51 protein-coding genes and 7 pseudogenes are annotated in these 54282 nt (G+C 70.6%); 29 read left to right on the plus strand and 29 right to left on the minus strand.

The window, feature by feature from the left end:
- Nucleotides 1–55: 55 nt before the first annotated feature.
- Nucleotides 56–1615 (minus strand): ABC transporter substrate-binding protein, encoded by a 1560-nt coding sequence (locus tag ACFV9D_RS31800; protein ID WP_385153929.1) that lies wholly within the window; start codon nt 1613–1615, stop codon nt 56–58.
- 290 nt (nt 1616–1905) lie between these two features.
- Here ACFV9D_RS31800 and ACFV9D_RS31805 point away from each other — a divergent pair, with 290 nt between their 5' ends.
- Nucleotides 1906–3315 (plus strand): MATE family efflux transporter, encoded by a 1410-nt coding sequence (locus ACFV9D_RS31805; protein ID WP_385153932.1) that lies wholly within the window; start codon nt 1906–1908, stop codon nt 3313–3315.
- A 134-nt stretch (nt 3316–3449) separates the two neighbouring features.
- Here the strand turns inward: ACFV9D_RS31805 and ACFV9D_RS31810 are convergent, their stop codons facing one another.
- The 3 genes from ACFV9D_RS31810 to ACFV9D_RS31820 all read right to left on the minus strand — a co-directional run bounded on the left by ACFV9D_RS31810 (nt 3450) and on the right by ACFV9D_RS31820 (nt 5417).
- On the minus strand, nt 3450–3884 hold the full coding sequence (locus tag ACFV9D_RS31810) for a DUF6114 domain-containing protein (RefSeq protein ID WP_385153934.1): 435 nt from the start codon (nt 3882–3884) through the stop codon (nt 3450–3452).
- A gap of 2 nt (nt 3885–3886) precedes the next feature.
- Entirely contained in the window at nt 3887–4543 is a 657-nt protein-coding gene (locus ACFV9D_RS31815; protein WP_385153937.1) for a DUF6230 family protein, read from the minus strand.
- A 184-nt stretch (nt 4544–4727) separates the two neighbouring features.
- Complete coding sequence (locus ACFV9D_RS31820) at nt 4728–5417, minus strand: TetR/AcrR family transcriptional regulator (RefSeq protein ID WP_385153940.1); 690 nt, start codon at nt 5415–5417, stop codon at nt 4728–4730.
- Between the two features lie 361 nt (nt 5418–5778).
- On the opposite strand from ACFV9D_RS31820, the gene ACFV9D_RS31825 reads away from it, so the two are divergent.
- Nucleotides 5779–6432 carry a Tat pathway signal sequence domain protein gene (locus ACFV9D_RS31825; RefSeq protein ID WP_385153943.1) on the plus strand — a complete coding sequence of 218 codons (654 nt, stop codon included), beginning with the start codon at nt 5779–5781 and terminating at the stop codon, nt 6430–6432.
- 128 nt (nt 6433–6560) lie between these two features.
- Here ACFV9D_RS31825 and ACFV9D_RS31830 read toward each other — a convergent pair whose 3' ends face one another.
- Nucleotides 6561–7442 carry an alpha/beta fold hydrolase gene (locus ACFV9D_RS31830; protein WP_385153946.1) on the minus strand — a complete coding sequence of 294 codons (882 nt, stop codon included), beginning with the start codon at nt 7440–7442 and terminating at the stop codon, nt 6561–6563.
- Nucleotides 7443–7605: 163 nt separating this feature from the next.
- A complete protein-coding gene (locus ACFV9D_RS31835; protein ID WP_385153949.1) occupies nt 7606–8064 on the minus strand; it encodes a hypothetical protein in 459 nt (152 codons plus the stop codon).
- Nucleotides 8065–8161: 97 nt separating this feature from the next.
- Between ACFV9D_RS31835 and ACFV9D_RS31840 the strand changes: the two genes are divergently transcribed.
- The 3 genes and pseudogenes from ACFV9D_RS31840 to ACFV9D_RS31850 all read left to right on the plus strand — a co-directional run.
- A complete protein-coding gene (locus ACFV9D_RS31840; protein ID WP_385153952.1) occupies nt 8162–9094 on the plus strand; it encodes a hypothetical protein in 933 nt (310 codons plus the stop codon).
- 121 nt (nt 9095–9215) lie between these two features.
- Nucleotides 9216–10178: a class A beta-lactamase gene (bla, locus tag ACFV9D_RS31845; RefSeq protein ID WP_385153955.1), complete on the plus strand. Its 963-nt coding sequence runs from the start codon at nt 9216–9218 to the stop codon at nt 10176–10178.
- Between the two features lie 20 nt (nt 10179–10198).
- Nucleotides 10199–10435 (plus strand): annotated as a pseudogene (locus ACFV9D_RS31850) (alpha-L-fucosidase); the annotation flags it as partial.
- A 43-nt stretch (nt 10436–10478) separates the two neighbouring features.
- On the opposite strand, the gene ACFV9D_RS31855 reads toward ACFV9D_RS31850, so the two are convergent.
- Nucleotides 10479–11000, minus strand: coding sequence for a hypothetical protein (locus ACFV9D_RS31855; RefSeq protein ID WP_385153958.1), 522 nt, complete (start codon nt 10998–11000; stop codon nt 10479–10481).
- Between the two features lie 445 nt (nt 11001–11445).
- Here ACFV9D_RS31855 and ACFV9D_RS31860 point away from each other — a divergent pair.
- Both ACFV9D_RS31860 and ACFV9D_RS31865 read left to right on the plus strand, forming a co-directional pair.
- Nucleotides 11446–12248 (plus strand): annotated as a pseudogene (locus tag ACFV9D_RS31860) (PP2C family protein-serine/threonine phosphatase); the annotation flags it as partial.
- 94 nt (nt 12249–12342) lie between these two features.
- Nucleotides 12343–13120 (plus strand): annotated as a pseudogene (locus ACFV9D_RS31865) (transposase family protein).
- Nucleotides 13121–13161: 41 nt separating this feature from the next.
- On the opposite strand, the gene ACFV9D_RS31870 reads toward ACFV9D_RS31865, so the two are convergent.
- Entirely contained in the window at nt 13162–14307 is a 1146-nt protein-coding gene (locus ACFV9D_RS31870; RefSeq protein WP_385153961.1) for an SMI1/KNR4 family protein, read from the minus strand.
- Nucleotides 14308–14511: 204 nt separating this feature from the next.
- On the opposite strand from ACFV9D_RS31870, the pseudogene ACFV9D_RS31875 reads away from it, so the two are divergent.
- Nucleotides 14512–14973: pseudogene (locus ACFV9D_RS31875) on the plus strand (PP2C family protein-serine/threonine phosphatase); the annotation flags it as partial.
- 565 nt (nt 14974–15538) lie between these two features.
- Here ACFV9D_RS31875 and ACFV9D_RS31880 read toward each other — a convergent pair.
- Nucleotides 15539–16453: a helix-turn-helix transcriptional regulator gene (locus tag ACFV9D_RS31880; RefSeq protein WP_385154093.1), complete on the minus strand. Its 915-nt coding sequence runs from the start codon at nt 16451–16453 to the stop codon at nt 15539–15541.
- Nucleotides 16454–16913: 460 nt separating this feature from the next.
- On the opposite strand from ACFV9D_RS31880, the gene ACFV9D_RS31885 reads away from it, so the two are divergent.
- From ACFV9D_RS31885 to ACFV9D_RS31895, 3 genes are read left to right on the plus strand one after another with little or no spacing between them, the layout of a single operon-like run.
- Nucleotides 16914–17804 (plus strand): FAD:protein FMN transferase, encoded by an 891-nt coding sequence (locus ACFV9D_RS31885; RefSeq protein ID WP_385153964.1) that lies wholly within the window; start codon nt 16914–16916, stop codon nt 17802–17804.
- Between the two features lie 47 nt (nt 17805–17851).
- Complete coding sequence (locus ACFV9D_RS31890; RefSeq protein ID WP_385153967.1) at nt 17852–18298, plus strand: hypothetical protein; 447 nt, start codon at nt 17852–17854, stop codon at nt 18296–18298.
- Nucleotides 18295–18762, plus strand: a complete 468-nt coding sequence (locus tag ACFV9D_RS31895; protein WP_385153970.1) for an N-acetylmuramoyl-L-alanine amidase — start codon at nt 18295–18297, stop codon at nt 18760–18762. Before ACFV9D_RS31890 ends, ACFV9D_RS31895 begins: the two co-directional genes overlap by 4 nt.
- Nucleotides 18763–18847: 85 nt before the next feature.
- On the opposite strand, the gene ACFV9D_RS31900 is transcribed toward ACFV9D_RS31895, so the two are convergent.
- The 6 genes from ACFV9D_RS31900 to ACFV9D_RS31925 all read right to left on the minus strand — a co-directional run bounded on the left by ACFV9D_RS31900 (nt 18848) and on the right by ACFV9D_RS31925 (nt 23810).
- Entirely contained in the window at nt 18848–19534 is a 687-nt protein-coding gene (locus ACFV9D_RS31900) for a flavodoxin (protein ID WP_385153973.1), read from the minus strand.
- Nucleotides 19535–19586: 52 nt separating this feature from the next.
- A complete protein-coding gene (locus tag ACFV9D_RS31905) occupies nt 19587–20861 on the minus strand; it encodes an FAD-binding oxidoreductase (protein ID WP_385154096.1) in 1275 nt (424 codons plus the stop codon).
- Complete coding sequence (locus ACFV9D_RS31910) at nt 20861–20989, minus strand: hypothetical protein (protein ID WP_385153976.1); 129 nt, start codon at nt 20987–20989, stop codon at nt 20861–20863. Before ACFV9D_RS31910 ends, ACFV9D_RS31905 begins: the two co-directional genes overlap by 1 nt.
- Before the next feature lie 155 nt (nt 20990–21144).
- A complete protein-coding gene (locus tag ACFV9D_RS31915) occupies nt 21145–21483 on the minus strand; it encodes an NAD(P)H-binding protein (RefSeq protein WP_385153979.1) in 339 nt (112 codons plus the stop codon).
- Nucleotides 21484–21514: 31 nt separating this feature from the next.
- Nucleotides 21515–22366: an aldo/keto reductase gene (locus ACFV9D_RS31920; protein ID WP_385153982.1), complete on the minus strand. Its 852-nt coding sequence runs from the start codon at nt 22364–22366 to the stop codon at nt 21515–21517.
- A gap of 40 nt (nt 22367–22406) precedes the next feature.
- Nucleotides 22407–23810 (minus strand): MFS transporter, encoded by a 1404-nt coding sequence (locus tag ACFV9D_RS31925; RefSeq protein WP_385153985.1) that lies wholly within the window; start codon nt 23808–23810, stop codon nt 22407–22409.
- 203 nt (nt 23811–24013) lie between these two features.
- Between ACFV9D_RS31925 and ACFV9D_RS31930 the strand changes: the two are divergent.
- The 5 genes and pseudogenes from ACFV9D_RS31930 to ACFV9D_RS31950 form a co-directional block, all read left to right on the plus strand.
- A pseudogene (locus tag ACFV9D_RS31930) lies at nt 24014–24586 on the plus strand (transcriptional regulator); the annotation flags it as partial.
- 129 nt (nt 24587–24715) lie between these two features.
- Nucleotides 24716–25057: a hypothetical protein gene (locus tag ACFV9D_RS31935; protein ID WP_385153988.1), complete on the plus strand. Its 342-nt coding sequence runs from the start codon at nt 24716–24718 to the stop codon at nt 25055–25057.
- A 712-nt stretch (nt 25058–25769) separates the two neighbouring features.
- Nucleotides 25770–26126 carry a PRC-barrel domain-containing protein gene (locus ACFV9D_RS31940; protein ID WP_385153991.1) on the plus strand — a complete coding sequence of 119 codons (357 nt, stop codon included), beginning with the start codon at nt 25770–25772 and terminating at the stop codon, nt 26124–26126.
- A gap of 26 nt (nt 26127–26152) precedes the next feature.
- Nucleotides 26153–26326, plus strand: coding sequence for a hypothetical protein (locus ACFV9D_RS31945; protein WP_385153994.1), 174 nt, complete (start codon nt 26153–26155; stop codon nt 26324–26326).
- Nucleotides 26327–26670: 344 nt separating this feature from the next.
- Nucleotides 26671–27120, plus strand: a pseudogene (locus ACFV9D_RS31950) (formylglycine-generating enzyme family protein); the annotation flags it as partial.
- Nucleotides 27121–27190: 70 nt separating this feature from the next.
- On the opposite strand, the gene ACFV9D_RS31955 reads toward ACFV9D_RS31950, so the two are convergent.
- On the minus strand, nt 27191–27847 hold the full coding sequence (locus ACFV9D_RS31955) for a lysophospholipid acyltransferase family protein (protein ID WP_385153997.1): 657 nt from the start codon (nt 27845–27847) through the stop codon (nt 27191–27193).
- Nucleotides 27848–28009: 162 nt separating this feature from the next.
- Nucleotides 28010–28738, minus strand: a complete 729-nt coding sequence (locus ACFV9D_RS31960; protein WP_385154000.1) for a TetR/AcrR family transcriptional regulator — start codon at nt 28736–28738, stop codon at nt 28010–28012.
- Between the two features lie 142 nt (nt 28739–28880).
- Between ACFV9D_RS31960 and ACFV9D_RS31965 the strand changes: the two genes are divergently transcribed.
- Nucleotides 28881–30434, plus strand: coding sequence for an APC family permease (locus tag ACFV9D_RS31965; RefSeq protein ID WP_385154003.1), 1554 nt, complete (start codon nt 28881–28883; stop codon nt 30432–30434).
- 108 nt (nt 30435–30542) lie between these two features.
- Nucleotides 30543–32180 carry an amidohydrolase gene (locus ACFV9D_RS31970; protein ID WP_385154006.1) on the plus strand — a complete coding sequence of 546 codons (1638 nt, stop codon included), beginning with the start codon at nt 30543–30545 and terminating at the stop codon, nt 32178–32180.
- Nucleotides 32181–32257: 77 nt separating this feature from the next.
- Here ACFV9D_RS31970 and ACFV9D_RS31975 read toward each other — a convergent pair whose 3' ends face one another.
- The 3 genes from ACFV9D_RS31975 to ACFV9D_RS31985 form a co-directional block, all read right to left on the minus strand.
- A complete protein-coding gene (locus ACFV9D_RS31975) occupies nt 32258–33880 on the minus strand; it encodes an amidohydrolase (protein WP_385154009.1) in 1623 nt (540 codons plus the stop codon).
- A gap of 158 nt (nt 33881–34038) precedes the next feature.
- Nucleotides 34039–34746 (minus strand): TetR/AcrR family transcriptional regulator, encoded by a 708-nt coding sequence (locus ACFV9D_RS31980; RefSeq protein ID WP_385154012.1) that lies wholly within the window; start codon nt 34744–34746, stop codon nt 34039–34041.
- A gap of 168 nt (nt 34747–34914) precedes the next feature.
- Nucleotides 34915–35361, minus strand: coding sequence for a hypothetical protein (locus ACFV9D_RS31985; RefSeq protein WP_385154015.1), 447 nt, complete (start codon nt 35359–35361; stop codon nt 34915–34917).
- 106 nt (nt 35362–35467) lie between these two features.
- Here ACFV9D_RS31985 and ACFV9D_RS31990 point away from each other — a divergent pair, with 106 nt between their 5' ends.
- From ACFV9D_RS31990 to ACFV9D_RS32005, 4 genes are all read left to right on the plus strand, one after another.
- Nucleotides 35468–36751: an MFS transporter gene (locus tag ACFV9D_RS31990; protein WP_385154018.1), complete on the plus strand. Its 1284-nt coding sequence runs from the start codon at nt 35468–35470 to the stop codon at nt 36749–36751.
- Nucleotides 36752–36857: 106 nt separating this feature from the next.
- Nucleotides 36858–37187: a hypothetical protein gene (locus ACFV9D_RS31995; protein ID WP_385154021.1), complete on the plus strand. Its 330-nt coding sequence runs from the start codon at nt 36858–36860 to the stop codon at nt 37185–37187.
- 18 nt (nt 37188–37205) lie between these two features.
- Nucleotides 37206–37502, plus strand: a complete 297-nt coding sequence (locus ACFV9D_RS32000) for a DUF2188 domain-containing protein (RefSeq protein WP_385154024.1) — start codon at nt 37206–37208, stop codon at nt 37500–37502.
- Nucleotides 37503–37637: 135 nt separating this feature from the next.
- Nucleotides 37638–37991: a PRC-barrel domain containing protein gene (locus tag ACFV9D_RS32005; protein WP_385154027.1), complete on the plus strand. Its 354-nt coding sequence runs from the start codon at nt 37638–37640 to the stop codon at nt 37989–37991.
- Between the two features lie 263 nt (nt 37992–38254).
- Here the strand turns inward: ACFV9D_RS32005 and ACFV9D_RS32010 are convergent, their stop codons facing one another.
- Nucleotides 38255–38527: a hypothetical protein gene (locus tag ACFV9D_RS32010; RefSeq protein ID WP_385154030.1), complete on the minus strand. Its 273-nt coding sequence runs from the start codon at nt 38525–38527 to the stop codon at nt 38255–38257.
- A gap of 519 nt (nt 38528–39046) precedes the next feature.
- Here ACFV9D_RS32010 and ACFV9D_RS32015 point away from each other — a divergent pair.
- Complete coding sequence (locus ACFV9D_RS32015) at nt 39047–39346, plus strand: hypothetical protein (RefSeq protein ID WP_385154033.1); 300 nt, start codon at nt 39047–39049, stop codon at nt 39344–39346.
- Nucleotides 39347–39432: 86 nt separating this feature from the next.
- Here ACFV9D_RS32015 and ACFV9D_RS32020 read toward each other — a convergent pair whose 3' ends face one another.
- Nucleotides 39433–40080 carry a hypothetical protein gene (locus ACFV9D_RS32020; RefSeq protein ID WP_385154036.1) on the minus strand — a complete coding sequence of 216 codons (648 nt, stop codon included), beginning with the start codon at nt 40078–40080 and terminating at the stop codon, nt 39433–39435.
- Nucleotides 40077–40238: a hypothetical protein gene (locus ACFV9D_RS32025; protein WP_385154039.1), complete on the minus strand. Its 162-nt coding sequence runs from the start codon at nt 40236–40238 to the stop codon at nt 40077–40079. The genes ACFV9D_RS32020 and ACFV9D_RS32025 overlap by 4 nt, the downstream gene beginning before the upstream one ends.
- Before the next feature lie 129 nt (nt 40239–40367).
- On the opposite strand from ACFV9D_RS32025, the gene ACFV9D_RS32030 reads away from it, so the two are divergent.
- On the plus strand, nt 40368–44660 hold the full coding sequence (locus tag ACFV9D_RS32030; protein WP_385154042.1) for a tetratricopeptide repeat protein: 4293 nt from the start codon (nt 40368–40370) through the stop codon (nt 44658–44660).
- 65 nt (nt 44661–44725) lie between these two features.
- Here ACFV9D_RS32030 and ACFV9D_RS32035 read toward each other — a convergent pair whose 3' ends face one another.
- Nucleotides 44726–45532, minus strand: a complete 807-nt coding sequence (locus tag ACFV9D_RS32035; RefSeq protein WP_385154045.1) for a pectate lyase — start codon at nt 45530–45532, stop codon at nt 44726–44728.
- Nucleotides 45529–46965, minus strand: coding sequence for a glycosyltransferase 87 family protein (locus ACFV9D_RS32040; protein WP_385154048.1), 1437 nt, complete (start codon nt 46963–46965; stop codon nt 45529–45531). Before ACFV9D_RS32040 ends, ACFV9D_RS32035 begins: the two co-directional genes overlap by 4 nt.
- A gap of 105 nt (nt 46966–47070) precedes the next feature.
- On the opposite strand from ACFV9D_RS32040, the gene ACFV9D_RS32045 reads away from it, so the two are divergent.
- Together ACFV9D_RS32045 and ACFV9D_RS32050 are read left to right on the plus strand one after the other, a co-directional pair.
- Complete coding sequence (locus tag ACFV9D_RS32045; RefSeq protein ID WP_385154051.1) at nt 47071–48222, plus strand: molybdopterin-dependent oxidoreductase; 1152 nt, start codon at nt 47071–47073, stop codon at nt 48220–48222.
- A 2-nt stretch (nt 48223–48224) separates the two neighbouring features.
- A complete protein-coding gene (locus ACFV9D_RS32050; RefSeq protein WP_385154054.1) occupies nt 48225–48614 on the plus strand; it encodes a hypothetical protein in 390 nt (129 codons plus the stop codon).
- On the opposite strand, the gene ACFV9D_RS32055 is transcribed toward ACFV9D_RS32050, so the two are convergent.
- The 3 genes from ACFV9D_RS32055 to ACFV9D_RS32065 all read right to left on the minus strand — a co-directional run bounded on the left by ACFV9D_RS32055 (nt 48596) and on the right by ACFV9D_RS32065 (nt 50852).
- A complete protein-coding gene (locus ACFV9D_RS32055) occupies nt 48596–49351 on the minus strand; it encodes a methyltransferase domain-containing protein (protein WP_385154057.1) in 756 nt (251 codons plus the stop codon). The two genes, ACFV9D_RS32050 and ACFV9D_RS32055, sit on opposite strands and share 19 nt — an antisense overlap.
- Nucleotides 49352–49488: 137 nt before the next feature.
- Nucleotides 49489–50112, minus strand: coding sequence for a DUF2064 domain-containing protein (locus ACFV9D_RS32060; protein WP_385154060.1), 624 nt, complete (start codon nt 50110–50112; stop codon nt 49489–49491).
- Nucleotides 50109–50852 carry a glycosyltransferase family 2 protein gene (locus tag ACFV9D_RS32065; protein WP_385154063.1) on the minus strand — a complete coding sequence of 248 codons (744 nt, stop codon included), beginning with the start codon at nt 50850–50852 and terminating at the stop codon, nt 50109–50111. The genes ACFV9D_RS32060 and ACFV9D_RS32065 overlap by 4 nt, the downstream gene beginning before the upstream one ends.
- Nucleotides 50853–50966: 114 nt before the next feature.
- On the opposite strand from ACFV9D_RS32065, the gene ACFV9D_RS32070 reads away from it, so the two are divergent.
- Complete coding sequence (locus ACFV9D_RS32070) at nt 50967–51683, plus strand: response regulator transcription factor (protein WP_385154066.1); 717 nt, start codon at nt 50967–50969, stop codon at nt 51681–51683.
- A gap of 3 nt (nt 51684–51686) precedes the next feature.
- A complete protein-coding gene (locus ACFV9D_RS32075) occupies nt 51687–52799 on the plus strand; it encodes a sensor histidine kinase (RefSeq protein WP_385154069.1) in 1113 nt (370 codons plus the stop codon).
- Here the strand turns inward: ACFV9D_RS32075 and ACFV9D_RS32080 are convergent.
- On the minus strand, nt 52774–53829 hold the full coding sequence (locus tag ACFV9D_RS32080) for an NAD-dependent epimerase/dehydratase family protein (RefSeq protein WP_385154072.1): 1056 nt from the start codon (nt 53827–53829) through the stop codon (nt 52774–52776). The two genes, ACFV9D_RS32075 and ACFV9D_RS32080, sit on opposite strands and share 26 nt — an antisense overlap.
- 111 nt (nt 53830–53940) lie before the next feature.
- Between ACFV9D_RS32080 and ACFV9D_RS32085 the strand changes: the two are divergent.
- Nucleotides 53941–54132 (plus strand): annotated as a pseudogene (locus tag ACFV9D_RS32085) (CorA family divalent cation transporter); the annotation flags it as partial.
- Between the last annotated feature and the right edge of the window lie 150 nt (nt 54133–54282).

Consider the following 54282-nt stretch of genomic DNA (forward strand, 5'->3'; position numbering starts at 1 on the left):
GTGGCCGCTTCCGTCGCGACGGAAGCGGCCACAGCGCGCTCCTGGGCCGTGCGGCTCAAGCCAGCCACGCGTTCTCGAGCTGGACGCGGCCGTAACCGGGCAGCGTGGGCAGGCCCTTGACCTTGGCGACGGCCAGGTCGATACCGTCGGCCATGCCCCACAGCAGGTAGCCCGAGCGTTCGTGCTCGATCTGCTGGAGCTCCTTGAGGGCGGCGGCGCGTTCCTTCTCGTCCGCGGTGGCGATGGCCTTGCGGTATGCGGCGTCGAAGCCCGGGTCGGCCCAGCCCGCTTCGTTCTGGCCGGCCTCGCTTGCCATGGTCTTGGAGGCGAAGAAGACGACCGAGTCGTTGGTGCCCCAGTAAGTGGTGTAGAAGTCGCCCGTCTTCCAGGTCTTGTCCCAGAAAGCGCCGGACTCCTGCTTGACCACCTCGACCTTGATGCCGGCCTCGCGGGCCTGGTTGGCGAAGAGGGTCGCGGACTCGGCGAGTCCGGAGATGTCCTCGGTGGTCACCAGGGAGTAGGTCTTCGAGAGGTCGAACTTGGCCTCGGTGAGGAGCTTCTTGGCCTTCTCCAGGTCCCGCTTGCGCTGGGGGATGTCCTTGGCGAAGGCGGGGTCACCGGTGCCCAGGATGTCGTTGGCGACGGTCCCGTAGCCGGAGAGGACCTGCTTGACCATCGCGTCGCGGTCGACGACCAGCCGCATGGCCTCGCGCACGCGCGCGTCGGCGAAGGGGCTGCCGGCTGCGGTGCGCATGACGATGGGCATCGCCATGTCATTGGGGCGGCGCAGGACTTGGATGTCCTTGCGGGTCTCGGCGGTACGGGCCGCGACGGCGCCGACGTTGGAGGCGACGTCGATCTGCCCGGCGAGCAGGGCGTTGGCCATGGCCTGCGGGGTCTCGAACATGGTGACCTCGATGGCGTCGAGGTGGACGGTGCCGCCGTACCACTTGTCGTTCTTGACGAGGCGCGCGTTGCCGTTCCGGTACCAGTCGAGCTTGAACGGGCCGGTGCCGGGGGCCTTGTCGAGCGCCTTGTCGGAGGTGTCCTTCTTCATGACGAAGGTGGTGAGCCGCGTCAGGAGGGGGAAGTCGGCATTGGCGTAGTCCGAGACGATGACGACGGTGTCCGCGCCCTCCGCCGTGATGCTCTCCGCGCTCTTGACTCCCGGCAGGCGGGCGGCGCCTGACGGAGTGTTGCGCAGACGGCGCAGGGACCAGACGACGTCCTCGGCGGTGACCGGGGTGCCGTCGTGGAAGGCGGCGCCCTTGGCGATCTTGAACTTCCAGGTCTTCAGGTCGGCCGACGGCTCCCAGGAGGCGGCCAGGCGGGGGACGGTGTTGGACGTGGCGCCGGGCATGGCCAGGGTGTCGAAGACGAGGGCGATGACCAGGTAGTCGCTCTCGTTGGCCTGGGTGCCGTGCGGGTCGCGGGTGATGGCTCCGGCGCGTCCCAGCGCCCCGATGCGCAGCGTCCCACCGCTCTTGGGCTTGGTGTCGCCTGCGGCGGGCTTGTCAGCCGTGGTGTCGCCGCTTCCCGAGGAGCAGGCGGCGAGCAGGGCTGCCGTGCCTATCGCTCCGCCGGCCCAAAGCACTTGGCGCCTGTTGAAGTTCACTTACGTCCTCGATCCACTGAAGCAACGGAGCAATGCTTAGGGTTGCCTACCCTAATGACAACCATTACCGCAAGTCGTCGCCCGCGCTCACGAACTCCACGAGGCCCTGACCCGGCTGCCCACCCTCCCGCCGGGCACGACTAGGGTCGCCCTCGTCGACGACGGCGGGGAAAAGTACATGGACACCGTCTCCGACGACGACTGGATGCAGGACCGCGATCTCCTCGACGCAGAGGCCGAGCGGGAAATCGACGAGCTACTCACCGAACTCCGCGGGAACCGATAGACCCATGCTGACCACTCTCTTCCGCGACAGCCGCGCCCTAGGGGTCCTGGCGGTGCCCTTGATCCTCACTCAGCTCGCACAGGTGGCTTTGACCACCACCGACACGGTGATGATGGGTCTCCTCGGCACCACGGAGCTCGCCGCCGGCGGCCTGGCCATCGTCATCTTCAACCAGCTCCGCACCATGGGCGTCGGCCTGGTCACCTCCGTCGGCAACCAGATAGCCGCCGCGGCCGCCCGCGCCGAAAGGGCCGCCGAGGACGCGGGCAGCGGCTCCGGAGCAGAGGCAGCCCACGACGAGGTGCGTGGCATCGTCCGCGCCGGCCTGGCCGTCGCCACCCTCGCCGGCATCGCCGGGGCCCTCCTGATGATCCTCATCGGACAGGCCCTCACCTGGCTCGGCCAGGACGCGGACGTCGTCGAACTGACCCAGACCATGCTCTTCGCGCTGGCACCCGGGCTGCTGCCGTGCCTGTGGTTCCAGGCCGTCCGCCAGTTCACCGTCGGCATGCGCCGCCCCCAGGCACTGCTCCAGATCACCATCGCGTCCGTCGCGGTCAACGCGGGTCTCAACTGGATCCTCATCCACGGCACCTTCGGCCTGCCCCGCCTCGGCCTCACCGGCGTCGGTATCGCCACCTCCACGGTGTACTTGCTGTCCTTCCTGGCCCTCCACTTCTCCGCGAGGAAGGACAAGGAGCTGGCGCCGTTCCTGACCCTGGACATCACCAAGGCCGACGCGGCCACCGTCAAGCGCCTCGTCGGACTCGGCATCCCCATCGCCGCCACCTACGGCTCCGAGGCCGGCTTCTTCTCCATCACCGCCCTCATGGCGGGCTCGTTCGGACCCGACGCCCTCGCCGCGCACACGGCCGTCAACCAGCTCGTCTACATCGTCTTCCAGGCCGCCGTCGGCCTCTCCCACGCCGCGTCCATCAACGTCAGCCGCGAGCTCGCCCTCGGCAACCACGCCGACGCCCGACGCCTCAAGAACACCGCCCTGGCCTGCGCCGCCGCCGTCATGGCCGTCGTCGGACTGCTCTACCTGACCATCCCCAGACTGATCCTGGCGCCCTTCCTCGACTCCGGCTCCGACCAGGCGCTCACCATCGCCACCCACCTCCTGATCGTCACCGCCTTCCTCCAGTTCTTCGACTGCGCCCAGAACATCGGCGTCGGACTCCTGCGCGGTCTCGACGACACCAAGAGCGGCTTCCGCATCACCCTCATCGGCTACTGGGCGGTCGGACTCCCCGCCTCCTGGCTCCTCGCCTACGTGCTGAACCTCGACACCCTCGGCATCTGGCTCGGGCTCCTCACCGGCCTCGCCACCACCGCGGCCCTCCTCCTGCGCCGCTACTCCCAGTCCCTGACACGGCACGAGCTGGTGCACAGCGCTCCCGCCGTCGCGTAACCGTCTGCCGCCGAGGAAGCCTGAACGCCAAGTCCCGGCGCCTGTACCGAGATGGCGTCGCGTCTGCTCGCCACGGTGCGCCGGCTCTGTGGAGTCGGCGCACGGCGGGTGCGGAGGTGATGCACCAGGTGGTGTCAGGCCTCCTTCGGGGAGCGCGCCATCCTGCGGCGCCGGTGGCGTTTGGGCTGGTCGGGGAGCCATCCGAAGGCGAGTGAGCTGCCGATGAGTCCCAGGAGCATGCCGACGAAGAAGCCGCCGAGGTTCGAGGTGACCCAGGTCGCCAGCGAGGCCAGGACGGCGACGATCGAGTAGAACAACCGCTGGCGTGGGTTGAGGACGATCAGTACACCGGACACGATCATGATCACCGGCAGTACGTAGCCGACGAGGCTGTCGGCGCCTGCCATGAGGATCACGGAGATGCTCGCCTGCTGGGTGAGGAGGATCTCGGCGCCACCCAGGGCGATCGCCAGTCCTGCTCCGAAGGGGCGGCGGTGGCGCCATCGGCGGAACGACCGCCAGGGATGCCGTCCGGCGGGCACCAGGGTGGTGTCCGTTCCGGGCGTCATGGTCAGCAGCCCCTCGAGCTGAAGCTCATGTGCAGGTCGGGCAGGGTGAAGCGGCTGGCCGTGGTGGCGTAGTTGGTCTGGCGAACGTTCTTGATGGTGACCGTGTCGGCCTGCTGGCCGAAGACGCCGAGGGGGCCCTTGACCGGCGGTTTGTCGAAGGTGCTGGCGTCTCCGCCGATCTCGATGTTGTCGAACGCGGCGAGCTTGCCGGAGATTTCGGTGGAGTCGGTGGTCAGACCGGATGCCTTGACCGGCGTGCCCTTGTTGCCTGCGGTGATGTGCAGGAAGGTGCCGCCCAGTTCCACGCTCTGACAGAGGTTGGTGAGTTCCGCCTCACGGATCGCGGTGACGATGACCAGTACCTGGCCGCCGGTGTCCCCCGCGTTGGGGCTGCCCTCGGGCATGTTGTCCAGCCCGCCGAACTGGCCGAACCCGGTGCCCCGCAGGGTGTCGGCCGTCACGGTGAACGGCATTCCGGAGATGGCGAACTGGGCGGCGAGCGCGCCTTGTGCAGTGAGGACGACGAGGCCGGCGGCGAGCGCGAAGGCGGGTGCGCCCATCAGGGCCGCGCGCCGGAGGCGGACCCTGCCGCGACGCTCGCAGTCGTCGGCCGGGGGTAGCGAAGGGGTGGTGCCCGTGGGGTCGTCGGACAGAGCCATGAGGTGCTCCTGACGTGAGTGAGGAAACAGACCTGTGGCGGCGATGTCCTGGCGCGGACGGTTCCCCAACCAGCCCGGGGTCTTCCTCGGACTCATGCCGAGGCGGCGTGCCGCAGGGAACCGTTTCGGACGGTACGCCCGTCGTTACCGATCAGTCAACTACTGTGCGAAGAAAGGGAGTTGATCAGGGATGGAGGACGTCAGGACGTGTGAACGGCGACACGACGACGTGCACCAGGACATCCAGCAGCCGCGGAAGCTCCCCTGTCCGGCCCTCGTCGACCGCGCGGTGCACCGCCGCGTGCACGGCCCCCACGACGGTGTCCACCAGCTCACCCCGCCCCACACCCGGCGGCGCCGGCGGCGCGTCCAGGAAGAACCGGCGGAAACTGGCCAGAAGTTCGGCGCGCGCCCGGCGCCCGGCAGGCCCTGCCGACTCGATCTCGACCACCATGCTCGCGAACGCCGGCGTCTGCGCCAGCAGGTCCAGCATCGCCCGCAGACCCGCCCGTACCGCGGCCGGCCATTCCCCGGCGCCGCCCGCCTCGTCATAGGCCTCCTGCATGGCCCGTACCACCACCCGCGTGCCGCCGTGGTACGCGGCCAGCACGGCATCCTCCTTGCCGCTGAACAGGGCATAGAACACCGGCCGGGTCACCCCCGCGGCCGCGCAGATGTCGCTGATCCGCGCACCGCCGTACCCATTGGCCGCCACCGTTCGGGCGACGCCGTCCAGCAGCCGGTCCCGTTGCCGGGACGCGACCTGTTCGGGCGTCAGACGGCGTGGCCCCGGGCGCAGTGAGCGTTCCGGTTCGCGCCCCGTACGCGCTCCCGGCAGGATCTGCCCCTCCTCGGTCGGGCGAGCGCTCTGCATCGGCCACATCCCCCCAGGGCTGTTGACGTCACATACTCGACAGGTTTACAACCCTGATGGGTTTTCCTCTTTGTGTGTCCGGTGGAGGGGCTCCGAGAGACGGAAACGTCTCCACCGCACACCGCACCGTGTTCACGCTTCTCCGTGTATCACGCTCTCTCCGTGTCCCGCGACACCGCTCCGCCGATCCGTGGCGCCGGATCGGCCCGGCGGGCCAAGCGGTACGCGTTCCCCTCGACCGGCGTACTCCGCCGCGCCGTTCGTACCTTCGCTCCTCTTCCCTTGCGTTCGCCGCCACCCCCCAGCGGCGGACGCCGCGCAGTCCCGTCACCCTCACCGCTGGACGAAAGGAACCCCCACCATGAACAAGCGAGCCCTCTTAGCCGCCACCGGCGCAGCCGTCGCCGCCGTCCTGGCGGCCACGTCCTCGGCCACCGCCGCCGGGAGCGTGCTGACCACCGGCAGCGCGAGCGGCACCGCCGTCGCGGTCGGCGACGTCGTCGCCGCCTCGCTGGCCTCCGGCAGTACCGCCAAGATCGCCACCACCTCGGGCGGCAGCACCGGCATCACCTGCAACGCCTCCGCCTTCTCCGCCACGGTCACCAGCAACCCCGCGGCCCCCGGCACCGCCACCGAGACACTGAACTCCCACACGCTGAGCAGTTGTACGACCAACATCATGGGGGCGACCGGGGTGCAGAGCATCACGGTCAACAACCTCCCGTACACCACGGCCGTCACCTCCGGCGGCACGCTCACGGTGAGCGCGGGCAGCACCGGCCCGATCCAGACCACCCTGAAGATCAACACCATCCTCGGCGTGACGACCTGCGTCTACCGGGCCGGCAGTCTGACCGCCTCCCCCAGCAACACCGACAACTCGCTCACCTTCACCAACCAGCAGTTCACCAAGGCCAGCGGCCCCGGCACATGCCCTGCCAACGGCTACTTCTCCGCGAAGTACGGGCCCGTGACGGACACCACGCAGGCCGGCGCACCGGTCTTCGTGAACTGACCCGGACGACCGACCAGGCCCCGCGCCACGCCCACGCCCATGCCCATGCCCCACACGTTCCCCCGGGACTCGGACCGGTCCGGACCAGTCCGAGTCCTGGGGAATGACCCACTGGGTGACGCCCAGGGTCAGCGGCCGGTGTCCAGTACCTCCCGCAGGGTCTTCGCGAAGTCCGCCGGGGCGCCCTGCTGACCGAACTCGCCGCCCAGGAAACCGCCGTGGTGGCTCGGGAACAGCGTCAGCCCGGTCCCGAGCCCGGCCGCGATCTCCGCCGCGGCGCGGGCGGGGAACTCCCCCTCCGACTCCTCGCCCGCCGCGACGACGATGCGCGTCGACGCGGCTCGCAGCGCGGCGAAGTCGGGCCGATGGCTCGTGCAGCCGCGCATGTTCTGGCCCAGCAGCGGGTCGTCGCGCGAACCGTCGTCCTCGGTCGGCAGCCCGAAGTCCGACGGGGAGGGAGCGGGCTCGTCGGCCCAGTCCGCCGGGAAGGGACCCTTACGGCTCGCCATCGCGATGAACTTCGCCATCGCCGGGCCCATCCCCTCACGCAGGTACGTCGCGTGAATGTCCGCGCAGACCGCGAGCGCGGCCTCCCGGTCGGGGAGCACCTGCGCCGTCGGTGGCTCGTGCGCGGCCAGCGTCCGCACCAGTTGCCCGTGGCGCTCCACCAGAGCGAGCGCGTTGACCGCGCCGCCGCTGCTCGCGAACACATCCACCGCACCCACGCCCAGCGCCTCGATCACCCGCCGCAGGTCATCGGCGTGCTCCGCGGGGGTCGTCTCCGCAGCCCCGTCGGTACGGGCGCTGCGGCCCGCGCCGCGCGGGTCGTAGGTGACGACCGTCCGGTCGGCGAAATGCGACGCCAGCGTCGCGAAACCCGTGGCGTCCATCGGTGAGCCGATCAGGAACAACGTAGGACGGCCGTCCGCTTCGTCGGATGCGGCGCCCCGGATGTCGTAGCTCAGCGTGGCACCGGCGGCCTCGAGCGTGTGGGTGTCGACTTCAGCCATGGTCATCTCCTCCAACGAAACCTTGTCCTGAATCAAGACCGCCGCCGCGACCAGAACTCATCGCCCCCACGCAAAGCACTCGTATGGAGGACGCGCTCGCCGCTGGGCAGCGGCCCGCGATCCTCGTCGCACATGGACGCGTCTCCGCGTCCGGGTGGGCGCGCTACGAGGCCGTGCGCGTCACGTCCGTCACCTTGCACTCCACCGTGCCCGCGACCTGGGTCAGGCTCTGGGCCCGGCCCTGCGCGACCTGGCCCGGCGCCAGGTGGTCGACGACCAGGTCGGCCTCCGCCACGCGGGCACCCGAGGGCACCACGAACTCCACGCCGATGACGTAGTCGCTGGGCTTGCTGCTCCGGTTCGTGATCGTGACGTCCGCGTGCGGCCATTTCGTAGCGGAATCGACCCGGCAGGAGGTGATCCGCACGTCGCCCGCCGGCCCGTCGGGGTCGTCGCGCCCCGGGTCGCCGACGGAGAGGGTCACGGCGACGATCCCGCCGATGACCAGTACGGCGAGCACGGCCAGGGTGATCAGTCCGGTGGTCAGGCAGCTGCGCGACCTCCGCGGCCGAGGAGGTGGAGGCTGGGGCGGCCATGGCGGGCCGCCCGGAGGAGCTGTCATGGCCTCCAGAATGCTCTGGGATCCCCGCGTCGGCACGCCGAGCCCACGCGCCGAATTCGCTGGGCATCCGAGCCCCTCGCGGGGGATCATGCGCGGCATGGCCAACTGGGCGACGTATGTGGTGGTGCCGGAGGACGGCGGTGACGGCAGTCACGAGGTGTACGAGGCACGCTTCGGAGCGGTGGGGCTCGACCTCGACCTGCTCGCGGGGCCCGATGTCGTCGTGCCGCTGCTCCGCGCACGCAGCCAGGTGCCGGGACGGTGGCGCGACGACGGTTGTTGCGAGGCCGCAGTGCTGATCGATCTGCGGCGCAGGACACTCCTCCTCTTCGCCTGGGAAGGCCCGATCACACAGATGCGTCATCGGGCGGCCATGTGGGAGGTGCTGCATCGTGCGTGGCCCGGCTGGGAGCTGCGCTGGACGTACGACGGGCCGGCCGAGCTCGCCACCTGTCTGGGGCTGGACCCGGAGGAGGTGCGTTACCGTCATCCGTCCCTCTGCCTGGAGCTGGCTCTGGACCTCGGCGACGAGGAGCTGGTGGAACGCGATCCTCTTGTCCGCGTCGTCACGATCGGCGCCGACCGCTGCCATCTGCTCTCCGCCGTCAACGACCACCCGATCGCCGAAGGGCCTGCCCTTCTCGACCGGCTCGCCGACGCTCCGGCCCACGGCCGGTGCGCGGTTGCCGCCGACTCGGGCATCCATGTCGATCCCGCGCGGCGACGGGTCGGCTGGTGGCTGCTCAGCGCCGTCGCGGGAGCCGGCGAGATGGCATCCCGCTGGCCGGGCTGGACGGTCGAGTTCTGGCAGGACCGCTGGGAGGAGCATGTACGAGTGGCGGGCGGGCGGTTCGTGCCGCCCACGGTGGACCGGGTACAGGCCCTCGCCGAACTCAGGAACGAAGCCGAAGAGCACTGGTCCCCGCGCCCGCCCTCCGGCTGGGTCGGTTGGGTGCAGGCGGCGGCGCCGGACTCCGCCTGTCGCACTGTGACTGCAACCGTCCGGGGCGCCGAGTCCCGTAACCGCTGAGTCCCTGAGCAGCTCGGCACGGAGTGAGCCCTGGGGCGGATGGAGCCCTGGGGCGGGTCCGAAGCCCGGCATGCGCCCTGCCCTTCGTCACGGCTGGCGCCGGGGTCGGTAGGTTGAAGCCATGCCGTACGTCCGCACCCGCACGCTCCGCCGCACTCGCGCCCCGCGCCGCTTACTCGCCGCGGTCTCCGTCCTGGCCGCCCTTCTCCCGCTCGGGGCCTGCGGCCAGGCCGACGGCCCGGCCACCGCGACCTCGCCGGCCTCACCACCGCGAGCGTCCGCCACCACTGCGGCTGCCCAGCCGGCAGGGGCGCGGCTGAAGCAACTCGAGCGCACGTACGACGCGCGGTTGGGTGTGTACGCCCTCGACACCGGGAGCGGTCGCGAGGTCACGTACAACGACAACGCCCGCTTTCCCTACGCCTCCACCTTCAAGGCCCTCGCCGCCGGCGCCGTGCTGCGCACGCGCACTTCGGGCGGCATGGGCAAGGTGGTCACCTACTCCCCGCGCGATCTGGTGGACCCCTCCCCCGTCACCGAGAAGCACGTGGGTACGGGGATGAGCCTCGATGCCCTCTGCGAAGCGGCCGTGCGCCACGGCGACAACACCGCGGCCAACCTTCTTCTCGATGAACTCGGCGGCCCCCAGGGGCTCGACGCGATGCTCGAGGGATGGGGCGACCAGGTCACACAGATGGAGCGGCGCGAGCCAGAGCTGAACCAGTGGACACCGGGCGCGATCCGCGACACCAGCACACCGCGGGCCCTCGCCCAGGATCTCCGGGCGCTGGTCGTGGGTGACGTCCTCGCCGCCGAGGAACGCGGCCGGCTGACGACCTGGTTGAAGACGACCACCACGGGCGCGGAACTCATCCGGGCCGGGATGCCCGAGGAATGGGTGATCGGCAACAAGTCCGGGGCCGGCAGCACGTACGGCACGCGGAACGACATCGCCGTCGCGTGGCCTCCGGGACGTGCGCCCATCGTCCTGGCCGTCATGTCCAACCGCCTTCAGCAGAACGCCCGTTACGACAACCAACTCATCGCCGACGCGGCCTCGGTCGTCGCCGACGCCCTGTCCTGACAGGGACGTACGACATCATCCAGTCGGTGCGTGAACTGGTCCGGGTCTTCACCGAGACCATCGGCCACGGCGGCAACCTGCCCCTGAACACCGGACTGAAGCAGGACGGCACGATCCTCCCCGAGCACGTTCAGCGTCTCGAGAGCCTGGGCAGCTGGATCAGCCGGCACGCGGACGCGGTGTACCCGACGACGGCCGGCCTGCCGTACGGCCGTCACTACGGCCCGCCCATCCCGTCCAAGGACCGCCGCACCCTGCTTTCGTCCCATGCCTTCAAGGGACCAGTCGGCGACGTGCTCCCTATCCGCACCTGCGGCGGTGATACGCGAACGTCAGTGCCAGCAGGAGGGGCCCCCACAAGGTGAACAGGCCACTGACCGTCATCGCCAGCACGTCCCAGCCCTCGGCGTACGGGAAGCCGTCGGCACCGCCGAGGCGGAAGGCCCCGAACGCCCAGTGGACCATCAGGGTGGTGAAGAAGAGGCCACTGATCGTCGCGGGGAGGATCGCCGCGAAGGGCGGAATGCGTCTGCCGCCCAGCTTGGGGACCCAGGTGGGCACGACCTCTCCCCACCGGCGGACCAGGCCGAAGCTGAGCAGGGCGAATGCCTCGGACAGAACGCTGAGTCCGACGACGTAGGGAATGTTCCACGGTGACGGGGGCAGGACCTCCCCGCCCATGCCGTAGCCGAAGGCGATGGGCAGACGCCACAGGCAGACAGGCAGCGCGACCAAAGGTATCGCGTGGGCTGCGCGCTCAGCCCACCGGGGAACGGGCCGCTCTATCGCTGTCGTGTTGCTGTGCGCCGTGTGGGTTGTCATGCCTTCACTGTGTCCGGGCAGCCCACGCAGCTGGATCAACTCCGCGGACAATCCACCTCCGCCGGAAGGGCGAGGAATGCGGAGCAGAAGTCCGACCCTGTCGCTGCCGCCTCGTATCTGCCGGGCTTCCAGCGGTTGGTGGGTCGCGGGAGGAGGACCCGTTCGAGCAGGGGACTATGCATGCCGGCTGTTCTGGCCGGGTGGGACATGCCGCCTCTGGATTAATCGTCTGGTTGGGCCGGTTGGCGGTGTCAGGCTGTATGGGTTGATCACTGTCGCGCGAGAGCCCTGTGCGTACGGGGCATGCGAACGTTCGCTCGAGTGGATGGCGGCGCCTGGAGGGAGGGGGAAGCTGCTCCCCATCCGGGCTGGAACCGCCTCGTACCGGCTCCACACAACCGCCCACTGAATTTCCATGCCGCGCCACGAAGGGATGCAAGCACCGATGTCCGAAGGCGGGCGAAAGCCGGGCAAGTTCGGGGTGGACCGGTCGGAGGGGTTTGGTGAGCGGTTGCTGGGTTTGCTGCTGGACCGGGCTCACGAGATGCCGCCGCAGTGGATCGCCCCGCTCGTTGCGGAAGAGGTGGCCCGGGTCGGTGGCCGGGACGTCTCGATCCTCTTGCAGGACTACGAGCAGATGCTGCTGGTGCCGCTGCCGGGCCGGGGGCTGATGGTCGGTGACCCCGAACCGGTGGAGGGCTCACCCGCAGGCGAGGCGTTCCTGAGCCGCACAACGGTAGAGGTACCGCAGGACGGCACCGTGCGGATGTATCTGCCGCTGCTGGACGGCAGTGACCAGGTCGGGGCGATGGCCGTCACCCTGGACAGCGTCGACGACGACGACCGGCGGTTCTGCGCAGGCTCGCCGGGCTGGTCGCAGACATGATCGTCACCAAGGACGCCTACACCGACCTGTTCTTCCAGGCCCGACGCAGAGCCCCGATGAGCGTGGCGGCAGAGATCCAGTGGTCATTGCTGCCTCCGCTGTCGATGACTGTTCCGCAGGTCGAGGTGGCCGGAATCCTGGAGCCCGCGTACGACGTGGCCGGCGACAGTTTCGACTACGCCCTCAACGGCGACGTCCTTCATGTGGCCATGATCGACGCGATGGGCCACGGCCTGGACGCGGCGACCATGGCAACGGTGGCCATCGGCGCCTACCGCCACGCGCGACGGGCCAACACCGGTCTGTCCCAGGTGTATGCATTCATAGACAGGGCCATCAATGAGCTTCTTCGAGTTGGCCACCGATCGGGTGATATTCGTGAAGCGCAACGAACGAGGCCCCCGAGCTGTTGATCGAGATGTCTGACGTCTCCATCACGTTGCTCGGGGGGCCTCGTTGGTCATCCATCCTGCCGCACTTGACCTACCGCATGCGCTCGTGGAGTGGGTCACCATGCTGGTTGTCACCCGTGAGGGCGACCGGCGCTGCAAGCTCCGTCCGTCCCAGCGGGCGATGGTGGCACTGGTGTACCTACGAGAGCACACCACTCTGGCGAAGATCGCCGCCGGGTTCGGGATCAGCGAGTCCACCGCCCACGCCTACACCCGCACGGTCGTCGACCTGCTCGCCGAACGAGCACCGGGTCTACTCAAGACGCTGCGCGAGCACGATCCCGACTTCATCCTGCTCGACGGAACCCTCGCCGAGTGCGACCGGGTCGGCAACGGCCGGGCCGACTACTCCCAAAAACACCGGCGCCACGGAGTGAACGTGCAGGTCGTCACCGACCCCTGCGGCCGACTGCTGTGGCCCTCGCCCGCCCTGCCGGGCCGCACACACGACCTGACCGCCGCCCGCACCCACCAGATCATCCGGATCTGCGAGCGCCAGGGCGTTCCCATCCTGGCCGATCTCGCCTACCAAGGCGCAGGACCGTGGCTGACGACCGGCATCAAACGCAAGCCACTCCAGGAACTCACTCCCACCGAAAAGACCCTCAACCGGGCGCTGTCCAGCACGAGCGCCCGTTGAACGCGGTGTCGCGAGCCTGAAGTCCTGGCGGATCTTCCGCAGGTCCCGGTGCAGCCCCAACCGCATGACGTCAATCGTCAAGGCCATCCTCACGCTGGAGGCAGCGCTGAAGATCCTTAGTGAGCGCTTCGTCTGGCTATAACTGCCACATGAAGCGCTCACGCGGAACCGAAACCCCTGGGGTCAGTCCTGATCTTGGCTGTACTGGGCCGCGTACCAACTGGAGTCGATGGCGGGGTTGCGCAGCGCCCCCCAGAATCGGTCGTCAGGTATCGGTGGCAGGGGCTGATTGCCAAGGTCCGCATGCAGATCCGCACGCCAATCGAGAGTGAAGTGACTCCGGGTCTCCGCGCTCTCGCACACGGACCTGTACGGGGACCCCCAGATCCCGAGGGCTATCTTCTCCGCGGCCCACCTGCGCGTGTGGTCTCGGCCGGTGTCGGCCTGTGCGAGCACCGCGCGGAGTCGCAAGGCGAGCGGGCCGGTCTGGTCAGGCTGCGGCAGGGCCACACCGCACTCCCACGCGTCCAGGGCTGTCTTGACCTCCGGGTAATTGTTCAGACCCGTTTCGACCGCCAGTCTGCGCAGCTGCTTCCGCGCGGCGTCGACCACCTGCTCATACGGCAGGACTGCGATCAGCGCACCGAGTTCCTCATGCCCGTCCAGGTGGCTCACATGGAGGAGGTCGGTGGGACTGTGGGACAGGTCCAGCTCTGGCAGCTGCTCATCCGGTGCGGGAAGGGGCTCGTCGGCACTGTACTGCGGCCTGGCAGGCGGACGCGCCTCCCAGAACAGCCGGCCGTTGAAGGTGACGACACCGGCGTCCTGGCCGCGCTCAAGCGTGCCGGCCAGTTCGGCCAGATACTCACCCAGCGAGTCGGCCTGCCCGAAACTGGTGCCGGTCTCGTCGAAGAACCGTCCGATCACACCGAAGGAGTCCCGCCCGGTACGGCAATCCATCAGAAGACCGTCCGACGTCACGTCGTAAGAACCGAACTTCACGTAATCGTGAACCCAGTAGCCCTCGGTCTCCCCGCCGAGGCCCTGGTCGATGCCGCGCATGAACCCGGTGTCCCCGAGGATTCCGCTCACTCCGAGCAGCCGGTCGCCCGTGCTGAAGCGGAAAGCCTCAGGTCCCTCCAGCGCCCCGTTGTGCCGGAGGAGTGAAGCGACCAGGTCCGGAGGAAAGGTGACCCCCAGTTCCTGTTGCGCTGCTGCGATCTCCTCGCCGCCTGCAGGCGGCCGAAGCGTGGCAAACGTGCGGGGCGCGTGCTCGCGCAGCCACGCGTCGATGCGAGTCCATGAGTCCTGGACCAGGTCTGATGTCATAGGGCCGACCTTAGAACCAGCGGCTGACAACAGCTTGATCGTCGCTCACCGGCCTTGCCGCCGGGTTGGCGTTCAGGCCGGCAAGCTTCGAGCGGCCCCTTGTCCCGGCTCACCAAGCTGCTGGCACCGGACGCTGCAGCCGCCCACTCGACACTGAAGCGCTCAGTCGCAATCACCCGATCGGTGGCCAACTCGAAGAAGCTCAATGAGCAGTTCGGCCACGACCACTTCGTCACCGCCCAGATGATGTGTCTGAACATCTCTACGGGCATATTGCAATGGGTCAATGCCGGCCACCCGTCGCCGCTGCTGATCCGTGGCCGCGCCGTGGTGGACCGGTTGGAGAGCCCGACCACGTTGCCGGTCGGCTTCGGCGGTGAGGAGCCGGTGGTCAGCGAGCGGCTGCTGCAGCCCGGGGACCGGCTGCTGTGTTTCACCGATGGCCTGATCGAAGAGCATCAACCCGGTGGGGAAGAGTTCGGTGAGGAGCAACTCATCGAGTTGACCAACCGAGCCGTCCGGGACCACACGGCGGTGCGGCCGGTGGTGCGCGCGCTCTCCCACGCCCTGAAGCAGGAACGAGGCGGCGTCACCAGCGACGACGCGACCATCTTCCTCATCGAGTGGCGCGGCGGCGACGCCGATCATCTCGCCACCCTCGATTGAGCCGACAGCCACCGCCGCCACAGAGCCGACGGAGCCGAAGCCGGCGCGGCCCACCCGCCGTGCGCCAAGCCGCGAACGCGTGTCGTCGATCCGCGCGACGTATCCATCACCATCGCCGCCTACGTCACGCCATTCTGGAAGGCGGGCGTACGGGGCGCGCCGGGCACGGGCAAGCAGGTCGACGAGCGCGTACGCCTTGTGTGCAACCCGATGCGTGCCAAGTCGCTGCGTGCGCCCAAGGTGCCGGAGGACCTGCGGGAGGCATGCGTGCTGGAGACCGCACAGCGGGTGCGGGACGTCATCTCGGCGCTGGGTGCGGGCTGCGCCAAGGGGAGGTCTTGGGCATCTCGCCGGAGGACGTCGACTTCCAGCATGGCGTCATCCGTCTACACCGCCAGGTCCAACTACTCAACGGCTGCTTGTACTTCACGCTGCCCAAGGGTGGGGAGACACTCATCGTCGACATGCCCCGGTAAGTCGTCGCAGCCGCCCCTTCCCCAGCTCGGCGCATTCTCTCCGCCTGTGTCTGCATCTGCGGTTCGCGCCGCCGCTCGACACCGAGGAGTCAGACCTGGCCCTCGCCGGCCCCGCCGGGCAGGGAGCGCCTTTCGTCGCGGTCGGCGTCGAGCAGGACCAGCTTGTCGTGGTCGGGGCTGCCCGGCTCGGCGAAGAGGACGACGAAGCGCTGTTTCGGGCTGTGGTCCAGCGGCATCGTCTCGAAGCCGAGGCGGAGGTCCCCGACCTCGGGGTGGTGGAAGGTTTTGGGGCCCGGGACGTGCGGCTTGACGTCGAAGCGGTCCCACAGATCGGCGAAGTCACGGCTCTTCACCAGGAGTTCGTCGACCAGCTCGATCAGATCCGGGGCGTCCGGCTCGGTGCCGGCCAGTGCTCGCAGCCTGGCGACGCAGGCGCGGGCCTGCTCGTCCCAGTCGTCGAGCACCTCCCGGGAGAGCGGGTGGAGGAAGGCGTAACGGCCGAAGTTCCGTAGCTGCGGCGGCCAGTCGTCCATGCCTGCGAAGAGGCGGAGCACGCCAGGATTGCAGGCGAGCAGGTCCAGGGTGCGGCCGAGGACCCAGGCCGGGTTCGGACGTACGGACTCGAGGAGCGTCAGCAGCTGCGGGCGCACGGCACTGCTGGGTGCGGGCGGCGGCTCGGGAGCATAGGCGGCGTGGGTGACCAGCTCGCGCAGATGCCGGTGCTCGGACGGGTCGAGGCGCAGGGCGCGGGCGAGGGCGTCGATGACGGACGGGCTTGGGCGGGTCTCCTTGCCGCGCTCCAGGCGTACGTAGTAATCGATGCTGATCCCGGCCAGGGTGGCGAGTTCCTCCCGGCGCAGTCCCGGGGTGCGGCGCGGGCCGGGCGCCGTGGGCAGCCCGGCCTCCTGGGGGGTGACCTGCGCGCGACGGGCCCGCAGATAGGCACCGAGGTTGCTGAGAGTGTCCCCAGTGGTGATCTTGGTGTCCTTGGCTGCAGGCTCCATACGCCAAGTCTGCCGGATGCTGGGACGTGGTGTCCGGGTGGCCGCCGTCAGCGCCTTCTGCCCCGCATTCGCTGATCGCGCGTCCACCTCGGCCACGTCGGTCGTACCGGCCGCGGCGCCGCGGCGCGGCCGGTCGAGGGTGTGCACGGCGGAGTGGCGGCGCAGGAAGAGGGTCTGGAAGCCCTCCCGCCCCTCCGGCGTCATCGGCTCATGATGTGCCGCACTCCTGGTGCGAGATCGCCCAGCAGCTCCTGGGCACGCGAGGATTTCTGGGCACGTGGATTTAAGCCTTTCTCGGTAACGGGAATTCGTTGAGGATTCGCATTGACTCGACAAAAGAACGTACCAAGAGATGCACTCGGGAACGTGACTCGGAGGGGGGCCGTGTCACTACCCCCCTTGCTGCTCCCTGGCTGAACGCGGCCTACCTGGAAGCAATGGAGACAGGCACCCTGGAACGATGACGAGTGCAGCATTCACCTTCGACGCCATCGGTACGCAATGGAAGATTGAAACCGATGGGGCAATTCCGGATTTGCTGCGCTCCCGCATACTCGACCGCATCCGGTGCTTCGACGTCACCTACTCGCGATTTCATCCCGAATCGCTCGTGTCTCGCATCGCCGCCGCCCGCGAAGGCGGAGGGTTCGAGTTCCCGGGAGACTCGACCCGCCTCTTCGACCTGTACGACCGCCTGCACACGGCGACCGGCGGGGCGGTTGACCCTCTCGTCGGCCGGGACCTGGAGGTCCTGGGGTACGACGCGTCGTACTCGCTCACCCCCGCCCCCGAACCAGTGCGGGCCGCAGAGCGGGCCCGGGGACGTGCTGCCTGGGCCACGGACGTGGTCCGGGAGGGCACGACACTGGTCACCCGGCGCCCACTGGTGATCGATGTCGGAGCCGCGGGCAAGGGGTATCTGGTCGACATCGTCTCGCTGCTTCTGCACGACGCGGGCTTTACGCGCCACGTCGTCGACGCCGGCGGCGACCTGCGGCATGCAGGCCAGCAGCCGACCCGGGTCGGCCTGCAGGACCCGTTCAACCCTCGCCGTGTGATCGGCGTGGCCGATCTGCGAGAAGGCGCACTGTGCGCCTCCGGGATCGGCCGACGCGCCTGGGGCGACGGACTGCATCACGTGCTCGACGGCAGGACGGGCCTCCCGACCCGGCGGGTGGTGGCCACCTGGGTCCTGGCCGACGAGGCCGCCGTCGCGGACGGGCTCGCGACGGCGCTCTTCTTCACAGACCCGGGCCGGCTCGCGCGCGACTTCCGGTTCGCGTACGCGCGGATGTACGCCGACGGACGCGCCGAGACCTCACAGAACTTCGACGGCGAGCTCTTCCCCTGAGCGCCCCGCGGCACCGAACCAAACCCCAGCGAACGAAAGGGAAAGACATGGCAGCCCTCAGCAAGAAGATCACCACGGTCGTGGTCGGACTCACCGTCTCCGCGGCCGTTGCCGGATGCGCGACGGCGAACGAGCAGGGCGGACCGTCCTCATCCACCTCCACACCGAGTGCCGCACCGTCCGGCACGTCGAGCGATGAAGTCGCCTACAGGGACGGCGAGTACAGCGCCGACGGCGAATACGGAAGCCAGGACTCCAGCATCGGGGTGACCGTCACCCTCGACGGCGACGTGATCGCCGATGTCAGCGTCACCCCGCACGCGACGAACGAGACGTCACTCGGCTTCCAGCGGCGCTTCGCGGAGGCGGTCCCGGCGCTGGTGACCGGCAGGGACATCGATGACGTCGCACTGGACCGCGTCGCGGGCAACAGCGGCACCCCTCAAGGATTCAACGACGCCCTGGAGCGGATCAAGACCGAGGCCGCCAGGTGACGCATGGCCGTGCCCCCAGCCGTCGTGGCGTCCTCGTCGGCACGGGCGCCATGCTCGTCGGGTTCCTCGGCATCGCGGCGGTCGCTGTCGGCATCGAGGCTTCCGATGTGCGCAGGGTCGACAGAACTGGCGTCGTGGACCAGGCCACCGGCCAATGGGTCGCTGCGTCCGACGCCAACTTCCGCTACGCCGGCCGACCTGACGACTATTCCATCGACCGGATCGTCGTCCACGTCACCCAGTCCCGTTTCACCGATGCCACCCGGGCTTCCCAAGACCCCCAGCACCGGGCCGCCGCGCATTACGTGGTCCGTGCCTCCGACGTGCAGGTCGCCCAGACGGTTCGCGAGGCCGATGTCGCCTACCACGCGGGCAATCGGGAGTGGAACGAGCACAGCGTCGGCATAGAGCACGAGGGCTTTGTGGACGACCCGGACCGCTGGTTCACCGATGCCGCGAAGTAACGACGCACCGACGGCCCGGACCCCAGCGTGATCGGGGGTCCGGGCCGTCGGTGCGTGAGCCGTCAAGAGTTGCCCCCATCGCTTCTCAGCCGAGGCTGTCGAGCCAGTCCCGCACCTGCTTCGCGGCACCATCCATGTCATCCCGAGAGATCGAGAGCGCGTTGTCCATCACTGTGGCGTCGGGAAGCGCTTCAGCGATGGTGTCATCGGTTCCCGACAGGCGGCTTCCTCCATGGGTGCTGAACAGAATGATGTTCTTCCCGGTGAAGTCATGTTCCTCCAGGAAGGTGTACATCGGCATCGGCAGGTCGTACCACCAGATCGGATATCCGATGAACACGGTGTCATAGTCATCAAGGTTCGGGATGAGAGCCTTGAGTACCGGACGCGCACCTGCTTCTTGCAGGTCCAGTGCGATCTCTTCGAGCCTGCCGTGATCACGGGGAAGCTCTCTTGCGGTCTCGATGCGGAACAACTCGGCGCCGGTACGCTGCCCGATGATCTGCGCGACGTACTGCGTGTTTCCTATGACTTCGCCGTCCACGACGTGGGTGCTGTTGGCTTCGTCCTCGGTCATGCCGTCCGGGTCATCGGTCTCAGGCACAGAGAAGTAGGCGACCAGCGTGCGCGACTTGCCCAGTGGAGGGGCGGCTTTCGAGGTCGACGCCGACTTGCTGGAACCGTTGTCGGCGCCTCCCACCGCGCAGCCTCCGGCTCCCGCCAGTACGGCGGCGGCCAGGCCGAGAAATTTACGACGGGTCGTGGGCGTCATCTTGCATGCTCCGTATCTTCGGTGTGGGGGCGGGGTGGTTGGCGTTGACCCGCTACATGGTGAGTCGTTCCTGGTGTATTCGCCGGGGGGAGACCCTCATGCGCCACAGCAGGCGCTGGTTGGCCAATACGGCTGGATTCGGGCCCACAATGAAGAATTCACCCTTCGAAATGGCCTCTACCGGCAAGGATTCGGCGAGATCCTCGCGGTGGAACCGGCCGACCCTGCTGGTGACCCGCAGGCGGCTTCCCGGCGCCGACTCGTACTCCTTGAGCACGTCGCGGTAGTAGGCGTCTTCAGGGCTGCGCACGGCCCAGAGTAGGTGGATGTCCCGTGTGGTGTGGTGGGCTGCTGCCAAGCTGAGCAGCGGTGCCACGCCGGCGCCCAGCCCGATGAAGACCAACGGTGCCTCAGGGTCCCGGCTCTGCACGATCGCATCGAAACGGCCGAAGGGACCTTCAAGGCGCACGCGGGTCCCTGACTCGAGGTCGCCGAGGCGCCGGGTGAAGTCTCCGTGCTGACGAATGGTGAACGACAGAGTTTCCTGGTTGTCGTCGGTCACGGAGAAGGGATGCCATTCTCTGCTCACCGACGTGGACCTCTGGAAGCTGAGGAAGAAGGAGTCGCCCGGCTGCAACATCGTCGCCTTGCGGTCAAGGTCCATCGAAATCCTGCGGGTTGAACTGCCGCGCGCATCATTGACGGTGACGGTTCCCATCAGATACGCGTCGGGGGCGATCCACTTCTTCCAGACGTAGATGCTCAGCACCACCACGGTGTAGAGATCGAAGAGCGTCATGAACGCGAAGTACTGGTTCACTCGCACGAGCAGATGGACGTGGAGCCAGATCATCGCGACGATCATCAGATTGAGCCGGTGAATCCATACGGAGAGCTGGCGTCGGAAGACGACTTCGAGAAGCCTCTTGATCTTCTGCAGCAGCCTCGACCTGTCGACCAGCCACCCGCTCATGAAGAACACGGAGTAGCACAGAATGGCCAGCGCTCCGTTGAAGCCCCAATTGCCCAGGTCGCCGGCCAGTTGGCTCGGCGAGTACGAGAGGTCCCGGTGCAGATAGGCCGCGACGATCGCCAGGATGCCGAGCATCCCATGGAGGCCGTAGATGGCCGGTAGCCCCACGAGGCGGTCCAGCCAGGGCGGCCGCACGCTCAGCAGGATGGACAGCAGCCACCACGAATAGGCGGCGAGACCGAGGAAGATGTAGTACTTCAGCGGCCCAGGTGCGGTGCCCTGAACGTTGTAGGTGAGGATCAAAGGGAGCGGAAACACGACCGCGAAGCCCCAGAACAAAAGCTTGCGTAGCATCACCAGGACTCCACCTCGGTCACCGGGCGCCCCGCGTCCCGTACATGGTGCAGATTTACGAAGACGAGTGCCGCCACGCTCAGGGCGGCAACAGCGATCAGGACGATCGCCTTGTACTTCGGACTCACGCACAAGCCCTTCTCGGAATGCATGGTGTGGATTGCCTCGTTGCACGCCGTCGTGCGAGGTCGATACCTGTGCCCGCGCTCAAGGAGGCGCTCGGAGCGGCGCTTCCACGGGGTGGCCCCGGGGACGTCGCTGCGCGTGGCTTAGATGGAGGTCATCAGCGCGATGCGCGGCCGGACACCGTCGAGGGCCCACAGGATGTTGCGTACGCCGCCGTAGCCGATGTGCGCCCGGGCACCCGGGCGGGAGTCGCCACCGGAGCGTGGGTGAGGACGAGCACGCCCACCCCACGGACCGCGCGCCTCAGGGAGGCGGGATCCTCGAGATGTCCCTGCACCGGTTCGACACCGGGGAGCAGTTGCTCGGCTCGCCGCACGTCGCGTACCAGCGCCCGCGGGTGCAGGCCGTGCCGTTGCGCGGCTTGCACCGCGAACTGTCCGATGCTGCCGGTCGCGCCGACCATGAGCACGTCGGTGATGCCCTGCTTGTGGGACATGGCCCTTCGGGATGAACTGCGCCAACAGGTGTCAGCCGTCAAGGCGGCGCTTGGCGAGCCAGTCGACCATGGCGGGGTCGCGGTGGTCGAAGAACAGCGAGGCACCGGATTCCAGAGTGGCGATGGCGGCCATCTGGTCGTCGGTGAGCTCGAAGTCGAAGACGTCGAGGTTCTCCGCCATGCGCTCGGGCCGCACCGACTTGGGGATCGCGACGACGCCGCGCTGGGTCAGCCAGCGGAGCACCACCTGCGCCACGGACTTGCCGTACTCCTTGCCGATCCCGGCCAGCAGCAGGTTGGTGAACAGGTCGTTCTTGCCCTCGGCGAAGCCGCCCCAGGACTGGATCTGCACGCCGTGCTCGCGCATGAGGTCCTGGTCGGCGGTGCGCTGGAAGAAGGGGTGGGTCTCGATCTGGTCGACCGCCGGGGTGACCTCGTTGTTGAGGATGAGGTCGACGAGGCGGTCGGGGTAGAAGTTGGCGACACCGATCGCCTTCGCCCGGCCCTCGCCGTACGCCGTCTCCATGGCGCGCCACTGGCCGTACACATCGCCGTACGGCTGGTGCATCAGGTAGAGGTCGACGTAGTCCAGACCCAGCTTGGCCAGCGACGCCTCGAAGGCGCGCCGGGTGTTGTCCTCGGCGGGTGCGTCCTGGACCCACAGCTTCGTGGTGACGAACAGTTCCTCGCGCGGAATGCCACTGCTCTTGATCGCGCGGCCCACAGCCTCTTCGTTTCCGTACGCGGCGGCGGTGTCGAGCAGGCGGTAGCCGGCCGCGAGGGCCGCACTGACGGCCTGTTCGGTCTCCTCGGCCGGGATCTGGTAGACGCCGAAGCCGAGGATCGGCATCTGAACGCCGTTGTTGAGGGTGACGTACTGCATGAGGTGTCCCTTTCGTACGGGGTGGAGGGTGCGTGTTTGTTCACGGGCGGGAGGCGGGGCGGAGCAGGAAGCTTGCCGCGGTGGTGAGCGAAATGGCGGCGGCACCGATGAGCAGGCTGGTGTCCACGCCGGCCGCGAAGTGGCCCCGGTCGGCGATGAGCGCGCCGAAGACCGCGATCGCCAGGGCGCCGCCGACCTGACGGGATGTGTTCAGTACACCGCTGGCCGTACCGGCCCGCTCGGCAGCCACATGGTCGAGCAGCAGGGAGGTCAGGACGGGGACGGCGAGCGAGCCGCCCGCTCCGACCGGGACCATCGCGGCGACAAGGAGCCAGGTCGGCGCGGAGTCGGGCATGAGCACCAGCACGATCAGACCGGCCACCATGGCCAACTGCCCCGTGATCACCGGCATACGGGCGCCGAACCTGGCGGCGAACCAGGCCGCGGTGGGGCTGACGAACGCGGTCAGCACGGTCATCGGCACGAACGCCAGACCTGTGGCCAGCGCGGACATCCCCTTGGCCTGCTGCAGATACAGGCTGAGCAGGAAGATCATGCCGTAGAAGCCGATACTGAGGGCGAAGCCGATCGCCGCCGTGACCACCATGGTGCGCTCGCGCAGCAGCGCGAGGCCGACCATGGGATGCGACCCCCGGGCCTGCGCCACCACGAACACCGCAGCGGCTGCCACGGCCAAGGCGAACGAGACGATCACCTGGGGTGCGGTGAAGCCGTCGGCACCGACCTCGATCGCCGCGAACGTCAGCGCGCCCATCGCCACGACCGCCGAGAGCTGGCCCGTCCAGTCGAACGGCGCCGGCTCGGAGCGGGGTGAGCGGGCGGTGCTCAGCAGCAGGAACAGGGCGATCAGGCCGACGGGCAGATTGACGAAGAAGATCAGCCGCCAGTCGATCTGGCTGAGGAGACCGCCCGCGACCGGGCCCGCCGCGGAACCGACGGCACCGCCCACCGCCCATACGGAGATCGCCTTCGCCCGCCGGCCCGCATCCGGGAACGCCTCCCGTATCAGCGCCAGCGAGGCGGGCACGATCACCGCCGCACCGGCGCCCTGCACGAGGCGCGCGCCGACCAGCACCCCGAGGTTCGGCGCCAGACCGCACACGGCGGAGGCCACCACGAACACGGTCAGGCCCACCCCGAAGGTACGGCGTGCCCCGAGCCGGTCGGTCAGCGAGCCCGCCGACAGCAGCAGAGCGGCGAACATCAGCGTGTAGCCGTCTATCACCCACTGCAGCCCCGTGATGCCGCCGCCCAGACTGTCCCGGATCGACGGCAGCGCCACGTTGACGATCAAGGCGTCCAGGGTGATGACGAAGAAGCCGAGGAGAGCGGCCCCCAGCGCCACGGCAGCACCGGGACGGCGCGGCGTTCGGGCCTGGGCCTGGTCCGCGCCTGCGACGGTGGTGCTGGGGACTGCGGACATGCGGGGGTGCTCCCTGGCTGGGCAAGTGATGAACCGGATGTCATCCACAGTGCCGCGCAACGCGCCAAACAGGCAGGGCGGGCTGTGCCGGGGAGCGGTCAGCGGGGGTGTGACAGGGCTCCTCTCGCGGCTGCCGCACCCGTGGCGGCGAGGCGACACTGCATTCATGGCATCCGCGCATTCAAGCGGCGACGAATACGATGCGGCCCAGCCCGGCCTACATCGTCAGTCGCAGCTTCGACCTGCTCGCCTGGAATCCCGGCGGCCTGGCCCTGTACGCGGGCATCGCCGAGTGGCCCGTAAAGCAGCGCAACCTGGCGCGCTACCTCTTCCTGCACCCCACCGCCCGCGAGCTCTTCCCCGACTGGGACACCCTGGTCCGCACCTGCGTCGGCCGGCTGCGCGCCGAGGCCGGCGCCAACCCGGACGCACCCGATCTCACCCACCTTGTCGGCGAACTCCTGCTGGAAAGCCCCGACTTCGCCAAGGTGTGGGAGCGTTACGAGGTCGCGGGACGCAAGAAGAGCCAGAAGACCTTCCACCACCCCCAGGTCGGCACCCTCACGCTCAACAGCCAGAGCATGCATCGTGAGGGCACCCCCGGCCAGCGACTCGGCGTCTATGTGGCCGAACCAGGCACCCCCGACCACGACGCGACGGCCCTGCTCGACCTGATCGGATCGGAATCCTCCGCTTTCGGTCCGGAGGCGGGAAGCACCCCTTCGGCGTCCGGCTCAGAGGATCGTTGGAGCAATGCTTCGTCCCCGCCGAACTGACGGAACCCGTCGATGAGGGATGCGGTGCACCGCTGCTCGACGACCCGGACGCCCGGAACAACAACGCGCGGTTCATTTTCCTCAGCCCCGCCGCGCGCAGCTTCTATCCACGGTGGGAGCACGCGGCGGATGCCGCCGCCGCGGGCCCTGCGCACGGCGGCAGGCCGTAACCCGCGCGACACGCACCTGACCGACCTCATCGGCGAGCTGGTGACCCGCAGCGACGCGTTCGGCAGCCGCTGGTCGGCCCACGACGTCCGCCTGCACAACAGCGGCACCAAGCACATCCGCCACCCCGACGTCGGCGACCTCGAATTCATCTACAAGGCCCTGAACTTGCCCGACTACCCCGGATGGACGATGTTCGCCTACACAAGTGCCGCCGGATCCCCGACCGAGGAACGGATCCAGCTCCTCGGCAGCCTCGCCTCCACACCACCCCCGGCGCCGGCCTCAGCGCCCGACAACTGAGACGGCACGCTCCAAAGCATCGGCCGCGGCCACCTCCGACCGCAACGGTTCAAAGGACCGCGGGGCCGGATACCGATCGTCCTTAGGACGGCGAGGAACCCAGACCCATCCTCACCGTTAGTGCCGTCCTCTGGGCGACAGCCCGGAGGGGATGCGGTCCGTGGAAGGCGCCATCCCGGAGCATGTGGCGGGTTGTTGCACGATTCGTGGCAGGAGTTGTTCCGGGCGGCGGGACGCACGACCACCGTCGTGCGTCCCGCCCCAGCGACCCGGGCTGCGGCGTACGCGCCGGACCCGGTGCTGCGGGCTGCGGGCTGCGGGCTGCGGGCTGCGGGCTGCGGGCTGCGGGCTGCGGCGGTGTCCCAGATGTGCGGGCACTGACCCGCTGCTCAAGCCGTTCCCGCTGGATCCGTTCAAGCCGATCCGGGCGGTCTCATGCACAGCGCAACCTGCTCCGGCCGCTACCCGACGGCGGCCTGGAGGGAATGCGACGGGAAGGCCCGCCAGAGCTCGCCGTGTGATCTGTCCAGACCCGCGCACGCCTCACCCCGCCAACGCCCACCGTCACCGCCCGGACACTGTCATCGGCTGGCGCACGGCCACCCCGGGGGTCGCTGATGCTGCAGGGCCCTGCAGGTTGGTGCGGGCGGGCTCTGCGAGGCAGGCTGGACATTGCACCGGAACGGTCACACCGCCGCGCGAAGGGAGCGGGATGATCCAGATCGCGGATGTCCGAGAGTGGCGTACCCACGACGTCGTCGACGCGGGCGGCCACAAGATCGGCGTGCTCGAGGCGGTCTACGTGGACACCAGCACCGACGAGCCGGCCATGGCTACTGTCCAGGTCGGGCTGCCCACCCGCCACCACCTGGTCTTCGTCCCGCTGACTGGCGCGATCGCGGGCCCGGAGTACGTCAAGGTCGACTACGACAAGTCGCTGGTGAAGAAGTGCCCGGCGGTCGGCACGGATGACGTCCTGCCCGCCGAGGACGAAGCGGCGGTCTTCGCGCACTACGGCTTGCCCTACCAGCCCGTTGCGGACGGCGAGCGGCAGCTCGCCCGCCGTTGACCGGCTATCGAGGAGGTGCCTGCGATATGACGCTCTTCCTGATACTCGTCATTGCGGCGATCGTGCTGGGCATCATCGGCGTCGTCGCCGAAGGACTGCTCTACCTGCTCGTCATCGGCATCGTGGTGCTCGTCGCGGCCATGGTGTACCTGGCTATGCGCCTACGGAGCTCCGGTGAGCGTCGCCGCCCGCTGCGTTGAGGGGCGGGGTCCCAGGAAGGGGACCACATGGACGCGGCGGCACTCCTTGAGCCAGCGGCCCGCACGTTCCTCGATCGCCATCGCGATCTGCTTGCCCTGGTCCACGCCGCCGAGCTTCAGCCCGCCGCCGCGGACCCGGTAGGCGGCACCTACTGGTCGGCCTTGCCGCGCTACAGGCCGACCTCGCCCATGCCCAGGTCCGCAGCGCACGCCTGCGGGCCCGAGTCCAGCTACTGGAGAAGCGCCTGTCTGGGGCGCTCGGCGAACAGGCGTGACGCGAATCCGGAATGGGTGCTCCCGCCGACGTCGACGAACTGGGCTGTCCGCTGGGCCAACCGGTACCTGAAGGGTTCACACCCGCCTATCGCATCACCGTAGACGGCGGCGGCGATGGCGACAGCGATGGCGACGGCGTCGTGTGGGACGCGTCGGCCGACGGGTACCGGCTGCCGACCGAGGCGGAGTGGGAGCACGCGTGCCGCGCCGCATCGGCCGGACTGCGATACGGACCCCTCGACGAGATCGCCTGGTACCGCGACAACTCCGGCGAGCGTCTGCACGAAGTGAGCGGCAGGCAGCCCAACGCCTGGGGCCTGCACGACATGTTCGGCAACGTCTGGGACTGGCGCTGGGACGTCTACGACGCCGAAATCTACGGGTCCTACCGGGTGTTGCGCGGCGGTGGCTGGTTCGACGAACACTGGAGCTGTCGTGCATCCGCACGCCGCCGCAGCCACCCGACGTTCCGGGTCGACGACGTGGGCTTCCGCGTGGCGCGTTCGGTCGTGCGCTGACGGGTGGCGCCCGCCCCGGCCCCGGGGCGACGCCGGACGGTCGCTCCGACCGTCAGCGATGCGAACCCGCTCACCGCGCGCCGGTCCGCGTGCGCCGGTCTGCGGCAGTGCGCCAGGCGGACGTCACGGACTGCCGAGCCAGGCCGGTTGCGGAGGCAGTGTCCGCGGGCAACTGCGGCGGCGCCCCGAGGTGGACGTGCAGACGGGGGCGGCGCAGTGGCGCGGTCAGCAGCCCGGCGAGCTGCTTGGCCGCGCTGCCGGAGGTGATGCGGCGGGCACCTGCCTGGCCGAGCGGGACCAGTGGCACCCCGGCGCGGATCGCGAGGCGGGCCGGCCCGCTGCGGAAGGCCTGCGGCGGAGCGTCCGCCGAGTCCGGGCGGGACGGGATGCAGCCCTCCCCGTACACCAGGACGCAACGGCCGGCGCGCAGTGCGGCCTCCGCCCCCGTCAGGGCCTCGGCGGCCCTGGCGGTGCCCCGGCGCACGGGCACGTACCCCTCGCGCGTCAGTGCGCGGCCGAGCAGCGGGATCCGCCACAGACCGGCGGCGCACAGCACGACGGGCTCGACGCCCATACGACGCAGCGCCGCGAGGACCACTACGGGGTCGGCGAGGCTGGTGTGGTTGGCCACGATCACGGCGCCGCCCACGGGAACCCGCGGGATGTCGGTGGTGACGGTCAGCCGCCCCAGGGCGGGAACGACGGCAGCGGCGAGGCGACTGAGCATGCGGGGCCCTTCCTGACGGTCACGGACTGTGCCCCATCGTCGGGCTGCCGGACCCCGCACCGCCTGAGCGCGACTACTCAACCGCCCTTGCGCATCCGGCACCGCGCCTGAGTACGAAGGTCCGCCGCTACGTGCGGTGTGCCAGGGCCCTCTTCGAAGGGGTCACTCGTCGTCGGCCGGTCGGGGCCTGAGCGACAGGGCCCGGGTCGCGATGGCCTCCAGCATGAGGTCCAGGGCGAAGTGGAAGTTGGCCTCGTCGTCGACGGCCGCCAGGTAGGGGGCCGCGGCTGCGAGGTGGGGGTGGGTGGCGGCAGGGGCCGTGGCGTAGACGCCCGTCCAGGCGGATTCGTCCTTGTGCCGGGTGTCGGCGTCGAGCGCGATGTACGTGGCTCCCATGCAGGACCAGGCCAGCATGGTGTCGACCAGGGCCCGGTAGTGGTGGACGGCTTCGTGGGGCGGGAAGCCGGCGTCGGCGAGGGCGGCGAGGATCATCTCGATCACGCGCATCTCCGCGGGGCGGCGGGTGATGCGGGCGGTGGTCAGGACGGCGACGTGGGGATGGGCCAGGTACACCCGGTGGCTGCGGATGAACAGTTCGCGCAGGGTGCGACGCCAGTCGCCGGACGGCTCGAACCCCTCGACGCTCTCCTCCAGCAGCCGGTCGGCGACGGCGAGGAGCAGCTCGTCCTTGTTGCGGAAGTGCCGGTAGAGCGCGGTGGGGTCCGCGCCCAGGTGGGTGCCGATCCTGCGGAAGGTGAGCGCGTCTCCGCCCTCGGCGTCCAGCAGCTCCAGGCAGGCCTCGACGATGATCCGCGGGCTGAGTGACGGGCGTGGGCGGCCGTCGCCGCTCCCCTTCGGGTCCGCGGTCCGCTTGATCGCCCGTGACGCCACGGTGTGCTCCCCTCGTCGACCGGGTTCATTGTGCCGTCTGGTCTCCCCCAGCGCGGCACACATCGTAGTCAACGCTGTTGACTCGATGGTCGGGGAGCTGCCACGCTGCCGCCACCCACCCCTCGAAGCCGAGGAGAGACGCATGTCCGGTCAGCCGCCCCAGCCCGTCGCCGCCGCTCCGTCCACTCAGCCCGCTCCGTCCGCTCCGTCCGCTCCGTCCGCTGCATCGGATCCGTCCACGGCCACCGCTCCGTCGACGCCCACCGCTCCGTACGACGCACTGCCCCGGGTGCTCGGTGTCCGGCAGGGCGTCGTGATCTCCCTGTCCAACATCAGCCCGACCTTCAGCATCGGCATCGGTCTCGGCATCATCGGCGCCTCGGTGGGCGTGGGAATCCCGGCGGCCTTCCTGCTCGGTCTGCTGCCCATCCTGGGCATCGCGCTGGCGTACACGAAGCTGAACCAGCGCGAGGCGAACTGCGGCACGGCGTACGTATGGGTGGGCAGGGCAGTGGGGCCGCTGCCCGGCTACATGATCGGCTGGGTCACGATCGTCACGCAGGTCCTGTTCCTGGCCTACGCGGTCCCGCTGGCCGGTCAGTACACGCTGCTGTCGCTGGACTCGCTGGGCCTGCACCGGGTGGCCGGCGTACGACTGGCCGAGGCCCCGGTCCTCGTCTCGCTGGCGGTCGGGCTGCTCGTACTCGCCGGGCTCGCCGCCATGGCGGTCCTCGGCGTCGAGGCGGCAGCCCGCTTCCAGCTCGTGCTGCTGGTGCTCGAGTTCGCGGTGGTTCTAGCGGTCTGTCTGTGGGCCGTCGTCGCGGGCGACGCGGCCTCCTTCGACCTCGGCTGGTTCTCGCCGACCGTGTTCTCCTCCCCCTCCGTGATGGCGATGGGCATTCTGCTGGCAGTGTTCATGTACTGGGGCTGGGAGTCGGCGTTCTCGGTGACGGAGGAGAACACCGACGCGCGTACCTCCGGGCGGGCCGGCATGTGGTCACTCGCCGCGGTCGCGGGCCTGTTCCTGTTCGCGTCCGTCGCCTTCCAGCGGGCGCTGAGCCCCGAGGAGCTCGCGGCCAACGGCGAGCGTGGCCTGCCGTATCTCGGACAGCTGGCGGCCGGGAGCTTCGGTCGGGCCGTCACCACCGTCGTCCTGCTGTTCTCGATCATCGCCTGTGTGCAGTCGGTCCTGATCGGCACCGCCCGCCAGACGCTGGCGATGAGCCGGGACGGGGTCCTCGGCTCCGGCTGGGCGGCCCTGCACCCTCGTCGCCGCACCCCGCACCTGTCGACGCTGCGGATCGCGGCGCTCGCCGCCGCCCTGGCCCTGCTGTCGGCGGGACTCGGCAGTCTGCAGGACATCATCGTCGGATCCGTCACCTCCGTCGGGATCCTGATCTCGCTCTTCTACGCCTTCGCCGCCCTGGCCTGCGCGATCACCTTCGCCGGGGAGGCCCGGCGGAGTGCGGCCATGCTGCTGATGACGGTGGTGACGCCGGTGCTCTCCGGGCTGGCCCTGCTCGGCCTCGGCGGCTACATGATCTTCAGCCTGTGGGCCTCCTCGGACCACTTCGCCTTCGCCGCCGACAACGGCCGCTTCCTCACCCTCGTACCGGTGGTCATCCTGGTCACCGGGGTCCCGGCCGCGCTGTGGGCCAAGTACGGGCGGCGGGCGCCCTACTTCGTCCGCTCGTGAGTCACCACTGCGCCCCTTCGCCATGAACGACCGCTTCACCATGAACGACCGCTTCACCATGAACGCACCTCTTCACCCTGTACGACTTCGTCAAGGAGCAACTCCCCGATGCGTCACGCGGATCTCGTCTTCATCTCAGGCGCCGTCCTCACCATGGATCCCTCCTCTCCCCGGGCCACGGCCCTGGCGGTCGCCGGAGAGCGGATCGTCGCGGTCGGCGGCGACGAGGAGGTGCGGGCGCTGGTCGGTCCGGGCACGCGGGTGGTGGAGCTGGACGGGCGGGCGCTGCTGCCGGGCTTCCAGGACGCGCACGTGCATCCGGTGTACGCCGGACTGGAGTTGGGCGCCTGTGATCTGTCGGGGACCACGGACCTCGGCGAGTACCGGCGGCGGATCTCGGCCTACGCCGCCGCACATCCCGAGCGGCCGTGGATCACCGGCGCCGGCTGGTCGATGGAGAGCTTCCCCGGAGGTCTGCCGACCCGGCAGATGCTCGACGAGCTCGTGCCTGATCGTCCGGTCCTGCTGACCAACCGGGACCACCACGGCGCCTGGGCCAACACCCGGGCCCTGGAGCTGGCGGGGGTGACGGCCTCGACGCCCGACCCGGCCGACGGGCGCATCGAACGCGAGCCGGACGGCACCCCGTCGGGCATGTTGCAGGAGGGCGCGGTCGTCGTGGTCGGCAGGGTCGTGCCCGAGGCCACCGACCAGGACCTGCTGGCCGGGCTCGAGCGTGCCCAGCGGCTGCTGCACGCGTACGGCATCACCGCCTGGCAGGACGCCATCCTCGGCTCGTACGGCGGACATCCCGACGTCTCCCAGGTCTATCTGACGGCCGCCGAACGCGGTCTGCTGACCGCCCGCGTCAACGGTGCCCTGTGGTGGGACCGGGACGCCGGCGCCGAGCAGATCCCCCATCTCGTGGAGCGTCGCGCGGCGCTGCGCCACGGCAGGTTCCGCGCCGACTCGGTGAAGATCATGCAGGACGGCGTCGCCGAGAACTTCACGGCCGCGATGACGTCTCCGTACCTCGACTCCTGTGGCTGCGCCACGGCCAACACCGGCCTGAGCTTCGTCGACCCCCTCGCGCTGCGCGAGCACGTCACGCGCCTCGACGCCCTCGACTTCCAGGTGCACTTCCACGCCCTCGGGGATCGTGCCGTCCGTGAGGCCCTCGACGCCGTCGAGGCGGCAGGGAAGGCCAACGGGCAGCGCGGCAACCGCCACCACCTCGCCCATCTCCAGGTCGTGCACCCCGACGACATCGGCCGCTTCGCGCGGCTCGGCGCGATCGCCAACCTGCAGCCGCTGTGGGCGGCCCACGAGCCGCAGATGGACGAGCTCACGATCCCCTTCCTCGGCCCGGAGCGGGCGGCCTGGCAGTACCCCTTCCAGGATCTGCACCGCAGCGGCGCGCGGCTGGCGGCCGGCAGTGACTGGCCCGTCAGCTCCGCCGCTCCCCTCGAGGGCATCCACGTCGCGGTCAACCGGGTCGAGCCGGGCGGTGACCCGGAGCGGATCTTCCTTCCGCGTCAGCGGCTCGATCTCACCACCGCGCTCACCGCGTACACGGCCGGTTCCGCGTACGTGAACGGACTCGATGACACCGGGACGTTGCGTCCGGGGCACCTTGCCGACCTGGTCGTCCTCGACCGTGACCCGTACGCCGTGTCCGCCCTGGAACTAGCGGGGTTGCGGGTCGAGGCCACGTACGTGGGAGGCAGGTGCGTCTTCGGGGAGTGAACGGGCGGCGGAGGGGCCGCCGTCCGTTGGCGGCGGCCGTTCCGGTCAGGGGGCGGGGCGGGTGACCGGCTTACGGGTCACAGGCTCGGGTCGCGGTGGGTGGGGCGGCCGTCGAGGACCGTGAGCAGGACCGGCAGATCCGGCAGGTCGGTGGCGGGGGTGGTGAGGGGGTTGTCGGCCAGGACCGTGAGGTCCGCGCGATGGCCGACGGCCGGCCGGCCCTCCTGGTGCTCCTCGCCCGCCGCGAACGCGGGGCCGAGGGTCATGCCCTGCAGCGCTTCCAGCGGGGTGAGCGCCTGCTCGGGGCCGTGCGGGGGCTGGGTGAGATCCCGGCTCGGGCGGCGGTGCCGGGCGCCCGCCATGACACCCAGCGGCGGGAAGGGAGCGATGGGCCAGTCGGATCCGAGGACGACGGACGCTCCGGAGTCCCGCAGGTCGCGGCAGCGCCAGGCGCGTGAGGCGCGCTCCTCGCCGAGGCGGCGGGACCAGTTGTCGGTGTGGTCGGCGCGGGTGAAGTCGCAGCAGTGGGTGGGCTGCATGGACGCGATGACACCGAGTTCGGCGAAGCGGCGCAGTGTGTCGTCCGGGACGCTCTCGATGTGCTCGATGCGGTGCCGTGCCCCGCTTCGGTCACCCGCCTGGGCCTTCTCGACGGAGTCGAGGACGTGCCGGACGGCCGCGTCGCCGATGGCGTGGGTGGCGGTGGGCACCCCCGCGCGGTGCAGTTCGCCGATGATGTGGGTGTAGGCGGCGGGGTCGGGCCAGAAGGCGTGGGTGGACTCGCCGTGGCAGTCGGGGTGTTCCAGCCAGGCGGTGCCGTTGTCGATCGTGCCGTCCATGAAGAGTTTGACGCCGGCGGTCCGCCAGAGGGCGCCGCCGGTGCCCTGCTGCTCGATCAGGGCGCGCAGCCCGTCGGCGTCGGTGCCGGGCTGGCACCAGGGTGCGACGCGCAGGCGCAGGGGCAGTTCCCCGGCCGCGTCGAGTTCGGCGTAGAGGGCGAGGCTCTCGCCGTTGGCGTCCATCGCGTGCCCGCCGGTGAGGCCGGCGGCGGCCATGGCGCGCAGCGCGGCGGCGAGGCGGTCGCGGCGTTCGGCGTGCGTGGGCTGCGGCGCGGCGCGCTCGACGAGCTCGCAGGCGGCGTCCTCCAGGAGCAGCCCGGTGGGCCGGCCGGCGTCGTCGCAGACGACCTCGGCGGCTTGGTCGAAGGTCCGCGGCCCGTCGACGCAGGCGAGTTCGAGGGCGCGGGGGCTGGCGAGCATGGAGTGGGCGTCGAACAGCTGCAGGAGGGCCGGTACGCCGTCCAGTGCGGGAGCGAGGGCGGCCGACTCGACGGGCCGGTCCCCGAACACGTTGGGATCCAGGCCCCAGCCGAACAGCCACGCACCGGGCTCGAGCGACCTGACCTCGCGGGCGACGGCCTCGCGTACGGAGTGGAGGTCGGTGCAGCCCGACAGATCGAGGCCGTGCGTGAGCTCGGCGCCGGAGACGGGGTGGAGGTGGCCGTCGGTCAGGCCGGGGGTGACGACGGCTCCCTTGAGGTCGACGACGGTCGTCGAGGAGTCGGCGAGCGCGCGCATCTCTCGGTCGTCCCCCAGGGCGGAGATCCGCCCTCCGGCCACGGCCACGGCGCTCTCCGGCAGGAGGAGGCCGGTGGCCGGGTCGAGCAGGCGGGCGGAGAGCAGGACGAGAGAGGTACGCACGGGGGCTCCAGGAAGAAGCGGAGGTGGGGCGGGAGAGGCGGGGGGTGGCGGGCGTGGGGCGGGAGAGGCGGGGGGTGGGCGTGGGGCGGCCGTCGGCGATGCCGGCGGTGGCCGATCCGGTGGCCCCGCCAGGCCACGGAGGGCGGGGCCTCGCCGGGCTATGCGTCGGCGCCGGTCGCGTCGGAAGGCGCCGCGCCGGCCCCGCCGGAGGGCGTAGCCGTCGGGTCCGGAAGGGCCGGGGCGGCGTCGAGGGTGCCGCTCGGCAGGCCGAGTTCGCGTTCCGCCGTGGTGACGGCCATACGGGTCACGACCTCGGGGCGGTTGCTGCGGTCGGTGTTGGCGTGGGCGCCGAGGCCGTCGAGCACGACGAGGATCTGGATGGCCGTCGCGCGGGGGTCGTCCGTACGGAACTCCCCCGTGTCGACGCCGTCACGAATGAGTGCCTCGAGCCTGTCGTCGGAGGCGAGCTCCTCCTCGGCGACCCGGTCGCGCAGCAGGGGCCGGTAGCGGCTGAGGTGCCGGGCATTGATCCAGAGGCGGCTGATGTCGTCGTACGCCTCTCCGGCCGACAGGGCGAAGTAGCGGGCAAGGTACTGCGTAGGGGTCCCGTCGGATCGGTCGGCGGGCAGGAGCGCGTCGAGCTCGCCGGTGGCGGCCGTGGCGAAGGCCTCGGCGACCAGATCCTCCGCGGAGGGGAAGTAGTGGCTGATCAGCCCCGGTCGTACGTCGAGTTCCTCGGCGATCCGCCGCAGGGTGACGCACTCCAGCCCCTCGGTCAGGGCAACGCCTGCGGCGGCCTCGACGATCTCCGCCCGCCGAGCTTCCGGGGATTTGCGAACACGTTTGCGCTGGACGCTTGACGACATACCGGCGATGCTATTGAGTGTGCGACCAATAAGCAAGCGAATGGAGGCCCGCGGCGTGGATCTCACGCCGCCCGCCAACGTCCCGGTCGCCCCCGTCACCTGCGCGCCATCGATGCCGAACTCCCGACTCCGCGCGCGCCACCCGCCCGGGCGGGCGCCTGAGCGTCGCTACGGGGCCGGGGCAGGGAGGACGTCGACCAGGGGTATCACGGGACAGCCGAAGATCTCGGACAGTACCCGGCATTGACGCTCCGTCAGGGGCGTCAGGAAGACGACCGCGTCGGCTCGAGTCCGCTCGCAGAGCTCGGCCGCCTCCCGCACCTTTCCGTTGCCGAACACGGTGCGCGAGGAGTACGGCAACGCCATCTTCCGCACCCCGCCGCTCGACACGCCGCGACGCTGAACGACCCGCCCCACTACCCGCCCGCCACCCGCGGTCAGCTCACCGGCCGCGGCGTCCATGAGCGCGGCGAAGTCCTTGCGCCTGGCGGAGAAGAACCCCACGAGGACGAGATCAGCCCCCGCAACGGCCACGTCCGGAGCCGGAGTCGGTCCGGCACCACTCGCCCCGGCGCGACGGGCGAGTCGGCGGCCACGCCTTCGATACGTGCGCATGCGCCGAGCGTACGAGAACACAGATTTCGCAAGTCACTTGTTCTTGCAAGTAAGATGCAAGAAGCTAGACGGGTCCTTACTCCTTGCTCGGACGCGGAGCCCCTCCATGCCCCCTTTGATGCCGGACACCGGACCCCAACGGGTCATCGCCGCCTCGAACTTCGTCAACACGCTCGGCAGCGGCCTCTACCTGACCGCTGGAGTCCTGTACTTCACCCAGGCGGTGCACCTTCCGGCGAGCCAGGTGGGACTGGGGCTCGGCATCGCCGGGTTCTTCTCGCTCGCGCTGGGCATCGCCGTCGGCCGCCTCGCGGACACCCGTGGCGCACGTGGCGTCTACGCGATCACCCTCGTCGTCCGGACGGCGGCGACGGCGGGTTTCGTGTTCGCCGACGACTTCTGGCTCTTCGTCCTCGCGGTCTGCGCGGCGACCGGCGCCCAGGCGGCGGGACTTGCCGCGCGCAGCCCCCTCATCCGCCATTACGGCGGGGACCGGCCGCAGCAGTTCCGCGCCTATCTCCGCTCGGTGACCAATATCGGGATCTCCCTCGGCGCGCTGCTGGCGGGCTGGGTGGTACAGGTGGGCACCCACACCGCCTATCAGCTTCTCGTCGTCGGCAACGCCGTCGCCTTCGCGGCCTCCGCGGTGATCCTGGTCCTTCTGCCGCCGGTCGCGCCCGGGCCCACCGTCGGCCCGCGCTGGGTCGCTCTCCGGGACCGGCCGTACCTTCTGATCACCGCCCTCGGCGGCATCATGGCCATCCAGTTCAAGGTCCTCACCGTGGCCATCCCGCTCTGGCTGGTCGGAGCGGTCACCGCCCCGCGCTGGCTCATCTCGGGCACGATGCTCGTGAACACCGTCATCGTCATCGCGTTCCAGGTGCGCGCCAGCCGGGCCGTCGACTCCCCCGCGGCGGGCGGATTCGCCTACCGGCGATCGGGCGTGGCCTTTCTCGCCTCCTGCTCGATGATCTCGCTGGCGGCCGGACTGCCCGCGTGGGCGGCCGTCGCGCTGCTCATGACGGCGGTGGTCGTCCACACGATCGGCGAACTGTGGCACGCGGCCGGCGGCTTCGAGGTGTCCTTCGCCCTCGCCCCGCGCCATGCCACCGGCCAGTACCTGGGCGTGTTCGGTCTGGGTGCGGGTCTCGCGGAGGCCCTCGGTCCCGGGCTGCTCATCGCGCTCTGCATCACGTGGGGGCGGCCCGGGTGGTACGTCGTCGGCGCGCTGTTCGCGCTGACGGGGCTGGCGGCCCCCTTCGCCGTCCGCTGGGCACAGCGGCATCGACCCCTCGACTCCGACGAGGACACGTCGGGCGACGCCCGGCCCCCGGCGCCTGTGGACCCCCGCCGCGCCCCCTCGTCCGAGGCCCGCGCCGGAGTGCGCTGAACCGTCGGCTCCGGCAGTGGGCCGGTGAGGAGCGCCGTCCTCGCTCCTGGAAAACCAGGACGCGCTCGCCCTGCCGGACACGACGGCCGTCGAGCGGCTGGACGAAGTGGAGCTCGTCGACCGCCACCACGAGGTACCGGTCGAGGTCATCGAGGCGAAGGCCGAACACCGCGAGCCGCCCGCTCCTGAGAGCGAGGAGGCGCCTCCGGCCGGGAAGGTCGTGGACCTGATGGCCGCCCTCGAGGAGTCCGTCCTGAAGGCCAAGGCAGCCCGCAGCGAGGCAGGCGGGCGCGCCACCGTTCACGAAATGCCGCAGCCCAAGAATAAGGCCGCAGCAAAGAGGGCACCCGCGAGGAAGCCGGCCTCCAAGACGGCGTCGGCCCAGAAGACGGCTCCGACGAAGGCGGCGACGTCCGGGCGCCGGAAGTCCGCCTGAGCGGCGAGGAGAAAGATCATGGCAGCGAAGCGGACCGTCTACCACGTCACACCGTCCGGCGAGCGGGCGGCGGCCGCGGGCGTGAAGTGGCAGGTCGAGGGCAGGGAAGGCCGCCGGATACTGCACGAGCCGCACCGAACGCAGAAGGACGCCATCGACTCCGCACGCCACCGGGCCAAGGAGCACACCCCCGCTCAGGTCGTCGTCCACGCCCTCGACGGACACATCCGCACCGCGTACACCTACGGAGACGCCTCCGCGGCCTCCCCCGATGAGCGTGGCCGCAGGGCAGGGGAACGCGGGGGCGTCTTCTAGGGGTCGTGGCGCGCGGAGCACAGCAGTCCGACCGGCGCCGGTGCGCGGCGGAGTGACCATCCAGCGCATGAGTTTTGCGTTCGGCGCAATCAGGCAGATTCGTAGTATTGGTTCATAAAACGGAGAGGCGTCGCTGTGAGTGAGTTCGACATCTGGGGCTACGACCCGAGCGCGGGATACCGGCAGGGGATCGACATCGTCGGCTACAAGGTCGAGGCGACCGACGGCCATATCGGCAAGATCGACAAGCACTCCGAGGACGTCGGATCCTCCTACGTCGTCGTCGACACGGGAGTGTGGATCTTCGGCAAGTACGTCCTGCTGCCCGCCGGGACGATCAAGCTGATCGACACCACCGAGGAGACGGTCTACGTCAACCGGACGAAGGACGAGATCAAGGACGCCCCCGAGTACGACGAGACCAAGCAGACCGGCGAGCCCGGCTACCTGGAGCAGTTCGCCCGGTACTACCGCCAGCCCCACATGTAGGAGCAGACGCGGCCAAGGCGAAGGAAGTCCGCGGCGCGATATCCATGATCGCCTCGCTCGCGTGTTTGCACGCACCGCGGCAGCTCAGCCACCGGCGCCTCGACGGCGCTACGGAGCGCGTCAGTCGCGCCACGTAAGGCTCACTCCGTAGGCGTGCGCATGCAGGCGCACCCCTCGGCCGCAGTCGCATCCTGCCGCCCCCGGCCCGTCCTGGACGGTGCGGAGCAGGTCGTCGGCCATGCGCCTTCCTGCGGCGCGAGCGGTCATGCCGCAGCAGGCTTGGTCGGCGAGAGCGCGGGGCCGACTACGGTCAAGGGGATCCCCAAGCCCTCACACAACCGGCGGGCACGGGCGAGCGCGCTGAGGGAAGCCGGTGACGGGTCGGCGCTGGGCAGCTGCACCCGAACGTGTCGCGGGCGGTACGTGAAGAGGAGCCCTTCGATCTGCAGTGCGGCCGCCGCGCGACTGGGGACATCCAGATCACGCAGGAACGCCAGGTGCAGGACCCCGTCCTCGACCACGTGCCTGATGAGCATCGCGCCTCCTGCGCTGCTGGGCCGCTCCCTGCCGCAGGACGCTCTGCCTGAGAACACAGCAGAGGGCGGCCCGCCCATTATCCACCCAAAGGCCCTGTTCAGAGAGGTCTGCTTCGGGTGTCAGGGGACTTGCCGCGCCGGGAGCGCGGCCACTGGACGTCCGAGTGGCGCCGGCCCCGCACATGTGGGGTAATCCGAGGATGCCGCTGGTCAGTCCCCGTACCTCTGCGGCGAGCGCCTCCGCGCCGGCGGGATCTGCGGTCCACGGGCGGTGGAGCCGGCGCAGGACCAGCGCGACAGGGGGCTCGTTGTCCGGATCACCGCGAGTTTCAGAGCCGCAGCGCACATCGGCCGCGCCCACGCCTCGACTGCCTCCATCGGGTCGGACACCGTGGCGGCCGTCGTCGATGAGGCCGACGCGGACGCTGCACGGTCGCGGAGCCGGTCCGCAGCGTCCATTGCAGCTTGCCGAACTGCCCGATGGATCGTTGCCGACGTGACTGAGTAAAGATGGCACCCATGGCCAGCGAACCCGTGCAGATCCCCATCGATCAGCTTCGTCGTGCTTTGGACGTGGCGCTTCGGCACATTGAGGCATCAGCCGGGCCCACCGTGACGCTCAAGGAAGACCTCTTCTGGTCTGTCTCAGCCGACGAGCTCTACGACGTGGGCGCCGAGCCAAAGGCCCTCACGATCGGGCAGCTTTCGGAGTCATGGCAGCACCTTGAGGATCTGCTTGCTCACCAGGACCGGGCCGTGGGTCACCACTTGGTGTGGCTTGCCGACGTGATTCGGGCGATCGGCCAGGACGTCCCCTGACAGGGGCTGCTGACGGCAGCCCTACGCCCGCAACAGCGACCCGGGCGCAAAGCAGTCATCGATCGGCAGCACACGCCCCCGCACGCTCAGCGGCCTGTCGCGCCGAGGAATACCACCGCGCCGGCGATGACGAGCACGGCGGAGAGGAAGGTGTGTCGCCGCGCCTTGCGCAGCTTCTCCCGCACGATCCAGGCGTGGGCGGTCGCCAACAGCCAGCGCAGATACGGGTCGGTCCGTGCGATGTTGCGGTGGGCCGTGGCCAGTCCGCGTTCCAGCGCCGCCCGTTCCGCCGTTCCGGCTGTCGGCATCCGTCGGGAGATCTCCGTGGCGACCCGGCGGTGCCGCAGCAGGCCCTCGACGTCGGTGGCCGCGGAGCCGAAGTAGTAGCCGGGCTCGGCGTCGAGTTGCTCGCGCAGCCCGCGCAGGGCAGGTGAGGTGAGGACCTCGGGTGTGGTCAGCGGTGGTACGAGCACCTCGCTGGTCTGCCACATCGCCCAGGCGATGCCGAGCAGGGCCACGAACAGGCCGCTGCCGGCCCAGGCAGCATGCGCCCAGTCGTCGATCCGCCCCACGGCCAGCAACGGGCCGCCGCCGAGCAGCAGCGCGCCTACGGCGCCGGTGGATGCGAGGGTCCACCGCGCGGCCTCCCTGCTGTCGGCGACGGAGTCCAGTGGCGAGGGCAGGGCGTCGAGGACGGCGGCGCCGGGGTCCCCGGCCGCCGACGGGGCGCTCACGGCGATTCCCTGCGGAGTACGACGCCGAGCGGACCGGGATCGTCGTCCGGCAGGTCCACGTACGCCGTCCACACCTCCCCGTCGAAGTATTCGAGCAGACCGGCCTCGTTGACCCGCACCGCGTTCGGCTGCGGGGGCTCCTCCGGGACGTCCGACATGAACTCAGTATGACGGGCGGTGCAGTTGGCGTCATTGCCCCGCGGTCGTCCGCCCCGACATCCTGGCCGGGCAGGACGGGGTAGGGGTGCTCAGGACGGGGCACAGGTGAGAGCGGGACGGGGGCTCACGTGATCAAGCTGGCTATCGGCACCACGAACGTGATGTGCGACATCGGGGGCGTCAGAACCTCACAGACACCGAAGGCGGCGAGTCAGCGCACGGCCGATCTGTTGTGGCGGCTGCGCAGGGAGCCGTCGGACAAGCTGTTGCGGGAGGTGGGTACCGCGCTCGCGGACCGCTTCCTGGACGGGCCCGTCGGCCGGGCGCTGTCGGAGGAGCTGTGCCGGCCGGGCCGGCACCGGATCGGCGTCGAGGTGACCGATCCGACGGTGGCGGACCTGCCGTGGGAGACGCTCTTGCCGCCCGGTCGCGGCGTCCCGCTGGCGCTGGACCCAGGCGTCGATCTGTACCGGACGACGCAGCGCACCGGCAGGCCGTCCCCCGCCGAGGCCGGCGGCCCCCTGCGGATTGTCGCCGCGGTCGCCGCCCCTGACGACAGCTCGGGTCAACTCCTCGACTACGAAAGGGAATGGGCGAGGATCCTGGACGCCGTGGAGCCCGGTCGCCGCACGGGGCACCGAGTACGCGTCCTGGAGTGGGGCAGCGCGGCGGCGATCCGGTCCGCGCTCGACGCGGAGGCCTGCGACGTCCTGCACATCTCCTGCCATGCCCGCCCCGGCGCGTTGCTCCTGGAGACCCGTACGGGCGAAGAGGACGCGGTGGACGCGGCCCGCTTCGTACGGGACGTCATGCCGTCCGACGGCGGGGTGCCGCTCATCGTGCTGGCGGGGTGTTCCACTGCCCTGGAGGGGCAGGCCGAGCTGCCCGGTCTGGCCAGGAGCCTGCTGGACAACGGGGCTCAGGCCGTACTGGCGATGAACAGCGTCGTCAGCGACGACTACGCCATCGAACTGTGCGCGCGACTGTACGAGGGGCTGGCGAACCGCCAGGACACGGACCTGCTCACCGTCTTCTCGGAGGTGCGCCGCGAGCTCGCGCGCGAACCGCGCCCGCTTCCCGAGTGGGCGACGCCGGCGTTGTTTCTCGCCGATCCGGCCTTACGTCCGGGCGGCGGCCCCTCCGCCGCTCGGCGCGTCGCCGACGCCCTCGAATCGACCGGCGCCTGCCTCTCCGAACCCGACACCCAGGCCGTCGTGGTCGACGGCACGGTCCGCGGGCGGCACGACTTCGTCGGCCGCAGAAGGACCCTGCGGCAGCTGGCCGGCACCGAGCCTCGGGTCCTGCTGCACGGCATCGGCGGCATCGGCAAGACGAGCCTGGCCGCCGAACTCGTCCGCCGTTTCACGGCGGCCGAACCGGACGGCGTCGTGGTGGCGGTCGCCGGTGAGACGACCGTCGACACGATCATGGAGCAGCTGCGCCGCCGGCTGGGCGCCCACTGCGCCCGGAAGGGACTCACGGAGACCGATCCACTGCACCAATGGGTGATCGCCCTGAACGAGCCCGGACGCGACTGGCGGGAGCTGCTCGGGCCGTCCGCAGGGGCCGCCGTACCGCTCCTACTGGTTCTCGACAACGCCGAGGACAACCTGGACGAGGAGCTCCAGCTCGTCGACGAGGAACTCTCGGAGTTCCTCCAGGTCTGGGCGGAGCGCCACAGCGCCCTCGTGACCAGCAGGTATCCCTTCCCGGTCGCGGGCGTCGAGAGTCTCCATCTCGGACCGCTGACCTGGCAGGAGACCCGGAAGCTGATCTGGCGCCTGCCCGGGATCGACGCCCTGACACCGCCCGAGCAGGCTCAGGTGTGGGCGCGACTGGGCGGTCATCCGCGTTCCCTGGAGTACCTCGACGCGCTGCTGCGGGACGGCGCGGCCCGCTTCGACGAGGTGAGCGCCCGGCTGGGCGCCGCACTGGCCGGCCGCGAGATCGCCCCGGGCGGCGGTCTTGGGCGGAAGCTGCAGGAGACCGGTGCGCTGATCGCGCAGGACGTGCTCCTGCCGGAGCTGCTCGCCCGGCTCGACGCGGTCCCCGCGGCGCGGCGGTTGCTGCTGGGCGCGGCGGTGTACCGGCTGCCGGTGGACCGGACGGGTCTCACGTGGCAGGTGGCTGCCGGGTCGGACGCCCCGTCCGGCGCGTCCGGCGTCTCCGGCGTGTCCGACGCGACTGACCCGTCCGGCGTGTCCGGTGCGACCGAACCGAACGGCATGTCCGGTGCGACCGAACCGAACGGCATGTCCGACGCGACCGACCCCTCCGACGCCGCGGAGCCGCCACCCGAGCCGGACGGCCTGGACGAGGCCGTGGCACGGCTTCTGCACCTCGGGCTCCTCGCGCCCGCCGGCGGCGGTTACCTGGTGCACCGCTGGACCGCCGCGGCCCTGGCGCGCATCGCCGGTCCGGAACGGCTGACCCATGCCCACCGCAGGGCGGGCGCGTACTGGGCGTGGCGGTGCGGCACGACGACGGCACAGGACACCTACATCGGCTACGTACTCGAGGCGAGGTTCCACGAACTGGCCGGCGGCCGCGTGCCGAAGGCCCTCGACCACACGCGACAGGCCTGCCACGAACTCCAGCAGAGCGGCCAGTGGGCCCGGGAGGAGCGACTGCGTCACGAGGCGCTGTCGATGGCCGCACCAGGGTCGCTGGTCGCCGCCCAGTGTCTCTCGGAACTCGGCGGACTGGACGGGCGCAGGGGGCGGTACGCGCGGGCCGAGAGCCGCTACCGGCAGGCGCTGACCCGCTTCGAGGAGCTGGCGGAGGACGCCCTGGTCGGGGGCGTGCTGCACAACCTGGGCATGCTCGCCCAGCACCGAGGCGACCACGCCGAGTCCGAGCGCCTGTACCGGCAGTCGATGTCGATCACGGAGCGCATCGGCGACCGCGGGCGGGTGGCCATCACCCTGCACCAACTCGCCCACCACACCAGCCGTCGGGGCGACGATCGTCTCGCGGAGCAGCAGTACATCGATGCGCTGGCCATCTGCGAGGAACTGGGCGATCTCGCGGGGATCGCGGCCGCCCAGCACCAGATCGGCATCCTGGCCTTCCGTGCGAAGGACTACGCGAAGTCGGAACGGTGCACGCGCGTCGCTCTCTCCCACCACATCACGCTGGGCGACCGGGTGAGCGAGGGGAACGGCTGGTTCAGGCTGGCGAGGATCGCCCTCGCCCAATTCGACCACACGGCGGCGCAGGCGGACGCGAGGGCGGCCCTGGAGATCTTCGAAGCGATCGGGAGCAGCACGAACATCGCGGAGAGCTGCGAACTGCTCGGCGAGATATCCCGCGACCTGGGGGACATGCCCTGGGCCGAGACGTGCTTCTCCCGCGCGAGCGCCGTGTTCGCGGCGCTCGGGGAGAGGGCGCATCTCGCCGCATGCAACCGGAAACTCGGCGCCGTACGAACGGTCCTGGGGCGTGCGGAGGACGCCGTGCCGTGCACGCTCGAGGCCTGGCTCGAAGGACTGCGGGATCGGGGCGCGCGCGAGGACCTCGATTGGCTCGCCGTCCAGCGTCTGGAGCTCGGCGCCGACCGCTTCGACCGGGTCGTACGGCGGCATGTCGACGCCCGGACCGCGGGCCATGTCAGGGACGTCACCGCGCAGTACATCCGGATGCTCGACTCCGACCCGAGTCCGTCGCCGTTGGGCATCGCCTATGTGCAGTTGGCGATCGCCGCGAGCGCGCGGGGCGCGTACGGCACGGCCCGGATGCTCCTGCTGCGTGCGCTGCCGGTGTGCGAGGCGGCCGGCGACACCGAGGCCGTCGCCAAGTGCCACGAAGACCTGGGGCTCGTGAACCTGCACACCGGCCACCTGGAGGCTGCCGAGCGGAGCTATCTCGCCGCGCTCACGCTCTTCGAGCAGATGGGGAACCACACCAACCGGGCCATCGTGCTCCACCAGCTCGGCCGGGTCTGCGAGGACCGGCGCGCCTACGGGGAGGCGGAGGAGTACCTCCGCGCTTCGGTTGCCGTGAAGAGAGGGCTGGGCAACCAGGCGGGGGTCTCCAACAGCACGTTCCACCTGGGCCGGGTGGCCCATTTGCGGGGCGATCCGGAGCTGGCCGAGCAGTGCTTCCGCGAGTGCCTCGCCATCGACGAGGCGCAGGGCGCGTGGGCGGAGGTGGCGCTCGACTACGGCGCGCTGGGCAACCTGCGCGCGGAACAGGGGCTTCCCGAGGAGGCGGTGCCGCTGATGGTACGGGCGATCTCCCTCAACCAGCAGGTCAAGTCGGACAACGCGGTCCTCAACCTCACGGCGCTGCGCCAACAGCGCGCCGCGCTCGGCGACGAGGAGTTCACCCGCCTGCTCGGCCGCCACTTCGACGAGGCGTCGGTCTCGGCCGTCCTCTCCCTCACCGCGACGCTGCCGACGACGGGGGGTCGCACGGGGTAGGCGTGCTCAGGGGGCGGAGCGCGCAGGCCGCCACCGGCGCGCCGGGCGCCGGTGGCGTCGCCGTCTCAGTCGTAACTGATGTCCGAGGCGGTGTACTTGCAGTGCGTGCCGTCGGGGCCGCTGCCCAGTTCGACGGGCTCCTTGCCCGTGTTGTTGCCCTGGAAGCGGACGCACGGCTTGATCTTCTTGCCGCTGTCGCCGTGGATGCGGATGTTCCGCAGGGCTGCGGTGTCGCCGTAGTTCGCGTTGATGCCCACGAGCGACTTGCCGGGCGCGGTCACGTCCACGTCGTTGACGATGACCGAACGGCGGTACTGCTTGGAGCAGTTGCCGCAGGTGCGTACCAGCTTGCCGAACTCGGAGACCTGGAACTTGGTGACGACCAGCTTGCCGGCGCCGTTGAACTGGAAGACCTTGTCGGAGGCTTTGCGGGCGCCGCCGCCGTAGACCGAGTACACGGAGTTCGCGGAGCTGCCCTTGAAGGTGGCGGCGTCCTCGCCGACGTCCTCCCACCAGACGTTCTGGATCGTGCAGCTGCCCATGCAGTGGATGCCGTCGGCGGCCGGCGAGCCGAGCACGACGTTCTTGAGGACGGCGCCGTCCTTCAGCTTGAAGAGCGGGGCCTGCCCCTCGTCCTGTCCGTCGCCGCCGAGCGCGCCGCTCCCGTAGAAGCGCTGGAGCTTGCCGTCGTACGTCCCGGAGACCTCGATCGTGGCGGTGACGGGCTTGTCGCCCTTCGCCTCGGGCCAGGCACCGGCGGCGCTCGCGGGGCTCATCAGGGTGGTCGCCAGGACGGCGGTGCTCAGGCCGAGCGTAGCGGCCAGCCCGGAGAGGACGACGACGCGCTTGGGCCGTTGCTTGTGTCTGCTCATGTATCCCATGCTTTCGATGTGGGGGGTCTGTTCGGGTCCTTGCCCTTCCTTGTTGCCGCCGCCGCGCCAGGGGTTGCCGCCGAATCCGAGAATTTCCGGCGGCGCAGCAGCGCCCCCGCCAGAACCGTCGCCGCGGCGACGGCGTACGCCACCGTTCCCACCGCGGCCGGATCGGCGAACGCCCGGGCCGTGACATACGTCGCAGCCCCGGCCACCGCGACGAGCAGCCACTCCCCGCGTCCGTCCAGGGCGACCAGGGCGATGAGCAGGAGCGCGTACCAGGAGTAGCCGGGGGTCAGCAGCAGAAAAGCCGTCCCGGTGACCAGGAGCGCGCCGCTCCACGGGCGTTCGGGGTCGCCACGCACGATGACGTACGCGCAGGTGCCGAGGAGTACGGCGAGCAGCGCGGGAAGTGCCCAGGCATCGGGGAGCACGAGGCGGAGCAGGGCGTAGCGGCGGCCGGAGCCGGCGTCGTCGTAGCCTTCCTCCGCCACGTATCCGCCGAGGTAGCCGAGGACGGAGGCTTCCGCGTCGAGGACGTACGGGAGGTAGGCCAGCGCCACGACGGCGGCGGCCGGCGCCAGGACGGCCGCCGCGTCCCGCGGCCGTCGCGCGCCCGCCAGCGCGCCGGGGAGGACGATCGCGGGCATGAGTTTGACGGCGACGGCGGCGCCGAGGAGCGCGCCTCCCGCCGCCCGGTGGCGGACGACGAGGCCGAGTCCGGCGACGGCGAACAGGACGCCGAGCACGTCGACATGGGCGTTGTTGACCGCTTCGACGGGGACTGCGGGGCACCAGGCCCAGAGGGCGGCGGTCCGTGGATCGCCGCGGCGGCGCAGGATCAGCAGCAGTGCGGCGGTGACGGCGACGGAGAGGAGGGCTCCGCCGATCTGGAACGGCTTCAGGCGTGCACCCTCCGGGGCGAGCAGGTGCGTGCCGTGGAAGTACGACTCGGCGAGCGGGGGGTAGATGGTGTGCACGGCGGGGCGGTTGAGCCGGGTGCAGTGGGCGGTGCCCGGCGCGGCGGGGACGGGTGTGAGGTCCGGGCCGTCGCAGCCGGCTCCGTGCGGGAACAGCCAGTCGTCGCGCAGCGGGGCGAGTGCGGAGTCGGCGGGAGCGTGGTCGTAGGGCGAGATGCCCGCGGCCTGGACGCGGCCGTCCCAGGCGTAGCGGTAGGCGTCCGTGCTGGTGCGCGGCGGTGCGACCAGGCCGGTGGCGGCGACCACGGCGGATCCCGCCAGGACCAGGGCGACCGCCTGACGGGCCGGCACCTTCCGCAGGGAGAAGGCCGCGGCGGCGAAGAGCGCCCAGGAGGCGGCGTACCACCAGGTGAGGCCGCCGGGGTCGTGGCCGTCGTGGCGGATCGTGCCCACCAGAACCGTGGTGAGCGCGGTCAGGAGCCCGCCGGCGAGGACGGTGCGAGGGCTGATCACATCCCGCAGGGTGGCAGTCGTCCCTGCCGGCCGGCGGTCCGGCGCGGCGGCCGTCCGTGTTTCGTAAGGAGTCGTTCCCCCCGCAGCGGGCACGTGAACGGTGTGATGGAGGGCATGACACCGCGCATCGCGCCACCTCCCCTCCCTTCCTTCCGCGGCCGCCTCCACGACCCGAGGACGGCGACCGCGATCGGCCGCTGGCTGGGACTCGCTCTCACGGTCTGTTTCGTCACCGGGGTGATCAGCCACTATGTCCAGCGCCCGCCGGACTGGCTCGTCGACGTGCTGCCGAGCCGGCCGACGTGGGGCTACCGCCTCACCCAGGGGCTGCATGTGGCGAGCGGTATCGCGGCGATTCCACTGCTGATGGCGAAGTTGTGGGCGGTCTATCCGCGGCTGTTCGTCCGGCCGCCGCTGCGGTCGGTGCGGCACGGGCTTGAGCGGCTCTCCGTGGCGGTCCTCGTCGCGGCCGGTGTCCTCCAGCTCTTCACCGGGCTGCTGAACACCGTCGAGTGGTACCCGTGGCCGTTCGCCTTCGTGTCGGTGCACTTCGCCGTGGCCTGGCTCCTGGCCGGGGCGCTGCTGCTGCACATCGCCGTCAAGTGGCCGGAGATCCGCTCCCATTGGGGGCGCCAGTCAGCGGGGACCCTGGAGCTGCCGGCCGAGGACGAGCCGGACCGGCGGTCCCTGCTCGCGGCGATCGGGGTCGGGGTCGGGGCGGTCACGCTGACCACGGTCGGCCAGTCGTTCACGCCGCTGAAGGAGCTCGATCTGCTGGCGCCTCGTCACCCGGACCACGGCACCCAGGGGCTGCCGATCAACCGGACGGCGGCCGCTGCGGGTGTGACCGCCGCGGCGGCGCGGGACTGGCGGCTCACGGTGGCCGGACCGAGGCCGTACGCGCTGACTCTGGCCGAGCTGGGCGCGCTGCCTCAGGTCGAGGTGCGGCTGCCGATCGCCTGTGTGGAGGGCTGGAGCGTGGAGGCCCGCTGGACCGGCGTACGGATCCGGGACCTGCTGGAGCGCGCCGGAGCCTCGCCGCGGTCGCGGGTACGGGTGGTGTCCCTGGAGCGTCACGGCGCCTACCGGGTCATGGAGATGGGCGCGACGTACGCGGACGATCCGCTGACCCTGCTGGCGCTCCGGCTGAACGGGCAGGTGCTCTCCCTCGACCACGGTTTCCCGGCGCGGATCATCGCGCCGAACCGGCCGGGTGTGTGGCAGACCAAGTGGGTCGGCGGACTGGAGGTGCTGTGAGCATGGTGCGGTATGTGTGCGGTGCGTTGGGGGTCGGGCTGATGGGGCTCGGCGCGGTGCTGGTTCTGCGCGCCGGCACGGCCTGGGAGGTGGCCGTCTGGCTGGCGGGGGCGATCGTGCTGCACGACGGGGTGATGGCGCCGCTCGTCCTGGCCGTCGGGCTGCTGATCGCCGCCGCGCCCGCGCGGGGCGCGGTGCGCGGCGGGCTGATCGTCGCGGGGTGCCTGACCCTGGTCGCGCTGCCGCTGATGGTCCGGCCGGGCACCCCGCCCAACCCGACGGCCCTGCCCCTGGACTACGTCCGCAACTGGCTGGTGCTGCTGGAGGTGGTCGCGGTCGGTACGGGTGTGCTCGTCGGTGTCCTGCGGGTGCGTCAGCGGCGTCGGAGCTGAAGGAAGCTCCGGCCGCCGGTCCGCCACCGGCGGCCGACCCGCCAGCCGGTGGCGTCGGCATACGCGTGCAGGGCGCGGGTCCCGACGCGGGCCCAGGGGAACCCTGTGCCGCGCGCGCCCCGGCCGTCGACGACCCGGACCTCGGACCGCTCGTCGACGTCGGGGCCGGCGGCTTCCACCAGGGCCTGCCCGGAGGGCCCCACCAGCTCGGCCGCGCGCCCGAGGAGGAGCGCGGGGTCGCCGCCGATGCCGATGTTGCCGTCCATCAGCAGGACCGTTCCCCAGCGGCCTTCGCTGGGCAGTTGCTCGAAGACGGACCGGCAGAGCGCGCTGCCTCCCCCGCGGACCGTGCGGTCGACGGCCTCCGGGCTCACGTCGATGCCCAGCACGGGGCGGCCGGTGGCGGCCAGCGCCTGCACCAGCCGCCCCGGCCCGCAGCCGATGTCGAGCACAGGGCCCTCGCACAGGGCGAGGACGGTCGCGTCGGCCGGGTCGGCCGCGGCGCACCAGCGTTCGATCTCCAGGGGCAGCAACCGGCCGTCGTCACGCCGCAGGAAGAGGGGCCCGCGGCCCGACCGGATTGCCTGGGTGTACGGATCGGCCCGCCAGGCCCGTACGGGGTCCGCAGTGCGGGCGTGGCCCGGCGCGGGTGCGGGTGCGGGTGCGGAATCCGGTGCGCGTACGAAGCCCGGCGCGCGGACCGCTTCCGGCGCGTCGGCGGGCCGCGGAACAGGCACCGGCGCCGGGACGGTGTCGGAACGTGTGTCACGTACAGGCGGTGTGACGTGCTCGAGCCCTGCGTCCCGTAGGGACGTTGCCGTTGCGACACGTACGGGCGGCGGGACTCGCACCGGCCCGGTGGGCTCCGGCGCGCTCATCCGATGCCGATCTCGCGCAGTGCCCGGTGCGCGCCGGCGAATCTGCTGCCGGGGGCCGTCTCGGCGACCGACCGCGCGTCGGCGGCGGTGTCGACGTCCCGAAGCGCCGGTAGATCACGCACCAGGAGCCCGGCTCCGGTGAGACGTCGGCGCTGCTCCGCCCCCGTTCGCGGTACGGACATGGGGACTCCGCGCAGCAGGGCGGGGTCCGGCGTGGCGAGACCGAGGGCCCAGAAGCCGCCGTCTTCGGCCGGGCCGAACGACGCGTCGCAGTCCTTGAAGTCCATTCCGGCGCCGAGGAGTTCCGGGGTCACCTGCGGGGTGTCCATGCCGATCAGCAGCGCGGGACCCGTGCAGTGACCGAAGGCCGCCGCGAGCCGTTCGTCCAGCCCGCCCGAACCCTGAGGCACCACCTCGAAGCCGGCGGGCAGCCAGGCGCCGGGCGCCCCGGCGAGGACGAGTACGCGGCGCTCGGCGGGGGTGGCGAGCACGGTCGCCAGTGTGTCGGCGAGCGCGGCCTCCGCGAGCCGGGCGGCCTGGGCCGGGCTGAACGGCGGGGTGAGCCGGGTCTTCACGCGGCCGGGGACCGGTTCCTTGGCGATGACGAGAAGGGTGCTCACCGGTTCGCCTCCTGCGCCCCGTTCAGCGGTGGCCTCAGCGGCGCCTCGCCCAGCACCTTCCGCATGTCGCGTACGGCGTTCCAGGTCCCCCGCCAGGTGCCGGTGACCTTCGATCGTCCCGTACGGGGCAGGTAGGGGACGTCCCGCTCGCGCACGCGCCAGCCGGCGTCGGCGGCGCGCACGACCATCTGGAGCGGGTAGCCGTTGCGCCGGTCGGTGAGGCCGAGGGCGAGCAGCGGCTCGCGTCGGGCGGCCCGCATCGGGCCGAGGTCGTGCAGCCGGAGTCCGGTGCGGCGGCGCAGTATCCGGGCGACGGCGACGTTGCCGGCCCGGGCGTGCGGCGGCCAGGCGCCGGACGATTCAGGGCGCCGGCGGCCGAGGACCAGGTCGGCCTCCCCCGCCGCCACTTGCGCGGCGAACGGGACGAGCAGGCCGGGGTCGAGGGAGGCGTCGCAGTCGCAGAAGCAGACGATGTCGGCGTCCGCGGCCAGCAGCCCGGCGTGGCAGGCGGCCCCGAAGCCGCGCCGGGGTTCGTCGACGACGGTCGCGCCGAGGGCCCGGGCGATGTCCGGAGAGCCGTCGGTCGATCCGTTGTCCACGACGATCGCCCGCCAGCCGGGCGGGATCCGTTCGAGGACCCAGGGCAGCGCCTCGGCCTCGTCCAGGCAGGGCAGGACAACGTTCACCGCGTACGTGGTCGCGGCGTTCCCGGTGGGATGCGAGTCGGTCACGGATTTCACCGTACGAATCCGGGCCGGACAAAAGGGATCCGAGGACCTTACGAAACGCGGACGTCGCCCCCTTGCCCCACCCCGCGTGACCCGGCGGACCGTGACCGGTGCGAGGCTGACCCCATGCGACCCGAACAACCCCTGCAGACACCGTCACGCGTCCTGGTGGTGGACGACGACCCGACCGTCGCCGAAGTGGTGACCGGGTATCTGGAGCGGGCCGGCTTCGCCGTGGACCGGGCGGCGGACGGGCCGGCCGCGCTGGCGGCGGCCGGTGCCCGGTGGCCGGACCTGGTGGTCCTCGACCTGATGCTGCCGGGCATGGACGGTCTGGAGGTCTGCCGGAGGCTACGGGCCCGCGGCCCGGTCCCTGTGATCATGCTGACGGCGCGCAGCGACGAGGAGGACCGCATCCTCGGACTCGAGATCGGCGCGGACGACTACGTCACCAAGCCGTTCAGCCCGCGCGAACTGGTGCTGCGCGTCGAGGCGGTGCTGCGTCGGCACTCCGTGGGCAGGCCGTCGGGGCCGCTGCTGCGCCTGGGCGGCCTGGAGCTCGATCCCGCTGCCCGGCGCGTGACCAAGGACGGCCGGCCCCTGGCCCTGACGCTGCGCGAGTTCGACCTGCTGAGCTGGTTCCTGCTCCACCCGGGGGAGGTGTGCGACCGCGAGCGGCTGATGCGCGAGGTGTGGGGGTGGGACTTCGGTGATCTGTCCACCGTCACGGTCCACATCCGGCGGCTGCGCGGCAAGATCGAGGAGGATCCGGCACGGCCGTTGTTGATCCGTACGGTCTGGGGCGCCGGCTACCGCTTCGATCCCGTACCGACGGAGGTGTGATCCGTGCGCGACATGGTGCTCATCGCCCTGTACGCCTTCCTGGGTGCGGCCGGGGCCGGTCTGCTGGGCGATCTCGTCCTGCGGTTGCTGCGGCGTCGGTCGGTGGCGGTCTCGCTCGCCGTCGTCGCGACCGTCGCCGTGACGGCGATGCTCGCGGGGACGCTCGCGGTGGCGTGGGCGATGTTCCTGTCGCCGCACGACCTGTCCGTGGTCACCACGGTCGTCGCGATGGCGGCGGTCGTGTCGCTCTGCACGGCCCTGCTGCTGGGCCGGCGGGTCGTTCTCAGCGTCCGTGAACTCGCCGTGGCGGCACGGGACTTCGGCGAGGGTGGCGTCTTCACGGCACCTTCCCTGCCGGCTCCCGCGGAACTGGCCGCGCTCAGCCGGGAGTTGGCCATGACGGGTCAGCGGCTGGCGGAGTCCCGGGAACGCGAGCGCGCGCTGGAGGCGTCCCGCCGGGAGCTCGTCGCCTGGATCTCGCACGACCTGCGGACCCCGCTCGCCGGTCTGCGGGCCATGTCGGAGGCGCTGGAGGACGGTGTGGTCGCCGATCCGGCCCGCTATCACCGGCAGATCCGGACCGAGGTGGACCGGCTCAACAGCATGGTGGGCGACCTGTTCGAACTCTCCCGCATCCACGCGGGCGCGCTGACGCTGACCCCGGTCCGGCTTTCGGTGGACGATCTCGTGGGGGACGCGCTGGCGGGCGCGGTGCCGCTGGCGCGTGAGCAGGGCGTGCGGTTGGTGGGCGACCGGGTCGAGCAGGTGCCGGTGGAGGTCGACGGCAGGGAGATGACACGGGTCCTGGCGAACCTGCTGGTGAACGCGATCCGTCACACGCCGGCCGACGGCACCGTCGCCGTGGCGGCCGAGCGTCGTGCGGAGTCGGTGGTCCTGTCGGTGACGGACGGCTGCGGCGGCATCCCCGAGGACGCGCTGCCGCGGGTCTTCGACACGGGCTGGCGGGGTACGGAGGCCCGTACCCCGCCGGGCGGCGCGGGGCTCGGTCTGGCCATCGTCCAGGGCATCGTGGAGGCGCACATGGGCCGTGCCGACGTGCACAACGTGGACGGCGGTTGCCGGTTCGAGGTCACGCTCCCCGCAGCGCGCTCGTAGCGAACTCGGCCATTCCCTCGGCGAATCCGACCTCGGGCCGCCAGCCGAGTTCCGTCCTGAGGCGGGTGGAGTCGGCGGTGATGTGGCGTACGTCCCCGAGCCGGTACTCCCCCGTCACCACCGGGGGCGGCCCGCCGTGTGCGGCTGCCAGCGCCGTCGCCATCTCGCCGACGGTGTGCGGCTCGCCGCTGCCGGTGTTGTACGAGGTGAGGCCGGCGGGGGCCCGGTCGTCGAGGGCCTCCAGGGCGACGGCGTTCGCGGCGGCAACGTCCCGTACGTGCACGAAGTCGCGGCGCTGGCCGCCGTCCTCGAAGACACGGGGTGCCTCGCCGCGGGCGAGCGCGGACCGGAAGAGGGAGGCGACTCCGGCGTAGGGGGTGTCACGGGGCATCCGGGGGCCGTACACGTTGTGGTAGCGCAGGGACACGGCCCGGCCGCCCGTGGTCCGCGCCCAGGCGGCGGCGAGGTGTTCCTGGGCGAGTTTGGTGGTGGCGTACACGTTGCGCGGGTCGGCGGGGGCGTCCTCACCGACCAGGCCCGGGGCGAGCCCGGCGCCGCAGATCGGGCAGCGGGGCTCGAACCGGCCCGCCGCCAGGTCCTGGTCTGCGCGGGGGCCCGGTCGCACCCGGCCGTGGTCGGGACAGTCGTACCGGCCCTCGCCGTAGACGACCATGGAGCCGGCGAGCACGAGCCGTTCGATGCCGGCCTCTGCCATGGCGGCGAGGAGGACGGCGGTGCCGAGGTCGTTGCAGCCGACGTAGTCGGGGGCGTCGGCGAAGTCCTTGCCGAGGCCGACCATGGCGGCCTGATGGCAGACGGCGCGCACGCCGTCCAGCGCGCGGGCGACGGTCCCACGGTCCCGCACGTCACCGTGCAGCCACTCGGCCCCGGCGGGCAGGGCCGGTGGCGGCCCGTCGTGGGCGGTAGGGAGAAGGGCGTCCAGGACGACGGGTTCATGGCCGCGGGCCGCGAGGGCGTCGACGATGTGGGACCCGATGAACCCCGCACCGCCGGTCACAAGTACACGCATGCGGATCACCGTACGGACCGGACGGCGCTCCCTCTGGACGTGCGCGCCGTCGTCCGGGATCCGTAAGGTTCACCTCCGGCGGGGCGGGCCGCCGGGGCAGGATACGACGGCGAGGAGACCAAGAAGATCTCGGCCTGGGCGGCCATTCTCTTTGCACCCACACTGGTGGGAACCATCTACGGCATGAACTTCGAGTCCATGCCTGAGTTGGGTTGGAGCTTCGGATACCCCTTCGCGGTCGGTTTGATGGGGGTGGTTTGCGTCAGTTTGTACGTGATTTTCAAGCGACGGGATTGGCTCTAGAGTCGGCCGACTCTCTTCAAGCAGCGTGCATGGTTTGCTTCTGCACCTCCCACACAAGCGCCCAATTTGGGCTCTGGGGAGTCCCTGAGGAGAAGTGATGCGGGTGATCTCGTCTACCTGCCTTCAGCAACGCCCTGACCAGGACTTTTA

Source organism: Streptomyces sp. NPDC059875 (genome assembly GCF_042731085.1).
In the GTDB taxonomy this organism is placed as follows: Bacteria; Actinomycetota; Actinomycetes; order Streptomycetales; family Streptomycetaceae; genus Streptomyces.

What these genes read in the sequence shown, in the direction of transcription:
- ACFV9D_RS31805 (WP_385153932.1), top strand. Translation starts at nt 1,906, where the DNA reads ATGCTGACCACTCTCTTCCGCGACAGCCGCGCCCTAGGGGTCCTGGCG.
- ACFV9D_RS31810 (WP_385153934.1), bottom strand. Translation starts at nt 3,884, where the DNA reads ATGACGCCCGGAACGGACACCACCCTGGTGCCCGCCGGACGGCATCCC.
- ACFV9D_RS31815 (WP_385153937.1), bottom strand. Translation starts at nt 4,543, where the DNA reads ATGGCTCTGTCCGACGACCCCACGGGCACCACCCCTTCGCTACCCCCG.
- ACFV9D_RS31820 (WP_385153940.1), bottom strand. Translation starts at nt 5,417, where the DNA reads ATGCAGAGCGCTCGCCCGACCGAGGAGGGGCAGATCCTGCCGGGAGCG.
- ACFV9D_RS31825 (WP_385153943.1), top strand. Translation starts at nt 5,779, where the DNA reads ATGAACAAGCGAGCCCTCTTAGCCGCCACCGGCGCAGCCGTCGCCGCC.
- ACFV9D_RS31830 (WP_385153946.1), bottom strand. Translation starts at nt 7,442, where the DNA reads ATGGCTGAAGTCGACACCCACACGCTCGAGGCCGCCGGTGCCACGCTG.
- ACFV9D_RS31835 (WP_385153949.1), bottom strand. Translation starts at nt 8,064, where the DNA reads ATGACAGCTCCTCCGGGCGGCCCGCCATGGCCGCCCCAGCCTCCACCT.
- ACFV9D_RS31840 (WP_385153952.1), top strand. Translation starts at nt 8,162, where the DNA reads ATGGCCAACTGGGCGACGTATGTGGTGGTGCCGGAGGACGGCGGTGAC.
- bla (WP_385153955.1), top strand. Translation starts at nt 9,216, where the DNA reads ATGCCGTACGTCCGCACCCGCACGCTCCGCCGCACTCGCGCCCCGCGC.
- ACFV9D_RS31855 (WP_385153958.1), bottom strand. Translation starts at nt 11,000, where the DNA reads ATGACAACCCACACGGCGCACAGCAACACGACAGCGATAGAGCGGCCC.
- ACFV9D_RS31870 (WP_385153961.1), bottom strand. Translation starts at nt 14,307, where the DNA reads ATGACATCAGACCTGGTCCAGGACTCATGGACTCGCATCGACGCGTGG.
- ACFV9D_RS31880 (WP_385154093.1), bottom strand. Translation starts at nt 16,453, where the DNA reads ATGGAGCCTGCAGCCAAGGACACCAAGATCACCACTGGGGACACTCTC.
- ACFV9D_RS31885 (WP_385153964.1), top strand. Translation starts at nt 16,914, where the DNA reads ATGACGAGTGCAGCATTCACCTTCGACGCCATCGGTACGCAATGGAAG.
- ACFV9D_RS31890 (WP_385153967.1), top strand. Translation starts at nt 17,852, where the DNA reads ATGGCAGCCCTCAGCAAGAAGATCACCACGGTCGTGGTCGGACTCACC.
- ACFV9D_RS31900 (WP_385153973.1), bottom strand. Translation starts at nt 19,534, where the DNA reads ATGACGCCCACGACCCGTCGTAAATTTCTCGGCCTGGCCGCCGCCGTA.
- ACFV9D_RS31905 (WP_385154096.1), bottom strand. Translation starts at nt 20,861, where the DNA reads ATGCTACGCAAGCTTTTGTTCTGGGGCTTCGCGGTCGTGTTTCCGCTC.
- ACFV9D_RS31915 (WP_385153979.1), bottom strand. Translation starts at nt 21,483, where the DNA reads ATGTCCCACAAGCAGGGCATCACCGACGTGCTCATGGTCGGCGCGACC.
- ACFV9D_RS31920 (WP_385153982.1), bottom strand. Translation starts at nt 22,366, where the DNA reads ATGCAGTACGTCACCCTCAACAACGGCGTTCAGATGCCGATCCTCGGC.
- ACFV9D_RS31925 (WP_385153985.1), bottom strand. Translation starts at nt 23,810, where the DNA reads ATGTCCGCAGTCCCCAGCACCACCGTCGCAGGCGCGGACCAGGCCCAG.
- ACFV9D_RS31935 (WP_385153988.1), top strand. Translation starts at nt 24,716, where the DNA reads ATGCCGCCGCCGCGGGCCCTGCGCACGGCGGCAGGCCGTAACCCGCGC.
- ACFV9D_RS31940 (WP_385153991.1), top strand. Translation starts at nt 25,770, where the DNA reads ATGATCCAGATCGCGGATGTCCGAGAGTGGCGTACCCACGACGTCGTC.
- ACFV9D_RS31945 (WP_385153994.1), top strand. Translation starts at nt 26,153, where the DNA reads ATGACGCTCTTCCTGATACTCGTCATTGCGGCGATCGTGCTGGGCATC.
- ACFV9D_RS31955 (WP_385153997.1), bottom strand. Translation starts at nt 27,847, where the DNA reads ATGCTCAGTCGCCTCGCCGCTGCCGTCGTTCCCGCCCTGGGGCGGCTG.
- ACFV9D_RS31965 (WP_385154003.1), top strand. Translation starts at nt 28,881, where the DNA reads ATGTCCGGTCAGCCGCCCCAGCCCGTCGCCGCCGCTCCGTCCACTCAG.
- ACFV9D_RS31970 (WP_385154006.1), top strand. Translation starts at nt 30,543, where the DNA reads ATGCGTCACGCGGATCTCGTCTTCATCTCAGGCGCCGTCCTCACCATG.
- ACFV9D_RS31980 (WP_385154012.1), bottom strand. Translation starts at nt 34,746, where the DNA reads ATGTCGTCAAGCGTCCAGCGCAAACGTGTTCGCAAATCCCCGGAAGCT.
- ACFV9D_RS31985 (WP_385154015.1), bottom strand. Translation starts at nt 35,361, where the DNA reads ATGCGCACGTATCGAAGGCGTGGCCGCCGACTCGCCCGTCGCGCCGGG.
- ACFV9D_RS31990 (WP_385154018.1), top strand. Translation starts at nt 35,468, where the DNA reads ATGCCCCCTTTGATGCCGGACACCGGACCCCAACGGGTCATCGCCGCC.
- ACFV9D_RS32000 (WP_385154024.1), top strand. Translation starts at nt 37,206, where the DNA reads ATGGCAGCGAAGCGGACCGTCTACCACGTCACACCGTCCGGCGAGCGG.
- ACFV9D_RS32010 (WP_385154030.1), bottom strand. Translation starts at nt 38,527, where the DNA reads ATGCTCATCAGGCACGTGGTCGAGGACGGGGTCCTGCACCTGGCGTTC.
- ACFV9D_RS32015 (WP_385154033.1), top strand. Translation starts at nt 39,047, where the DNA reads ATGGCCAGCGAACCCGTGCAGATCCCCATCGATCAGCTTCGTCGTGCT.
- ACFV9D_RS32025 (WP_385154039.1), bottom strand. Translation starts at nt 40,238, where the DNA reads ATGTCGGACGTCCCGGAGGAGCCCCCGCAGCCGAACGCGGTGCGGGTC.
- ACFV9D_RS32035 (WP_385154045.1), bottom strand. Translation starts at nt 45,532, where the DNA reads ATGAGCAGACACAAGCAACGGCCCAAGCGCGTCGTCGTCCTCTCCGGG.
- ACFV9D_RS32045 (WP_385154051.1), top strand. Translation starts at nt 47,071, where the DNA reads ATGGAGGGCATGACACCGCGCATCGCGCCACCTCCCCTCCCTTCCTTC.
- ACFV9D_RS32050 (WP_385154054.1), top strand. Translation starts at nt 48,225, where the DNA reads ATGGTGCGGTATGTGTGCGGTGCGTTGGGGGTCGGGCTGATGGGGCTC.
- ACFV9D_RS32070 (WP_385154066.1), top strand. Translation starts at nt 50,967, where the DNA reads ATGCGACCCGAACAACCCCTGCAGACACCGTCACGCGTCCTGGTGGTG.
- ACFV9D_RS32080 (WP_385154072.1), bottom strand. Translation starts at nt 53,829, where the DNA reads ATGCGTGTACTTGTGACCGGCGGTGCGGGGTTCATCGGGTCCCACATC.